At 65.0% G+C, this 51,563-nt stretch carries 46 protein-coding genes and 1 tRNA gene (1 of these 47 running past the window's edge); 25 read left to right on the top strand and 22 right to left on the bottom strand.

Features of this window, described 5'->3' with window-relative positions; all coding sequences use genetic code 11:
* Positions 1-267 precede the first annotated feature (267 nt).
* Positions 268-921, bottom strand: a complete 654-nt coding sequence (chpT, locus tag JQ566_RS29670) for a histidine phosphotransferase ChpT (protein WP_162500141.1) — start codon at positions 919-921, stop codon at positions 268-270.
* 185 nt (positions 922-1,106) lie between these two features.
* Here chpT and JQ566_RS29665 point away from each other — a divergent pair, with 185 nt between their 5' ends.
* Entirely contained in the window at positions 1,107-1,934 is an 828-nt protein-coding gene (locus tag JQ566_RS29665; RefSeq protein ID WP_212379011.1) for a 3'(2'),5'-bisphosphate nucleotidase CysQ family protein, read from the top strand.
* On the opposite strand, the gene JQ566_RS29660 is transcribed toward JQ566_RS29665, so the two are convergent.
* Entirely contained in the window at positions 1,928-2,413 is a 486-nt protein-coding gene (locus JQ566_RS29660) for a YHS domain-containing (seleno)protein (protein ID WP_212379009.1), read from the bottom strand. The genes JQ566_RS29665 and JQ566_RS29660 overlap by 7 nt on opposite strands.
* Before the next feature lie 139 nt (positions 2,414-2,552).
* Here JQ566_RS29660 and JQ566_RS29655 point away from each other — a divergent pair, with 139 nt between their 5' ends.
* From JQ566_RS29655 to JQ566_RS29645, 3 genes are all read left to right on the top strand, one after another.
* Complete coding sequence (locus JQ566_RS29655) at positions 2,553-3,158, top strand: DUF1134 domain-containing protein (protein WP_212379007.1); 606 nt, start codon at positions 2,553-2,555, stop codon at positions 3,156-3,158.
* 120 nt (positions 3,159-3,278) lie between these two features.
* Positions 3,279-4,577 (top strand): coiled-coil domain-containing protein, encoded by a 1,299-nt coding sequence (locus JQ566_RS29650; RefSeq protein ID WP_212379004.1) that lies wholly within the window; start codon positions 3,279-3,281, stop codon positions 4,575-4,577.
* Positions 4,578-4,735: 158 nt separating this feature from the next.
* A tRNA-Val gene (locus tag JQ566_RS29645) sits at positions 4,736-4,810 on the top strand.
* A 261-nt stretch (positions 4,811-5,071) separates the two neighbouring features.
* Here the strand turns inward: JQ566_RS29645 and JQ566_RS29640 are convergent.
* The 4 genes from JQ566_RS29640 to JQ566_RS29625 form a co-directional block, all read right to left on the bottom strand.
* Positions 5,072-5,614, bottom strand: coding sequence for a 2'-5' RNA ligase family protein (locus JQ566_RS29640; RefSeq protein WP_212379002.1), 543 nt, complete (start codon positions 5,612-5,614; stop codon positions 5,072-5,074).
* Positions 5,615-5,684: 70 nt separating this feature from the next.
* The gene (locus JQ566_RS29635) at positions 5,685-6,524 is read right to left on the bottom strand and encodes a universal stress protein (protein ID WP_212379000.1); all 840 of its coding nucleotides are present in this window, start codon (positions 6,522-6,524) and stop codon (positions 5,685-5,687) included.
* A gap of 119 nt (positions 6,525-6,643) precedes the next feature.
* On the bottom strand, positions 6,644-7,033 hold the full coding sequence (locus JQ566_RS29630) for a response regulator (protein ID WP_212378998.1): 390 nt from the start codon (positions 7,031-7,033) through the stop codon (positions 6,644-6,646).
* Positions 7,030-10,608, bottom strand: a complete 3,579-nt coding sequence (locus JQ566_RS29625; protein ID WP_249139877.1) for a GAF domain-containing protein — start codon at positions 10,606-10,608, stop codon at positions 7,030-7,032. The genes JQ566_RS29630 and JQ566_RS29625 overlap by 4 nt, the downstream gene beginning before the upstream one ends.
* A gap of 290 nt (positions 10,609-10,898) precedes the next feature.
* On the opposite strand from JQ566_RS29625, the gene JQ566_RS29620 reads away from it, so the two are divergent.
* Positions 10,899-11,672 (top strand): SDR family NAD(P)-dependent oxidoreductase, encoded by a 774-nt coding sequence (locus JQ566_RS29620; protein ID WP_212378994.1) that lies wholly within the window; start codon positions 10,899-10,901, stop codon positions 11,670-11,672.
* A gap of 48 nt (positions 11,673-11,720) precedes the next feature.
* Here the strand turns inward: JQ566_RS29620 and JQ566_RS29615 are convergent, their stop codons facing one another.
* The 4 genes from JQ566_RS29615 to JQ566_RS29600 all read right to left on the bottom strand — a co-directional run bounded on the left by JQ566_RS29615 (position 11,721) and on the right by JQ566_RS29600 (position 14,038).
* A complete protein-coding gene (locus tag JQ566_RS29615; protein ID WP_212378992.1) occupies positions 11,721-12,395 on the bottom strand; it encodes a hypothetical protein in 675 nt (224 codons plus the stop codon).
* 126 nt (positions 12,396-12,521) lie between these two features.
* Positions 12,522-13,004: a transcription elongation factor GreA gene (greA, locus tag JQ566_RS29610; RefSeq protein WP_212378990.1), complete on the bottom strand. Its 483-nt coding sequence runs from the start codon at positions 13,002-13,004 to the stop codon at positions 12,522-12,524.
* A gap of 57 nt (positions 13,005-13,061) precedes the next feature.
* Positions 13,062-13,529 carry a hypothetical protein gene (locus JQ566_RS29605; RefSeq protein WP_212379024.1) on the bottom strand — a complete coding sequence of 156 codons (468 nt, stop codon included), beginning with the start codon at positions 13,527-13,529 and terminating at the stop codon, positions 13,062-13,064.
* 161 nt (positions 13,530-13,690) lie between these two features.
* Complete coding sequence (locus JQ566_RS29600; RefSeq protein ID WP_212378989.1) at positions 13,691-14,038, bottom strand: hypothetical protein; 348 nt, start codon at positions 14,036-14,038, stop codon at positions 13,691-13,693.
* A gap of 261 nt (positions 14,039-14,299) precedes the next feature.
* On the opposite strand from JQ566_RS29600, the gene JQ566_RS29595 reads away from it, so the two are divergent.
* Complete coding sequence (locus tag JQ566_RS29595; protein WP_027576140.1) at positions 14,300-14,533, top strand: DUF3551 domain-containing protein; 234 nt, start codon at positions 14,300-14,302, stop codon at positions 14,531-14,533.
* A 141-nt stretch (positions 14,534-14,674) separates the two neighbouring features.
* On the opposite strand, the gene JQ566_RS29590 is transcribed toward JQ566_RS29595, so the two are convergent.
* The gene (locus tag JQ566_RS29590) at positions 14,675-15,193 is read right to left on the bottom strand and encodes a hypothetical protein (RefSeq protein ID WP_212378987.1); all 519 of its coding nucleotides are present in this window, start codon (positions 15,191-15,193) and stop codon (positions 14,675-14,677) included.
* 199 nt (positions 15,194-15,392) lie between these two features.
* Positions 15,393-16,940, bottom strand: a complete 1,548-nt coding sequence (locus tag JQ566_RS29585; RefSeq protein WP_212378985.1) for an acetolactate synthase large subunit — start codon at positions 16,938-16,940, stop codon at positions 15,393-15,395.
* Between the two features lie 262 nt (positions 16,941-17,202).
* On the opposite strand from JQ566_RS29585, the gene JQ566_RS29580 reads away from it, so the two are divergent.
* Positions 17,203-17,781, top strand: coding sequence for a L,D-transpeptidase (locus JQ566_RS29580; RefSeq protein WP_212378983.1), 579 nt, complete (start codon positions 17,203-17,205; stop codon positions 17,779-17,781).
* A 218-nt stretch (positions 17,782-17,999) separates the two neighbouring features.
* A complete protein-coding gene (locus tag JQ566_RS29575) occupies positions 18,000-18,815 on the top strand; it encodes a DUF2927 domain-containing protein (RefSeq protein ID WP_212378981.1) in 816 nt (271 codons plus the stop codon).
* Between the two features lie 76 nt (positions 18,816-18,891).
* On the opposite strand, the gene JQ566_RS29570 is transcribed toward JQ566_RS29575, so the two are convergent.
* Both JQ566_RS29570 and JQ566_RS29565 read right to left on the bottom strand, forming a co-directional pair.
* Positions 18,892-19,698 carry a class I SAM-dependent methyltransferase gene (locus tag JQ566_RS29570; RefSeq protein WP_212378979.1) on the bottom strand — a complete coding sequence of 269 codons (807 nt, stop codon included), beginning with the start codon at positions 19,696-19,698 and terminating at the stop codon, positions 18,892-18,894.
* 93 nt (positions 19,699-19,791) lie between these two features.
* Positions 19,792-20,919, bottom strand: a complete 1,128-nt coding sequence (locus JQ566_RS29565; RefSeq protein WP_212378977.1) for a threonine synthase — start codon at positions 20,917-20,919, stop codon at positions 19,792-19,794.
* 374 nt (positions 20,920-21,293) lie between these two features.
* Here JQ566_RS29565 and JQ566_RS29560 point away from each other — a divergent pair, with 374 nt between their 5' ends.
* The 3 genes from JQ566_RS29560 to upp all read left to right on the top strand — a co-directional run bounded on the left by JQ566_RS29560 (position 21,294) and on the right by upp (position 24,537).
* Positions 21,294-22,550, top strand: coding sequence for a GTP cyclohydrolase II (locus JQ566_RS29560; protein ID WP_212378975.1), 1,257 nt, complete (start codon positions 21,294-21,296; stop codon positions 22,548-22,550).
* A 5-nt stretch (positions 22,551-22,555) separates the two neighbouring features.
* Positions 22,556-23,794 (top strand): URC4/urg3 family protein, encoded by a 1,239-nt coding sequence (locus JQ566_RS29555; protein ID WP_212378973.1) that lies wholly within the window; start codon positions 22,556-22,558, stop codon positions 23,792-23,794.
* Between the two features lie 113 nt (positions 23,795-23,907).
* Positions 23,908-24,537 (top strand): uracil phosphoribosyltransferase, encoded by a 630-nt coding sequence (upp, locus tag JQ566_RS29550; RefSeq protein ID WP_028179165.1) that lies wholly within the window; start codon positions 23,908-23,910, stop codon positions 24,535-24,537.
* 9 nt (positions 24,538-24,546) lie between these two features.
* Here the strand turns inward: upp and JQ566_RS29545 are convergent, their stop codons facing one another.
* Positions 24,547-25,656 (bottom strand): M48 family metallopeptidase, encoded by a 1,110-nt coding sequence (locus tag JQ566_RS29545; RefSeq protein ID WP_212378971.1) that lies wholly within the window; start codon positions 25,654-25,656, stop codon positions 24,547-24,549.
* A gap of 3 nt (positions 25,657-25,659) precedes the next feature.
* Positions 25,660-26,805 (bottom strand): YjgN family protein, encoded by a 1,146-nt coding sequence (locus JQ566_RS29540; RefSeq protein WP_212379022.1) that lies wholly within the window; start codon positions 26,803-26,805, stop codon positions 25,660-25,662.
* A gap of 308 nt (positions 26,806-27,113) precedes the next feature.
* Here JQ566_RS29540 and JQ566_RS29535 point away from each other — a divergent pair, with 308 nt between their 5' ends.
* Together JQ566_RS29535 and JQ566_RS29530 are read left to right on the top strand one after the other, a co-directional pair.
* The gene (locus tag JQ566_RS29535; RefSeq protein ID WP_212378969.1) at positions 27,114-28,379 is read left to right on the top strand and encodes a cytochrome P450; all 1,266 of its coding nucleotides are present in this window, start codon (positions 27,114-27,116) and stop codon (positions 28,377-28,379) included.
* 24 nt (positions 28,380-28,403) lie between these two features.
* Complete coding sequence (locus JQ566_RS29530) at positions 28,404-29,678, top strand: cytochrome P450 (RefSeq protein ID WP_212378968.1); 1,275 nt, start codon at positions 28,404-28,406, stop codon at positions 29,676-29,678.
* 313 nt (positions 29,679-29,991) lie between these two features.
* Here the strand turns inward: JQ566_RS29530 and JQ566_RS29525 are convergent, their stop codons facing one another.
* The gene (locus tag JQ566_RS29525) at positions 29,992-30,912 is read right to left on the bottom strand and encodes a LysR substrate-binding domain-containing protein (protein WP_212378966.1); all 921 of its coding nucleotides are present in this window, start codon (positions 30,910-30,912) and stop codon (positions 29,992-29,994) included.
* A gap of 125 nt (positions 30,913-31,037) precedes the next feature.
* Here JQ566_RS29525 and JQ566_RS29520 point away from each other — a divergent pair, with 125 nt between their 5' ends.
* The 4 genes from JQ566_RS29520 to mdlC all read left to right on the top strand — a co-directional run bounded on the left by JQ566_RS29520 (position 31,038) and on the right by mdlC (position 35,937).
* Positions 31,038-32,207: an acyl-CoA dehydrogenase family protein gene (locus JQ566_RS29520; RefSeq protein ID WP_212378964.1), complete on the top strand. Its 1,170-nt coding sequence runs from the start codon at positions 31,038-31,040 to the stop codon at positions 32,205-32,207.
* A gap of 9 nt (positions 32,208-32,216) precedes the next feature.
* The gene (locus JQ566_RS29515) at positions 32,217-33,317 is read left to right on the top strand and encodes a CaiB/BaiF CoA transferase family protein (protein WP_212378962.1); all 1,101 of its coding nucleotides are present in this window, start codon (positions 32,217-32,219) and stop codon (positions 33,315-33,317) included.
* Positions 33,318-33,332: 15 nt separating this feature from the next.
* Positions 33,333-34,181, top strand: a complete 849-nt coding sequence (locus JQ566_RS29510) for an HTD2 family dehydratase (RefSeq protein ID WP_212378960.1) — start codon at positions 33,333-33,335, stop codon at positions 34,179-34,181.
* A 133-nt stretch (positions 34,182-34,314) separates the two neighbouring features.
* Positions 34,315-35,937 carry a benzoylformate decarboxylase gene (mdlC, locus tag JQ566_RS29505; protein ID WP_212378958.1) on the top strand — a complete coding sequence of 541 codons (1,623 nt, stop codon included), beginning with the start codon at positions 34,315-34,317 and terminating at the stop codon, positions 35,935-35,937.
* An 18-nt stretch (positions 35,938-35,955) separates the two neighbouring features.
* On the opposite strand, the gene JQ566_RS29500 is transcribed toward mdlC, so the two are convergent.
* Positions 35,956-36,732, bottom strand: coding sequence for an SDR family NAD(P)-dependent oxidoreductase (locus JQ566_RS29500; protein ID WP_212378956.1), 777 nt, complete (start codon positions 36,730-36,732; stop codon positions 35,956-35,958).
* A 77-nt stretch (positions 36,733-36,809) separates the two neighbouring features.
* On the opposite strand from JQ566_RS29500, the gene JQ566_RS29495 reads away from it, so the two are divergent.
* Entirely contained in the window at positions 36,810-37,271 is a 462-nt protein-coding gene (locus JQ566_RS29495) for a MarR family winged helix-turn-helix transcriptional regulator (RefSeq protein WP_212378954.1), read from the top strand.
* Positions 37,272-37,461: 190 nt separating this feature from the next.
* Here JQ566_RS29495 and JQ566_RS29490 read toward each other — a convergent pair whose 3' ends face one another.
* Complete coding sequence (locus JQ566_RS29490; protein ID WP_212378952.1) at positions 37,462-38,256, bottom strand: SDR family oxidoreductase; 795 nt, start codon at positions 38,254-38,256, stop codon at positions 37,462-37,464.
* A 75-nt stretch (positions 38,257-38,331) separates the two neighbouring features.
* The gene (gene trhA, locus JQ566_RS29485) at positions 38,332-39,027 is read right to left on the bottom strand and encodes a PAQR family membrane homeostasis protein TrhA (protein ID WP_212378950.1); all 696 of its coding nucleotides are present in this window, start codon (positions 39,025-39,027) and stop codon (positions 38,332-38,334) included.
* A 186-nt stretch (positions 39,028-39,213) separates the two neighbouring features.
* Between trhA and JQ566_RS29480 the strand changes: the two genes are divergently transcribed.
* Both JQ566_RS29480 and JQ566_RS29475 read left to right on the top strand, forming a co-directional pair.
* On the top strand, positions 39,214-40,683 hold the full coding sequence (locus JQ566_RS29480) for a YcjX family GTP-binding protein (protein WP_212378948.1): 1,470 nt from the start codon (positions 39,214-39,216) through the stop codon (positions 40,681-40,683).
* Positions 40,680-41,708, top strand: a complete 1,029-nt coding sequence (locus JQ566_RS29475) for a YcjF family protein (protein ID WP_212378946.1) — start codon at positions 40,680-40,682, stop codon at positions 41,706-41,708. The genes JQ566_RS29480 and JQ566_RS29475 overlap by 4 nt, the downstream gene beginning before the upstream one ends.
* A 245-nt stretch (positions 41,709-41,953) precedes the next feature.
* Here the strand turns inward: JQ566_RS29475 and JQ566_RS29470 are convergent, their stop codons facing one another.
* Entirely contained in the window at positions 41,954-43,459 is a 1,506-nt protein-coding gene (locus JQ566_RS29470) for a glycosyltransferase family 39 protein (protein WP_212379020.1), read from the bottom strand.
* Positions 43,460-43,915: 456 nt separating this feature from the next.
* Here JQ566_RS29470 and JQ566_RS29465 point away from each other — a divergent pair, with 456 nt between their 5' ends.
* From JQ566_RS29465 to JQ566_RS29450, 4 genes are all read left to right on the top strand, one after another.
* Positions 43,916-45,649: an adenylate/guanylate cyclase domain-containing protein gene (locus JQ566_RS29465; RefSeq protein WP_212378944.1), complete on the top strand. Its 1,734-nt coding sequence runs from the start codon at positions 43,916-43,918 to the stop codon at positions 45,647-45,649.
* A 330-nt stretch (positions 45,650-45,979) separates the two neighbouring features.
* Complete coding sequence (sorA, locus tag JQ566_RS29460; protein ID WP_212378942.1) at positions 45,980-47,179, top strand: SorA family sulfite dehydrogenase catalytic subunit; 1,200 nt, start codon at positions 45,980-45,982, stop codon at positions 47,177-47,179.
* 12 nt (positions 47,180-47,191) lie between these two features.
* The gene (gene sorB / locus JQ566_RS29455; RefSeq protein ID WP_212378940.1) at positions 47,192-47,500 is read left to right on the top strand and encodes a SorB family sulfite dehydrogenase c-type cytochrome subunit; all 309 of its coding nucleotides are present in this window, start codon (positions 47,192-47,194) and stop codon (positions 47,498-47,500) included.
* A 207-nt stretch (positions 47,501-47,707) separates the two neighbouring features.
* Positions 47,708-47,908, top strand: a complete 201-nt coding sequence (locus tag JQ566_RS29450) for a cold-shock protein (protein ID WP_008563500.1) — start codon at positions 47,708-47,710, stop codon at positions 47,906-47,908.
* A gap of 170 nt (positions 47,909-48,078) precedes the next feature.
* Here JQ566_RS29450 and JQ566_RS29445 read toward each other — a convergent pair whose 3' ends face one another.
* Positions 48,079-48,540, bottom strand: coding sequence for an Lrp/AsnC ligand binding domain-containing protein (locus JQ566_RS29445; RefSeq protein ID WP_018317238.1), 462 nt, complete (start codon positions 48,538-48,540; stop codon positions 48,079-48,081).
* A 114-nt stretch (positions 48,541-48,654) separates the two neighbouring features.
* Here JQ566_RS29445 and putA point away from each other — a divergent pair, with 114 nt between their 5' ends.
* Positions 48,655-51,563, top strand: the 5' portion of a protein-coding gene (gene putA / locus JQ566_RS29440) for a bifunctional proline dehydrogenase/L-glutamate gamma-semialdehyde dehydrogenase PutA (protein WP_212378938.1). The gene runs 91 nt beyond the window's last position; the window shows 2,909 of its 3,000 coding nt (coding positions 1-2,909); the start codon lies at positions 48,655-48,657; the stop codon falls past the right edge of the window.

The following is a 51,563-nucleotide window of genomic DNA, read 5'->3' as shown; positions in this document are numbered from 1 at the left end:
CTTCACCAGCTGATTGTCCACGGTGTCCAGGCTCTCGCTGGTCTCCGTCAAAAACTCCCGCAACAGATCATCCATGAAAACAGGCCTTCATACAGGAAGGGCGCGCACGAGGCGTGATGCGCCATTTCGGAATGGGGCCAGCTTCACCGCAAAGCGTTTAATATTGGTTGAGTATGTGCAAAAGAACGGAACCAACAAAGAGATAAGGCGCTCCGGACAAGCCGAAGCGCCTCGTAAAGATTCGATTAAGAAGCGCGACGCGTATGTTTACGAAGCGCTAACGATGATGGCTTCGCCTTCGGGCGCGAGCGTCACCGTGAGCCCGCAGGACTGCGCGAGCAGCCGCGTATAATAAGGCTGGATTGCATGCGCATCCGCGGCAGGTCCGCGCTCGCCGCTCAAGAGCTCGGAGATGTTCTGCGGCAGGCGCGCATTGTGCCCGGTCGCGGTGATGCGGAAGCTCATCGTCTCGCCCTCGCCGATCGGATCGACCGTCAGCATGCCGCCGCGCGGGATCGTGTGCTGGGCCACGACCAGCATGTTGAGCAGCAGCTTGACGCGATTCTTCGGCAGCAGCAGCCGCGGCAGATTCCAGGTGATCGAGCACTTGCCGTCCTCGATGTGGCCGCGCGCCATGGTCTGGGCATCGCCGAGATCGATCTGGGCGCCGGAGGAGCCGGCTGCGCCGAAGGCGAGGCGGCAGAACTGGAGCCGGGCGGAGGCGGTCTTGGCGCTCTTGCGAATCAGGTCGAGCGCGAACTCGCGATCCTCCGGCTTGGGATCGTCGTCGAGCACTTCGAGCCCGTTGACGATGGCGCCGACGGGGCTGATGAGATCGTGGCAGACCCGCGAGCACAGGAGCGCTGCGAGTTCGAGCATATCGGGAGCAGTAGCGGTCGCGGGCGACGAGGCGTCAGACATATAATGGGGTCCTGGAGGGTTCCTGGAATTGCACGGCGCTGGACGCCGCGAATCACGCATGCTTGACGGATGCTGCGGGTTCTAACATTCGCCAGCCGGTGGCAGCTAGCTTGCGATAGGTTCGAAGCGGCCATAAAGGCTGCGGGCGAATCAACTGAGGGGCGAGAGTTGCCGATGAATGAGGCATGCAGGTGAGGATCATCGACGCCCAGGCCGCATCCGGATTGATGGAGCCGCTCACCGCGCTGGTGGTGAAGGCGGGTGAAGCGATCCTTGCCTTCAACCGCGCCGCCATGCGGATCGACGGCAAGCAGGACGGCTCGCCGGTGACCGAGGCCGACCTTGCCGCCGACCGCATCATCGCCGACGGCCTCGCGCAGCTCGCGGGCGACGTTCCGACGCTGTCGGAAGAGCGGACCCAGCTCGCCGCCCCGCCGTTTCAGGGCAGCTTCTTCCTGATCGACCCGCTCGACGGTACCAAGGAGTTCGTCGCCGGGCGCGACGAGTTCACCGTCAACCTCGCGCTGGTGACGGAAGGCGTGCCGCTGCTCGGCATCGTCAGCGCGCCCGCGCTCGGACTGCTCTGGCGCGGTATCGTCGGCCGCGGCGCCGAGCGGGTGAGGCTCGACGGCGCCAGCATCGGCGCGGCGGAGCCGATCCACACCCGCAAGCTGCCGACGCGAGGGGAGCCCTGGATCGCGGCGGTGAGCCGCTCGCATGGCGATGCCAAAAGCGAGGCGTTCATCGACAACAGGCCCAATGCCGTAAGGATGACGTGTGGCTCGGCCGTGAAATTCGGCCGGATCGCGGAAGGCAGCGCCGACATCTATCCCCGCTTCGGGCCGACCTCGGAATGGGACGTCGGGGCCGGCTGCGCGGTCGTGACTGCGGCTGGCGGCAGGGTGACCGACGGCAGGGGCGGCGAGCTCAGCTTCGGCCAGCGCAGCGCCACGGGCTTCATCATCCCGGAATTCATCGCCTGGGGCGACCCGCAGGCGGTAGGTTGCTACTGACTGAGCTGCTGCTGCAGCGCCGGCCAGCGCTTGCCGACCTCATAGAGGAAGCGCCCGGGATCGACGACGAAGGCGTCGCGATTGGCTTCCCGGCTGAACAAATACAGCCGCTGCGCCACGATCGCGAAGAAATGGGGATTGCCGGCGATGGTGACGCCGCGAGCGATATCGGCGGGGTCATAGCCGCCGAACTGCGGACCATAGATCTCGGGATGGGCCAGGAAGGAAGCCCGGTTGCCCTCGTTGCGGAAGCGCCAGACCGCGCCCCAGAGATTCGCCTCGAACTCCGCGGTCCCCTGCATGGCGGTGCCAGCAACGAAATAAGCGACGGGGTCGAATCCCTCGATGGCAACGCCGGTGAAGCGGTTGACGACGATCCGCTCGGTGGTGGCGGCCCCTGCCGGCAACCCCGAGCATATGATCCAAATGCCCGCCAGCAGGCAGACGCGGCGGGCGATCAAGGCAATTCCGGGGCGCAAAGGGCTATCTTCCTGCCGTTGTGCCGTCATAGTTGCTGCGGATAACATCCGAGTCGAGGGGACATCCGGCGCAACCTAGAGCCGTGCCTGTTGGCGTCAGGTTAAGGAAGCGACCGGATTCGGTACCAGGGGTTCTTTTATGACTTTCGCATCACGCCTTGCTGCGCTCGCGCTTGCCGCGATGATCGGCTGGATCGTGCCGGCCTCCGCCCAGCAGGCGCCGCCGCCGAACCTGCCGCCGCCGCAGCGGACCCCGACGCCCAATACCTATGGGCCGGACGAGCTGGTGACCGCCGGCCACCGCTTCTTCGGCAACGTCTCGCGCGGGCTCGCCTCGATCATCGAGAAGGCGGTCAGCCAATGGGGCCTGCCGAACGGCTACATCCTGGGTGAGGAAGGCTCCGGCGCCTTCGTCGCCGGCCTGCGCTACGGCGAGGGCACGCTCTACACCAAGAACGCCGGCGACTTGCGCGTCTACTGGCAGGGTCCCTCGCTCGGCTTCGACTGGGGCGGCGACGGCGCCCGCACCATGACGCTGGTCTACAACCTGCCCGCCACCAATGCGATCTACCAGCGCTTCGCCGGCATCGACGGCTCGGCCTACATCATCGGCGGCTTCGGCATGACCGCGCTCACCTCCAACAACATCGTGCTGGTGCCGATCCGCTCCGGGCTCGGCCTGCGGCTGGGCGCCAATATCGGCTATCTCAAATACACCCCGCGGGCGACCTGGAACCCGTTCTAGGTCCTCGCCCTCCCATCCGCCGACGGATCAAGGTTAACGACAGAGCGGGGCTGGCTTTTTGCCGGCCCGCCATGGCATTGTCGTTGGTGAATTTTTCCTTAAGCTTGGGAGTTCTGGCCCATGGTCGAACCGATCATGTACCTGGCGATCGGTTTCCTGCTCTCGATGCTGTGCGGGCTCGCGATCGTGCCGCTGGTGCATAACCGCGCGGTGCGCCTGACCACGCGCCGGCTAGAGGCCGCCACCCCGCTGTCGATGGCCGAGATCCAGGCCGACAAGGACCAGCTCCGCGCCGAATTCGCCATGTCGGCGCGGCGGCTCGAGATGAGCGTCGAGCAGCTCAAGAACAAGACCACGAGCCAGCTCGCCGAGCTCGGCAAGAAGAGCGACGCCATCAACCGCATGAAGATCGAGCTTGGCGAGAAGAACGCCACCATCTTCGCGCTGGAGGCGCGCGAGAAGGCGGTGAAGGAGCAGCTCCGCGCCACCGAGGAGGAGTTCACCGCCAAGACCGAGGCCTTGCGCCAGGCCGAGATCGCGCTGGCCGACAAGCAGGCCGAGCTCGCCAAGATCAACTCCGAGCTCTCCGACCGCTCGATGATGGCGGAGACCCGCCAGGTCGAGCTGGTCGCGGTGCGCGCGCAGATCGAGGAATTGAAGAACCGCGTCGGCGATGCCGAGAAGGAATTTGCCGCCACGCAGGCGCGTCTCGCGCAGGAGCGGACCGAATCCGAGACCGCCTCGCGCGAGCTCGGCGAGGCCCGCGGCCGCGTCGAGAATCTGAGCCAGCGCGTCACCGAGCTCGATCGCCAGCTGCTCGTGCAGGTCAAGGAAGCCGAGATGCTGTCGGACCGCGTCGCCGACCTCGAGGGGCGCCTTGCCACGCAAGGCAAGCTGCTCGCCGAGCGCGACTATGAGAACAACCAGCTGCGTCTGGCCAACGAGAGCAATGAGCGCACCGTCAAGGAGCTGCGCGTCGAGATCGCCGCCCTGAGCGGCGGCAAATCGTCGGCGGCCATGGAACAGCTGCGCGCGGAAAAGGCCGCGCTGGAGGAGCAGCTCCGCACCGCACGCGACGAGCGCGCCAAGCTTCAGCGCGACATCAACGCGATCCAGCAGCAGGCGGAGAGTTCCTGGGCCACCGAGCGCATGGAGAACGCGCTTCTGCGCGAGCGCATCAACGACATCGCGGCGGAAGTCGCCAAGCTCGCAATGCAGCTCGAAGGCCCGAACTCGCCGATCGAGGCGCTGCTCGCGGCCGAGGCCGGCCAGCCGCCCAAGCCGGCGCCGCGCCCGGCCAATGACGCCGCCACCAACGGCACGGCCGCTACCGCCCTGCCCGAAGGCGGCGGAACGCTCGCCGAGCGCATCCGCGCGCTCCAGGCCCACGCCTCCCGCGCCCGCCAGCAGGGCGCGTAACCGGCCCAAAATCCGGCCTCCCTTGCGGATCGCGCGGCCTGCCGAAGGTTTTCCGCCCCCGCGCCGCCTGAAAACTTGACACCTTCGGCCGGCACTTCTAAATCGCGGGCTCCGATGTGCCGGCCGGCCGAAAGTCCGGCCGCCTGCATGATGGTCCCGGGCGCATAGCTCAGCGGGAGAGCGTTCCCTTCACACGGGAGAGGTCCAAGGTTCGATCCCTTGTGCGCCCACCATCCATCCCCCCGCCCGCTCCAGTATCGAACGATCCCGGACACCTGACGTCGCCGTCAGCGGCTTGCCGAGAGCGTTCCATCAAAAATGGCAAAACAACCCCATGCACAGTAGACGGCGCCAGCCGGATCAATGGGTTACGTATTTTCCGAAGTCACGTTTGACTTGTCGGGCAAAACAGGGGCAGTATGGCATGGTCGGGAGAGGCGCACGGAGAATCATCGCCTGGAGCGGCCGGACGCATCGATGAGCAGGACGTCGGCTCAAGGAGTGCGAAGCGGCAATCCCTGTTCTGCAACCACACGCACAGGCGGAAACGCAACGCAATCCACGACGTCGAACAGCACGCTCATGCTTCCCTTGAATGACTGCGCGAAGGCGATCGCCTCATCACGCTTTACGTCGGCGATTTGTGTGCCGAGCGTGCAATGAGGTCGCCAGTTTTCCAGCCGATAGTGCAGCCGACAAAAGGCTGGATCGATTGCAGCGCTGATCGAAGCGTGCCATCGGACGAGCGTTTCATCGAATTCCGGCTCCGCCCAGAGCACGAGCGGCGGACCTGCAAACCAACAAATTCGCTTGAACGCGACCAGCAATTGCCCTTCGTCCCCTACTGCGCGGAGCATGGTCTCCCACGCGGTCTTCGCGGTAATCTCGGGCGCATCGTAGATGGCGAATGTAAAATGCGGCCGATAATTGAGAGTCCTCATCGAAGGCTGGTTCTCAAACGCGGCAACTTCATCCCACAAGGCTTCGATCCGCTCTGCGGAGGAATGGTCGGACCGAATGTTGATAGCCAAAGCCATGCGCTTGGTCGCTCCATGAGCCAATGGATTTCCGACTCACCGGTGTCGACAAAACCATGCCTTTTGTGCGCTAGTGAGCCATAAGAACGGGGATATCCGCGTGCTCCATGATATAGCTGGTCGCCCCACCGAATATCATCTGCCGTAGCCGCGTGCGGGTAAAGGCTCCTTTGATCAATAGATCGCAACCGTGTGCTCTGGCGGCATCGAGGACCGCCTCACCAGTTTCGCGCCCGTCCAGCTCAACGCTGATCAAGCTGGCCGCAATGCCATTGTATTGGAGTTGCCGAGCGATCTGACCGGCAGACGGTCCTGGCACCGCTTGGCCGCCGATAACGGTTAGGACCGATACCCTTTCGGCCAGACGAAGCAACGGCATGGCAAATGCGTTTGCTCGAGCTTGCTCCGTGCTCCCGTTCCAGTGGATCATGATGTTTGTTGCGACGCTTCTTCGTGCATTCAACGGCGCCAATAGAACGGGCCTGCCGCTCTCAAACAGCGCGGACTCAATCGCGCGGCGGTGAGGGCCCGCAGCATCAATATCCGACCGCGCCATCACGATCAGATCGAAAGCGCGCCCATAACTTCCGACAAAGTCTTCGCCCTCAGGCGCGTTCTCCAGCCAGCCGAAGCATGGCGGGTTCGATCCCGCGGTGGCTCGAGGAACATCATGCTTCAGCATGAATGCTTCGAAAAAGTTGCGCATGTCGTTCAGTTCGGCTTCGCTCTTCACTTGATACGAATCCAGGAGAATGCCGGTGGCCAATTCGGCGGCCGCATATTGAGGGATGCCGAACCGGAGTGGAAAACCTTCGATATAGGCGCCGGAACGTCGCGCGAGGTCTAAGGCCACAGCGAGCGTGGATGTCATCATCGGAATATTCTGAAGCGGGACCAGGAGCGTCTTCATTTTGAATCCCCGATTTTTCTGACGAAGATTGACGGAGGATGCCTGCTTTCAATTGGGGTAGCGTTAGCAATAGCTTTACCTCGCGAGCCGTTCCGGTTTGCCACCGGCAATGGTTGCAATCACGCGGCCTGCTCAAGCCTCGTATCGATCTCCTGGCGTAGCGCCGCGAAGTCGATTGGTTTGGTCAATAGGTCGGCGGCGCCCTTCTCCAGCGCCTTGCGCTTGGTCTCGGCATCACCGTAGGCCGTGATCATGATGACCGGTACATCGGGGCGGGCCGAGCGCACGATAGGCAGCATCTCCAGTCCGCTCATTCCGGGCATGTTGATGTCGGACAGGATCAGAATCAGGGTGGCGTCCCCAATCACGGCCGCGCGCTGCAATGCCAGGGGCGCCGAGGATACAAACTCCATCAGAAAACGACCGGCGCGCAGATCGCGCCGAAACTGCTGGCGGAACAGCGCCTCGACATCGGGCTCGTCGTCGACCACCATGATATAGACGCTCAACTTCTGCCTCCGCTCTGCAATGGTGCCGCCCGCGTACGCGGCAGCGTAATGATGAACTCGGTATATTCGCCCGGCTCGGTATCGACCTCGATGCTGCCGCCGTGCTGCTTCACGATGATGTCGTGGCAGATTGAAAGCCCAAGGCCAGTTCCTTCGCCGGCCGGCTTGGTCGTGAAGAATGGATTGAATATCTTCTCTCTGACATCGGCCGGGATGCCGGTGCCATTGTCGCGGATGCGGATTTCGACGGCGCCGCCGAGGTCTGTGGTCGTCGCACGCAGCCTTGGCTCGAAGCCGTCGCCGACGGCGTCCCTTTGTTTGCTGGCCGCGTAGAAACCGTTTGAAACCAGATTGAGGAACACCCGGGTGATTTCCTGCGGATACAGCTCGAGCGCTCCCGCAGACGGGTCGAGTTTTCTTTCAAGCGTGATATTGAAGCCGGCTCTTTCAGCGCGGGCTCCGTGATAGGCCAGGTTGAGACTTTCTTCGAGGATGGCGTTGATGTCCGCCGCGCGGCGTTCGCCAGATCCTTCGCGGGAGTGCAGAAGCATGTTCTTGACAATGGAATCGGCGCGCGTTCCGTGCTGCACGATCCTTTCCAGGTTACCTTGCAGCATGTGTATCAGCGCGTCGATGTCCTGCCTTTCCGCCTCGCCCAGGCTGGCTGAGCGCAGCGCTTCGCCGAGCTCGTCGGTGAGTTCGGAGGACAGCGCAGCAAAATTGTTGACGAAATTGAGCGGGTTCTTGATCTCGTGCGCAATGCCGGCGGTGAGTTGCCCGAGCGAGGCAAGTTTCTCGGTCTGGATCAGCCGATCCTGCGTATTTCGCAATTCTTCGAGCGACTGCGACAATTCCATGGTGCGCTCGCGCAGTTCGTTCAGCAGGCGTGCATTCTCGATCGCGATCACGCCCTGGTGTGCGAAGTTGGACACGAGCTCGATCTGCTTGTCCGTGAAGGGTTTAACTTCCTGGCGGAAGATCGTGATGGTGCCAATCAGCTCATCTTCCTTGAGCATGGGCACGATGACGAGGGTCCTTGCGCCGGCAAGGTCGGCGAGCGCGCGAACATTGGGGTTGCCTTCGATATAGGGCGGCTGCGTCCTGATGTCGTCGATATGAACCGTCTGATGAGTTTTCTCGACGGTGCCGAGCCCGCTCGCGGGATGTGGGCGAATGTTCTGGTAGAGTCGGGTATCGACATAAGATTGCGGCGCGTTGTGCAATGCGACCGTGCGAAAGCCGCCCTCCTCGTAGAGATTCATGGTGCCAAAACCGGCGCCGCAAATTCGCGTCGCATTCTCCAGCATCTTGTGGAAGACCGGAGTGAGTGCGCCCGATGAAGCGCTTATGATTTCCAGCACCTCCGACGTTGCCGTCTGCCGCTCCAGCGATTCATTCAATTGCTCGAATAGACGCACATTGCCGATGGCGATAACGGCCTGATCGGCAAAGGTCTGCAGCAAGGTGATCTGCTTGTCGTCGAATGGGCGCACCTCCATACGACGCAGCACGATCGCCCCCATGCTCTCGCCTTCGCGCAAGAGCGGCACACTCAAAACGGTCCGGACGTTGGACCGAAGCGCATATTCGCGTCCTGTCGGGTATTGCTCCCCCTCGGGCCCGAGCAAGTCGTGCACATGAACGGTGCGACGATCAATAATCGCCCGGCCGGTAGGCGATTCGACACTGATCGATCGTCGGCTCCACACCACGGGAACCTGGCCATGGTGCGCCTGGATGACGAGATCGTCGCCATCCCTCAGAACGACCAAAGCATCATATGCCTCGCAAAGCCCGCATGCGCTTTCCACGATCGCCTTGAGCACCGGTCCGACTTCGGTCGGAGAGGAAGCGATGACCCTCAAGATATTGGCGCTGCCGGTCTGGTACGTCAGCGCCTCGGATAGATCTCGCGTCCTGGTTTGCAATTGTTCGAAGAGCCGGACATTCTCGATGGCGATCACCGCCTGGTCGGCAAACGTGGCGACGAGCTCGATCTGCTTTTCGGTGAAGGGCTGCACGCGCTTGCGGGCGATCACGATCGCGCCGATCGGCTCATTCTCGCGCAGGAGTGGAACGCCGAGCGCCGTGCGTTGACCAGCCATGGTGATCGACGCCTGCAGGCCGTATTCGGGATCGGCAGCGACGTCGAGGATTTGCACCGGGCGGCGTTCGAGGACGGCTCGACCCGTGATCGTGCCGCGGCCGGGGGCGATCGGATGAGCCTGCAGAAAGGCGATGTAGTCCTCGGAAAACCCGACCGCTGCTCCGGCCTGATATTCATCGCCCTCGCGGCGCATGATGAATGCCATCTCCGCTTCGCACAGCCGTGCCGCCGAATCGACCAGCGTGTTGAGCACGGTTTGCAGATCGAAGGTCGAGCGGCTGATCACCTTCAGCACATCGGCCGTCGCGGTTTGCTGCTGGAGCGATTCGGCGAGATCGCGCGTCTTCGCCTGAACCTCATCGAACAGCCGCACATTCTCAATCGCGATCACGGCCTGATCGGCGAAAGTGGAGACCAGGTCGATCTGCTTGTCCGTGAACGAGTTCACGGTCTTGCGGCCCAGAAATAGCACGCCGATCGTTTCTCCGGACCGAAGCAGGGGTACGCCCAGAAGGGTGCGGTAACCGGCGGCCCGCTGTTGCTCGGGATAGGCATAGTCGGGATCGACCAGGGCATCCGGGATCTGAACAGCCTTGCCGCACAGCAGGACCCTCCCGACGAGGCTACCGCGTCCAGCATTGAGCCGAACGCCCGCCGAGACCTTGGCCCACTCCGGCGAGAAATTGTACCGAGTTGCGTGATAGTAGGAACCATCGGCGTCCTGCCGGAGGATTGCTGCCATGTCGGCCCCACACAACGACGCCGCCGATTCCGTCAGCGTGTCGAGAACCGTTTGCAAATCGAACGCGGAGCGACTGATGACTTTCAACACATCGGCGGTCGCGGTCTGCTGCTGCAGCGATTCCCGCAAGTCGTCGGTACGCGCCTTCACCTCGTCGAACAGCCGCACGTTTTCTATGGCGATGACGGCTTGGTCGGCGAAGGTCTGCAGAAGTTGCACATGATGCGGAGCGAAGGCCCCCGGCTCGGCTCGCGTTACGCTGATCATGCCGATCACCACGCCGCCGGTCGCGAGCGGAACGAACAACATGCTGCGAAAGCCGCGGGCGCGCGCGATGAACTTGATGTCGTTCGTCAGCGCTTCAGTATCGGGGGTCGGCACCACCTTGCCGGCCTCCGTCCTCGCAAAACTCTCGAAATCGGCGATCGGACGCGGGAACATCTTCTTCAAAGCTTCATCGGCGGCAGAATTCGTCGGCGTGAACGCCGCCAAGTGGGCATTGCCGTCGATGAAGCGGAATACGGTCGTCGAAAAGCCGCCGAGCAAGGCATTTGCGCGCCTCGCGATAGCATCGAATACCGGTTTCACCTCCGTTGGCGAACTGGCGATGATCTTGAGAATGTCCGCGGTGGCGGTCTCGCGATCTTGTGCGGCGCGCAATTCGGCCAGGAGCCGCGCGTTCTCCTGCTGCAAATCCGCCACAACGTCCTGAGGAAGCGCGGCCATGATGAAAATCCACGTCGCCAGCCGGTTCGCGGCCGACGTCAAAATCTAATCAAGAATGCGTCGGGAATTATTCCACCATCAGGTGCTTCCGACCAGACATACCGTGAGTTGATTTTCAATCGACTACGCGTCAATTCGCGTTTCGCGATCGACCGAAGCGGCGAATTCCTCACAATGCCGCTGGAGGCCGATTTGCCTCGGGTCCGCATGGTGCAGGCCCAGGGGGATCGCGGGACCCAAGTGCCGCGAGCGCCGTAGATTGCGTCCCGAAACACCCTAGGAGAATCCCCATGGCGACCATATTCATCACCGGCAGCACCGATGGCCTCGGCCGGGCGGCGGCGCAATCGCTCCTCGATCAGGGGCACCGCGTGGTGCTGCATGCGCGTTCGGCCGATCGTGCCGCAGCGCGCGGCGGGCTCACTTCGCGTGCCCAGGGATTGGTGGTCGGCGATCTCAGGAGCGCGGGGGAGACGCGGAGCATCGCGGACCAGGTCAACGCGATCGGGCGCATGGATGCGATCATCCACAATGCCGGCGTCTACACGCGGCCGAGCCGTGGCACGACGCCGGAAGGCCATGCCGAGACCCCGGCCATCAACACGCTTGCGCCGTACCTGCTCACGGCCCTGATCGAGCGGCCCGGCCGATTGGTGTATCTCAGCAGCGGACTGCACCGCGGCGGCGAGGGTTCGCTCGACGATATTGATTGGAGGAAGCGGGCTTGGGACTCGGCAAAGGCCTATGCCGAGAGCAAGCTGCACGTCGTCGCGCTCGCTTTCGCCCTGGCGCGACGCTGGCCCCAAGTCCTGAGCAATGCCGTCGATCCCGGTTGGGTGCGCACGAAGATGGGCGGCGCGGGCGCCCCGGGCGATATCGACACGGGGCAACGGACCCAGGCCTGGCTGGCAGTAAGCGATGATCCCGCGGCCCTCGTGAGCGGCCGTTACTGGCATCATCTCGAGCAGCAAGAGCCGGCCCGTGAGGCGACCGATCCGAGATTTCAGGACCGGCTCATCGGCAAATTGAGCGAGCTGACGGGCGTCGAGCTGCCGGATGTGTAAAGCACGATGATCGGTCGTCATTGCAAGCTCGCAATGACGGAGCAAGCTTCAGGCGGCCTTCGGCCGCCAGGCCGTGTAGAGACCGATCAGTGTCCCGATGGCGACCAGCGCGGCTGCCAGCAGCACCTGCAATTCGCCATCGTCGGTGGGCCCGATGGACGACACCAGCCTGGTCACGATGACGAACAGAATGCCCACCGCGGCCGCCGCACCCACGCAGAGATAAGCGAGCTCGCGCGTCAGGCTGCGGCCGAGCAGTCCGAGCGCCGTGAAATACATCGCGCAGGCGTTGGGATGAACGAACAAGGCAATGCGCGCATAGCGGCCGTAGGCGTCGAACAAGGACTCGCATCGGCGCAGGGCCGCCTTCGAGGCCACCCGCTGCAGGAACGGCCTGAAGAAGCGAGCCTGTCCATAGCTGAGAACGGCGCCCAGGATGATGGCGAGCCACGCCACGACGAAGACCGAGCCGTCCGCGGCCTTCGGATTCAGCGCCACGGACATCAGGATGAGGGCGGTTCCGGGAAAATAGCCGAAATACGGGAAGACCGCTTCCACCAGCACGCAGGCGAACATGAAGGCCGGAAACCATGCCGACCCGGTCGCGCCATGGACGATGGCGTTCAGGTCAAAGAGGCTCGTCCTGTAAAGAACGAGGTACATGCACATGGCCAGTCCAGCCAGCGCGTAGAACGGCAAGGCTCCCGAAAAAAACCGTCTCATCCAATCATCAAGCTTTGTTTGGCGGAGACGACGGCCTCGCGCTGTTCCGGATCATGCTTTAGGCCAACGGGATTGCTGCTGTCGATGGCGCTCTTTGCCACGCAACTCACCTCGGCTTGCGCACCCCTACGCAATCGACAGAATCTCGATCTCCTGCGCGCCTGAGCCGACGACGTCTCCGACCGCCTTTCCCATCAGCGACCTCGCGACCGGCGAGACGAACGAGATCGAGCCCGCCTTCGGATCGGCCTCGTCCTCGCCGACGATGCGATAGGTCTGCACGCGGCCATCGGTGCGGCGGAAGGTCACGGTGCTGCCGAAGGCGACGATATCGGTCGCGACAGGATCGGGCATCAGCTGCGCCGTGCGCAAGCGTTCGGTGAGATAGCGCACGTCGCGCAGGGGCACGGCCGACTGCCGGCGCTTCTCGTTGACGTCCTCGATGGCTTGCGCGGCTTCATAGGCCGCGCGCGCTTCGGCAAGCTGCGTCTGCAATGCCTTGAAGCCTGCCTCCGTCACGAGGTTCGGATGCGGCGAGATCGGGCGATCCGGCAACAGCGTCTCGGACGCGGTTTCGGCGCTTTCTTCCTTGGTGAAGGCGACGCTCAATTGAAGATCCTGTCGAGCTGTTTCGTTGGCGACGCCGCGTGGCGCCGATGCCTTAGACTATATCTCAAGTTCGACGAAACGGCGGAGCTTGAAGACGAGGTCCGGCACGGCCTGGCGGAACCGGGTTGCGTTCTGGAAACTGGTCGAAAACGGCGCGAAGGTGAGCATCGCGTTCCAGTGCCGGTAACCATAGACCGTGACCGAAACGCCGGAGTTCGGGAAGTTTTCCAGCTTGCGCAGCTCGCCGAGCACGAGATCGGCGATCGCCTCCGCCGGCAGCAGGCGCTTGCCATCCCGCGTGGTCGCGATTTGCGCAGGCGGCTCGACCGGTTTCGTGGCAGCCGGCGCGGTCTCGGCTTTGGCCGCTGGCGAATCGGAGCTGGACTTCTGCTCCACCGCATCCGCCGGCACCATCGATGGAATATCGGCGAGCGGCGGCGGTGCAACACTGTCTGCGCGCTTGTTGCCTCCCAGGATGCTGCTGATCATGGCCACAAGGCCAGCATCCTTCAGCTCGTCACTCATCATTCCCCCCGGCTTCGCCCTACTCTAGCACTGCTCTCGCAGACCGCCACCGCGATGTGGGGCCGGAAGCCGCGCGGCCAAGACCGTATTTTCAAGACCGTATCCACCTCTCGATGGCACCGGCGGCGCGACATCCGAACGTCGCGCCGCCGTGCGATCCGCTACTGCTTGTCGAACGGAATATACTGCTGATACCGCTTCGGCACGGAGCTGCGGTAGCGCGCAGGCACGGTGCCGGTGTCGATCGAATGATCGATCTCCTGCTGCCGGGTCATCTTCTTCTTCGCCGGCTTCTTCGACGCGCTCTTCTTGGTGTCGGTCGGCTGGCTGGAGCTGTCGGTGGTCGCACTTGGCGCTGTCGTCGTCGCGGCCGGCGCAGCGGTCGTCGCGGCAGGCGTGGTAGGCGTGGTGGTTCCTCCGGCGGCGGGCGCGCCCTGCGCCAGAGCGAGCGGCACTTGCGTCATGAGCACCAGCGCTGCCGTCGCGGCCAGCAAATATGATTTCTGCATCAGAACCTCCAAGATTGTCTGATCCGAATGAGGCCAGCCTAGGCCTCCGGCATCGACACGTGCAAGCCTGTCAACAATAGGTCCGATCCCACACCGGAACTGTGGTGGAGATCACATTGCGAACCATCGCCTGCGTCATGATGTGCCTCTCTCGAACGCATCGCGCCATGCCGACACCAACACTGCATGACCGTGCGTCAGACAGGCCACGGGGAACGGCAAGGCATGGCCGTTCCACCCCACGCTCGAAAGGAGACCGAAATGCGTCGCACCATCCTCACGCTTGCATCGTTCGCAACCTTGATCGCCGCGTCGCTGTCGGCGGCGCCGGCTCAGGCCGCAAACGACAGATACTGCCTGCAAGGCCGCAGCTGGGGCTATCCCGGCAATTGCCAGTTCGCCAGCTACCAGCAATGTGCCGCCACGGCTTCCGGCACCTCGGCCTATTGCGGCATCAACCCGCGCTATGCCTACTCGCAGCCGTATTATTACTAACGATGTGACGGCGTGCGCAGCGATAGCGCACGCCGCGCTTCTCTAAAGCGCGATGATCAGGATGAATCGTCATCGCGCTTTAGGTTATTGTTTGAGCATGATCTTTTCGGAAAACCGCTGCGCACTTTTCCGGATCATGCTCTATGCGCGAGCTCCGAGGCCGGTCTCCTCCAGCCGCGTCGCGAACCAGCGCGACAGCGCCTCATCGACGAGGCCAGAGACATAGACCTCCGACATCGTCACATGGAGCCTGTCCAGCACCAGCAGCACGCCGATCCAATAGGGAAACCAGACATGCACGTCGGTCAGCGCCCGCAGCTTGTGCTGATCGTGATCGAGCGGCGTGTGATTGCTTGCCTTGCGGATCTCGACCGCAAGCAGGTTGTTCGGAATCTCGCGCTGATGCACGACGACATCGGGGTAGATCGACTTGCCGAGATGATCGTCGGTCGAGATGATGGTGCCGTGCGGCAGGTGCAGCGTGCGCTCGCCGAGCCGGTCGTAATTGCAGTCGACTGACCAGCCCGAAAACTGCTGTTCCAGATGCACGGCAAAGCGGTGCGTCACCGCCCGCTCGCCGACGTCCTTCTCGAACAGGAAACCCTCGTGGGCGTAGAAGTCCCGGAGCGCCGCGATCACCTTGTTCAGCTCGGTTTGCATCGTGCCTCCGGGCTCATCACGTGCACGCCAAAGTTAGTAGCCCGGATGGAGCGTAGCGCAATCCGGGGTTCTCGCAAAACACACGGAGCCCCGGATTACGCGGAGCCTGTCATCGGGCGGCGCTTTGCGCCGACCCGTTGGCTCCATCCGGGCTACGCACCTAGATGAGGCGCGGAGTTCGCGGCGCGATCAGCCAGCCCTACATCTGGACTTCGATCAGGCGCGGGCCGGGCTCGGCGACGGCTTCAGTCAGCGCCTTGTTGAACTCTTCGGCATTGGTGACGGCGCGGCCGGGCACGCCCATGCCCTTGGCCAGCGCCACGAAATCCAGCGTCGGCCGGTCGAGCCGGAGCATGTCGTTGGCGCGCTGGCCGGGCTCGCCGGCGCCGACATTGTCGAACTCGCCGCGCAGGATCTGGTAGATGCGGTTGGCGAACACGATGGTGACGATGTCGAGGTTCTCGCGCGCCTGCGTCCACAGCGACTGGATCGTGTACATCGCGCTGCCGTCGCCGACCATGGTGATGACCTTGCGGTCCGGGCAGGCGATCGCCGCGCCGATCGAGAGCGGCGTCGAGAAGCCGATCGAGCCGCCCATGTTCTGGAGCCAGTCATGCGGGGCGGCCGCCGCCGTCGGCGGGAAGAAGCCGCGGCCGGTGGTGAGGGATTCGTCGACCATGATCGCGTTCTCGGGGATCGCACAGGCGATCGCCTGCGCGATCGAGGCGAAGGTGAGCGCGCCGGTCGGCTTGACCAGCTCCTGCAAAGCCTGCGGCTTGACGTCCTTGGCACTGGCCTTCACGGCGCCGGCGAGCGCTTCCAGCGCCGCGACCGAGTTCTCGCCCCAGGAGGTCATGCGATGCACCTCGCAGCCCTGCGGCTTGAGCATGCTCGGCTTGTTCGGATAGGCGAAGAACGCCACGGGGTCGTCGGACTCGACCAGCACGATGTGACGGAACTTCGCCAGCATCGGCAGGGCCTGATCGATGACGTAGTGGATGCGGTCGATCGAGAAACGGCCGCGGCCGCGCGCCATCTTCGGACGGAAGGTCGGGCCCATCACCGTGCAGCCGGTCTTGCCGGCGATGCGCTCGGCCAGCGCCAGGCCGTGCTCGCTCAGGGCGCTGCCGGTCATCAGGAGCAGCGTGCCTTCGCCGTCGCCATGCAGGATCTTTGCGGCCTGATCGACTGCCTGCGGCGAATAGCTGGCGCGCTGCTGCTCGGCCGGCACCTCGGCGATGCCGTCGGCCTCGTTCCAGGCGGTGTCGGCGGGCAGGATCAGGGTCGCGATCTGCGGCGGCGCGCTTTTCGCGGCGGCAATCGCCGCGGCGCCGTCGGCGGCGACCGACTTGGCATCCGGCGAGGTGCGGACCCAGGACGACATCGGCCGGGCCAGGCCCTCGATGTCGGAGGTCAGCGGCGCGTTGTAGCCGATGTGGTAGACGGCGTGCTGGCCGACGATGTTGACGATGCCGGAATTCGCCTTCTTGGCATTGTGCAGATTGGCAAGGCCGTTGGCGAGGCCGGGGCCGAGATGCAGCAGTGTCGAGGCCGGCGTGCCCTTCATGCGGAAATAGCCGTCGGCGGCCCCCGTCACCACGCCTTCGAACAGGCCGAGCACGCAGCGCATGCCGGGCACGCGGTCGAGCGCTGCGACAAAATGCATCTCGGAGGTGCCCGGGTTGGTGAAGCAGACGTCCACCCCGCCCTCGACCATCGTCCGCACCAGGCTTTCCGCACCGTTCATCGCAAGGCTCCCACAACCGGCATTGTCCAGATATCCGTCCGATCAATCATTGTTCGCACGTTCCGTCAAAGCAATAGCCGCCATCGCTGCCCTGCCCCGCGCGAGCATGCGCCGGCTTGGCTAATGGTTTTCGGCAAATTGTGGTTGCCGATTGGTAACGCCGTTTGCCGATGATGACCTGCCTCACGCCGCCGTGGCTTGCGGAAACCCCGCAAATATGGCCTGTGGCATTCATTGAATCGATTTGTTGCTGGGGGAGACAATGATCCGGTTTTTTGCCGCGCCGATTGCCGCCATCGCACTGCTGTCGGCCATGGCGGGCGGCGCGTTCGCCGAAGAGTTCGACTCGCGCGACATCATGGGCGGCGGCCCGAACTTCTTTCGTTCCGGCGCCAATCCCGTTCCCCGCACCACCGTCATGTACAACGGCAATTACGCCCCGGGCACGGTCGTGGTGAACACCGGCGAGCGCCGGCTCTACCTGGTGCTCCCGAACGGCCAGGCGCTGCGCTACGGCATCGGCGTCGGCCGCGACGGCTTCCGCTGGGGCGGGGTGCACAGGATCACCGCCAAGAAGGAATGGCCGGACTGGACGCCGCCGTCGCAGATGCTGGCGCGCCGGCCGGACCTGCCGCGCCACATGAAGGGCGGCGTCGACAACCCGCTCGGGGCGCGCGCCATGTATCTGGGCTCGACGCTGTACCGCATCCACGGCTCCAACGAGCCGGAGACGATCGGCCAGGCGGTCTCCTCGGGCTGCTTCCGCATGACCAATGACGACGTCACCGACCTCTACAGCCGGGTCTCGGTCGGCACCACGGTGGTGGTGCTGAACAACTGACCACAAGCGAACTCTCGTAGGGTGGGCAAAGCCGGAGGATCGCGCGAATGCGCGGTCCGCCGGCGTGCCCACGGTTTGAGATGGTGGGCACGGCGCTGACGCGCCTTTGCCCACGACACTGCGGTAACTCTCTCGCTACAGAGAACGCCGGGAACCCGCAGGGCGCGTGAATTTGCGGTCTTGTGCGCGCGGCGCGAATGCGGCAGCGTTGCAGGACGATGTGCGCCTTTGTCCCGCCCTCGCCTGCCCTTCGCATCACCCTGCTTGCGCTCGCAGTGCTCACATGTCTGCCTGACGCCGCACCCATCGCTGCCGCGGGCGAGCTGCCCGCGATCTCCTCGCGCCAGCGCGCCGAGAAGAAGAGTTTTACCGACGGCGAGATCACCGAAGGCTTCCTGAAGACGGCATTCGGCGCCGAATATCACCTGGCCGGCCGCGTCGACCGCATCCGCAAGTTCGACGGGCCGGTGCGCGTCTACGCCGAGAGCGACCGCGCCGACCGCAAGACACAGCTTGCAAAGGTCGTGGCCGACATCGCCCACCGGGTGCAGCATCTCGACATCGCCATGATCGACACCAATGAAGCTGCGAATGTGCGCGTGAAGCTGGTGCGCGACCGCGATCTGTTCCGCACCATCTCGAGCTTCTACGGCGCGGAGAAGGCGCGCGAGATCCGCTCCTCGCTCGACCCGCAATGCCTGTCCGGCTTCCGCAAGAACGACAATTTCGAGATCGAGCATTCCGACGTCATCCTCACCGTCGACAACGGCGATTTCACCTTCCTCGACTGCGCCTATGAGGAGCTGCTGCAATCGCTCGGGCCCATCAACGACACCGCGAGCGTGCCCTGGACCATGTTCAACGACAACGTCTCGATGGGCTATTTCGACGTCTACGACCAGTACATCCTCAACCTGCTGTACGATCCCCGCATCAAGGCGGGCATGACCGTGGCGGAGGTCAAGGCGGTGCTGCCCGCGGTGCTCAAGGATGTGCGCAGCTGGGTGAAGCAGGTGAATGATCTGAGGGAGTGAGGCGCACTGCCCTCCCCTTGCGGGAGTACCGTCCAGGGAGGGTAGGCAAGACCTCGCGTTCACCCTTGATCGCGCCTCACGCCTTCCTGGCCTTCGACATCAGGAACTGCTGGCGCATCACGTTGTTGCTGGCGTCGAAATACTCCGAGATCAACGCCTCGAACTCGGCACGGAAGCTCTCGAGCTTGTGAGGCTCGTCCTTGTACTGGGCGACGAGCTTGATCAAAGGCCCGATCGTCGCTTCCATGGTGCGGCGGAAATGCTGCGGGCTGAGCGTGGACGGCGTCATCATGTCCATCTCGAACGAGATTTCCTTCGCCTTCCCCGCGAGACGCTCGGCGACGATTTTCGGATCGCCCCACAACGCCGGTGATGCGACGCCCTCGGGTGGCGGCAGATGGCGGCCGACCAGCGCGAACATGCGGCCGACATAGAGATGCGGCGGCCAGGTGGAGAAGGCGATGGTGCCGCCGGGCTTCAGCACGCGCAGCATCTCGCCGATGGCGACGTCCGGACGCGGCGCGAACATGTGGCCGAACTGGCTGAGCACCACGTCGAACTCGCTGTCGCCATAGGGCAGGCTTTCGGCGTCGCCCTCGACGAAGTCAACATCGAGCTTTGCCAGTTGCGCGTGCTCGCGGGCCCGCTCGATCAGAATCGGCGAGAGGTCGAGACCCCTGACCTTTGCACCGCGCCGTGCCGCCGTGATCGCGACAACGCCGGTGCCGCATCCGACGTCGAGCAGCCTTTGGCCGGCGGCAACGCCGGCAAAACCAACCAGCTTGGCGGCGGCCGGTGTCGTGAAAACCTCGATCGGCGTGAACAGCGACCAGGCTTCCTTCTGGATGGCCTTGAAACCTGCAAACGGATCCTGCGCGGTCATGAAACTCTCCCTTTGCGCGAGCTCGATCTTCATGAGGCTGGCGACGGACACCGAAGGTTCAACGCGTTCGCGTGGCTCCGCGGCACGAGGGCTCTATTGCACGAGATCAGCGACGGTGGTTGCGGCTTTCAGGCCGGTGCCGGTGAGGACTGCGACCGTGGTGTCGGTCGGCTTGATCGCACCAGCGGCTGCGAGCTTTTCAAGCGCCGCAGCCGCGCTGGCGCTGGTCGGCTCGGCGAACAGGCCCTGCCGCGCGAGGCGGCGCAGCGCGGCGACGATCTCGTCCTCGGTGAGCGCGACGGTGCCGCCGCCGCTCTCGCGCAAGGCGGCGATGATCTCGCGCAGCCGCAGGGGATTCTTGATCGCGGTGCCCTCCGCAATGGTCTTGCTCACCTCGCGCGCGACGGGGGTATCGACACCGGCCTTGAAGCTCGCATCGATCGGCGAGCAGTTGAGCGGCTGCGCCGCGAACAGGCGCGGCAGCTTTGCGATCTGCCCGGCTTTCAACAGCTCGCGGAAGCCGAAAGCGCAGCCGAGCAGGCTGCTGCCGGCGCCGACGGGAACGATGACGTTGTCGGGCGCGCGAAAGCCGAGGTCTTCCCAGATTTCATAGGCGAGCGATTTGGTGCCTTCGAGGAAGAACGGCTGCCAATTGTGGCTGGCATAAAACGTCTGGCTCGACTGGCGAATGGCCTCGGCTTCCGACTCCTCGCGCGGCCCTTCGACGAGCTGCACCGTCGCGCCGTAAGCGCGCACCTGCGCGATCTTCGCCGGCGACGTCGAGGCGGGCGCCAGGATTTTCACGCGCATGCCGCCGGCGGCGCCCAACCCCGCCATCGACGAGCCGCCATTGCCGGACGAGTCCTCCAGAATGGCGTCCACGCCGATCTGCCGCAGGAAGGACAGCATCACCGCCGAGCCACGATCCTTGAAGCTGCCGGTCGGGTTGAACCATTCGAGCTTGAACAACGGGCGCAGTTCGCCCCAATCCTGCTGGACCAGCGGCGTGCAGCCTTCGCCGAGGGAGATCGGCCTTGCGATCTCGACCGGCAGCGCCGCCCGGTAGCGCCACAGCGACCGCGTGCTTCTATCGATATCCTCGCGCGAGATGCCGGCACCCGGCGTCACCAGCAGCGGCGTGCGCTCGTCCGAGCACCAGCGCGGCTGGTCAAGGGAATAGAGCTGTCCGTTGCGGGGATCGATGTAGCTGGCGGTGGGCATTGGGGTCTCCAAGACAAGGGCGATCTGCGATTGGCCGATGACACGTTTAGTCCGGGATTCGACGCTGGCCGAGCGAAAGGATGCGCGGCCCCTTGAAAAGATGAAAAGTATAAATATTTCAATTTCTTAAGCTGGTCGCGCCGACAGAGCGGCGAGCTTGGCCAGCGCGAGCGCCTGGCGCTGAAGGCAGACTTTGCGGGCCCGTTGCTGACGGGAATTTGGTCGCAAACGGCCCTGCCCGCCCGGCACGATTAACTTGTCTGTCGTCGCCGGCCGCTACAATATGTTGGATTGAGCTTGCGTCGCCCGTTCGCCGTCGCAAGCGAGCCAGGCCCGTCCGAGCGGCGGGCCGTTGGCTTTTTGGGAGCCTGGACATGAGCCGTGCCAACCGTACCGACCACATCCGCCTGACCTCCCATCCGGAGCCGGGCCGGAAGGCCACCTTTCCGATCCACTGGGGCGCGACGACCGCGCGCGCCCGCGGGCCGGTCATCGGCACGGTGTCGCGCGCCGGGGATCGCAACGTGATCGGCAGCCATGGCGGGTCCTACGCGATGTACCGCGCGCTCGCCGTCTCCGCCGGCGCGCTCGATCCGATTCGCAGGCCCGACCTCACCAACACCTTCCCGGCCGCGACCATCGGCCCGTTCCCGCAATGGAGCGATCCCACAAAAATCGTCGCGCTCGATCCCTGGGGGCATCTTGTCGCAGAGAACTTCCGCCAGGAGATCGCCGAGGGCGCCGACATCCGCCCCAGCATCGCGGTGACGCGGGCGCGGCTGGACCTGCCGGAGATCCGCGAGGCGCTCGCCGCCAAGCGGCTGCGCGCCGACGGCGAGGTCGTGCACGCCAATGGCAGTGTCTCGGTGGTGAAGATCGCAATCGATCCGGTCTGGTACCTGCCGGGCCTTGCGGCGCGCTTCGGCACCGGCGAGACCGAGCTGCGCCGCACATTGTTCGAGCAGACTGCCGGCATGTTCCCCGAGCTCGTCACGCGTTCGGACATGAAAGTGTTCCTGCCCCCAATCGGCGGCACCACCGTCTACCTGTTCGGCGATGTGACAAAACTGCCGGACCATCGCACCAAGATCACTTGCCGCGTGCATGACGAGTGCAACGGCTCCGATGTGTTCGGCTCCGACATCTGCACCTGCCGACCCTATTTGATCCACGGCATCGAGGAATCCGCACGTGGCGCGCAGGAGGGCGGGCTCGGGCTCGTCGTCTACAACCGGAAAGAGGGCCGCGCGCTCGGCGAGGTCACGAAATTCCTGGTCTACAACGCCCGCAAGCGTCAGGAGGATGGCGATGCGGCCGCCGCCTATTTCGAGCGGACCGAATGCGTCGCCGGCGTCCAGGATGCGCGCTTCCAGCAATTGATGCCGGATACGATCCACTGGCTCGGCTTGACCCGCATCGACCGCTTCCTGTCGATGAGCGACATGAAATACGACGCGCTGACCTCGCAAGGCATCGACATCGTCGAGCGCGTGCCGATCCCGCCGGAGCTGATTCCGGCCGACGCCTATGTCGAGATCGCCGCGAAGAAGGCCGCCGGCTATTACTCCACCGACATCGCGCCGGAGAAGGACGTGAACGGCGTGGTCGGGCGTTCGCTCGAAAAATACTGATCGCGATGGCGGAGGCTTTGGAATTGCAGGCGCGTTCGCTGCTCACCGCAAAGGCGGTGCGCACGCGCGCCGGGCAGATGCTCGAGCTCGGCCTTGCCGGCGGGCTCCAGCACTTTACGATCGACCTCGATCGCATGGACGGCGTCGCCGAGGCCGTGCTTGCGGTCACGCGAAAAGCCTATCCGACGCTGGATATTCCCTTCCACGCGAGGTGGCGGCATTTCGTGCTCGGCGGCGTCGACCGCTGGGCCCGGCTCGCCGATGCTGCGTCCTGGCCGGATCGCGCGGCGCGGGCGCGCTCCGAGTTCGACCTCGCCATCGTCAGCGTGCTGCTCGATGCCGGCGCGGGTGCGGCGTGGCGCTATCGCGACGCGGTGACGGGAGCACACGTACGCCGATCGGAAGGGCTCGCCATCGCAAGCCTCGATATGTTCGCAGGCGGGCTCTTTTCCGGCAATGCGCGTGCGCCGTTCAGAGCCGATGCGGACGTGCTTGCAAAGCTGCCCCTCGCCTCCCTCACCTCCGCCTTTCAGGTCAGCGATGCCAATCCGCTGCTCGGCCTCGAGGGACGCACCGACCTGCTGCGACGACTGGGCAAGCTGATGGCGACGCGCGCGGACGTATTCGGCCTGCACGACACGCCGCGGCCGGGCGGCCTGTTCGATCACATCGCGGCGCAAGCCGTCGGCGGTGCTGTCGCGGCGCCCGCCATTCTGTCGGCGGTGCTTAACCAGCTCGGACCGATCTGGCCGTCGCGACTCGATCTCGCGGGCGTTCCGCTCGGCGATTGCTGGCGGCATCCTGCGATCACGACGGACGACGGAACGACTGGCCTCGTGCCGCTGCACAAGCTGTCGCAATGGCTGAGCTACTCGCTGATCGAACCGCTGCAGCGCGCCGGATTTGCCGTCACCGACATCGACGGGCTGACCGGGCTCGCCGAGTACCGCAACGGCGGCCTCTTCGTCGACCATGAGGTGCTGCGTCTGCGCGACGCCACGGATGCCGAGCGCGCGCATGCGGTGGATTCGTTGCTCGTCGTCGAATGGCGCGCGCTGACGGTTGCGCTGCTCGACAGGCTCGCCGACCTGGTTCGAGCCAAGCTCGGCCGCACGCCTGAAACCTTGCCGCTCGCCAGCATTCTCGAAGGCGGCACCTGGGCCGCGGGCCGCGCCATCGCGTTTGCGCGCCGCCCCGATGGATCACCGCCGCTCAAGGTGATCAGCGACGGCACGGTCTTTTAGAGAATGGATAGAGATTTGCGACCACGCGCGTCATTGCGAGCCGCCGGGGCCGCGCTTCGTGCGGATCCGGTGGCTCGCAATGACGACTCGGTGAATTTCAGGAGTATCCCATCATGGAAGGCGTCACGATCGTCGATCATCCGCTGGTGCAGCACAAGCTGACGCTGGTGCGCGACAAGTCCATCTCGACCAAGTCGTTTCGAGAGCTGATCAAGGAGATCGGCATGCTCTTGTGCTACGAGGTGACGCGCGACCTGCCGCTCGCCGACACCGTCATCGAGACGCCGCTGGCGACGATGCATTCGGCCAAGATCGCCGGCAAGAAGCTGGTGTTCGTGCCGATGCTGCGCGCCGGCACCACCTTCGTCGACGGCATGATGGACCTGGTGCCGACCGCGCGGGTCGCGCATATCGGCCTCTACCGCGAGCCGCACAGCTTTGCCGCGGTGGAGTATTTCTTCAAATCGCCGTCCGATCTCAGCGAGCGCCTGGCGATCGTGGTGACGCCGGTGGTCGCCACCGCCAACACCGCCGTCGCCGCGATCGACCGGCTGAAGGAGCGCGGCGCCAGGGACATCCGCCTCGCCTGCCTGATCGCCGCGCCGGAAGGACTGGAGCGGCTGCGCGGATTGCATCCGGACGTGCCGATCTGGACCGCGGCGGTGGATGAAGGCCTCGACGAGAACGGGTTCATCCTGCCGGGCCTCGGCGATGCCGGCGATCGCGCTTACGGGACGCGGTAAGCAGGAAGCTCAGATCTTCCCGCTGCCGCAGATGCCCTTCAGCGCCTGCCACTCCTTGTCGGTCAGTAGCGGCGGGCCGCTGACCGGGCGATCTTCCTTGGTCATTCGGGCAAGGCGGTCCTCGGTCAGCGGATGGCTGGCGAGAATATTTGTCAGGCCAGAGCCGCCTTCCTTGCCGGTGATGCGGAACATCAATTCGGCCGCGGGCTTCGGCGAACGGCCGAGCGCATGCATGATGTCGATCGCAAACGTATCCGCAGCGGTCTCGGCCTCGCGCGAGTAGGAGGCCTCGACCAGGCTGCGCGAGGCGAAGATCACGGCCGAAGAGCCGGTGACGTCGCCGAACAGCAGGCCGATCAGGAACGATGTGCCGCCGTTGTAGATCAGGCCGCGCATGTTGTCGTAGTGCTTGAGATGGCCGAGCTCGTGGGCGAGGATGCCGGCGAGCTCGTCGGGGCTCTGGGCCTTGTCGAGCAGGCCCTTCAGCACGAACACCTTGCCGCCGGGCAGCGCGAAGGCATTCGGCACGGAGGTCGGCAGCACGCCCGCCGTCATGGTGTCGTCGAGGCCGGCCGCATCGCGCAGCCGGTTGACGAGCTTCGTGAAGGCGGCCTTGCCCGCAGGGTCTTCGCACACGCTGCGGCCGAAGATGGTCTTCATCTGGACCTCGGCGGCATCGCCGATGCGCCGTTCGACCGGCTTCGGCACCAGCGGTGCGAGACGATCGGCGGCGAGCGGCACGCCGAACAGCACGACGCAGACGATGGAGACGGCTGCGGCGACCGACCAGCCGACGATCTTTGCGATGCCGCGGCGCGACGTCTGGTGCTCGTCGAGACGCATGCAGCGGGCGGTCACGTCCGCGGCGAGCGCGGCGTCGCGAATTTCGAGCCGCGCCAGCGGCGGCGCAGACGTCGAGGCCAGCCGCAAAACGCCAGCCGGGCTGTCGGCGCGGCGAATGTCGGCATAGGCCCAGCGCACGGGCTCTGCGCCCTCCTCGACGATTTCGAGCGCATCACCCAGGGTCAGCGTCACCTGCCGTTTGCGGCTCGACACGCCGTCGAAGAAGATCGTCGGCTTTTTGGACTGCGCCGGGGCTTCGATGGACACGTCACTCACAGCTCAGAATCCCGCGACATCGAGTCCATCGGCAAAGCCTTCTCCGAGCGCGCTGGCAAGCTCGCCGCTGCCGCGCACGTCCGCGGCGGCCGCGATATTGTGTACCTCGACGGTCTCCAGCACCTTGGCCCAGAGATCGCGCTGCAAATAGACCCGCATCACGATGTTGAGGGCAAGGGCAAGGGCGAAATAGCCGATGACCATCGCCACCAACATCGGAATGCTCTTGGCGCCATTTTCGGGCCCGAACACCTGCTCGGCCGGAAGGCCGCTCAACTGGACCACGAGCATGGTGGCGCCGCCGATATAGGCGCCGAAGATCATCGAGAGCAGCGTCCACCAGCCGATCACCTTCCAGTACAGGCCGTAGAACGCGTTGTGCGGCAGTTCCGAGGACAGGCTGACGCCGCCGATACGGATGCCGTCCAGCCACCAGCGCCATTCGCGCGCCCTAAACTCGGCATAGAAGAACGGCGCGAGCGGGAAGATGACCAGCGCGACCGGGCTGAGCAGCCACAGCCACCAGCCGCGCTTGAAGAAGGTCCAGCCGTCGCCTTCGAAATCGCCGGTGAGATCGCCGTAATGGGTGTGCTGCATCTTGTAGCGTTCGAGCGCCGCCTCGCGCCAGGGCAGCGCCAGGCCGAGCGTCAGGAACACGAGCAAGCCCCACGCCATGGCGCGGAACGAATAGGCCCAGCCCGAGCCGTCCATCCAGAACCGCACACCGCGCCAGACCGTGCGCGTCAGGCGATAGCGCCGCGCGCGAAAGATCGCGAACTGACCGAAGGCGTAGAAGGCGACGAACAACGGCACCGAGGCAAAGGCCTGCCAGCGCTCGAACTCGATGCCAACAAGGAAATAGGCCAGATAGATCGGCACCAGGATCGCCAGTGCGATCAGGAAGCCGATCAAGAGCTCCTTGGCTCGTCCGGTGTATTCGGCCGCATCGTCGTCGACTGCTGTGTGTGTCCACAGATGACGGCGGATGTCGGTGACGAGCCAAAACCGGTAGAAGCCGAAGGTGACGAGCTCCAGCATGGCACCCTTGGTGACCATTTTGCGGAACTCGGAGCGGTTGCCGGTGAAATCCACCCGCGTCGGCGGCAGCGGCGGGGGTAAGGGTTCGGAGCCGATGGGGGCCCATTGCATATCGTTCACGGCGGCAACCTCGGGATGCGGAGATGTTCCGATCAAACTATAGATCAGAGGTTAGTCGGTCCCCAAGATGGGCGGGTTCGATTTACCTCGATTCCAGTCGGTTTCTTGCACGATTCTCCACCGCGCGGCGTGCCGGAGGTCACGTTCGCGTGGCGGCGTGACGGCCGTTCGACGCTCTCGTGAAGGTTGGATGTGACAAAACTCTCCCTTGCCCCGGCGCGGACAACCGGCTGTAATTGCAAATCAAATACCGCAGCGCAGAATTCAACGACGCGCGGTTCATGCCAGGGAGAACGGTCATGCATGGGACCATCGAGAGCGCGGCCAAGCTCGACGCACTTCGCACGCGCGCGTCGTCACTGCCGCTGGAGCAATTCGATCCGGGCGACCCCGAGTTGTTCAGGACCGATACGTTCTGGCCCTATTTCGATCGGCTGCGCCGGGAAGATCCCGTGCACTACTGCAAGGACTCGATGTTCGGGCCGTACTGGTCGGTGACGCGCTACAACGACATCATGGAGATCGAGACCAACCATTCGGTGTTCTCCTCGGCCTCCGCGCTCGGCGGCATCACCATCCGCGACATCGATCCGGATCTGCGCCGCGAAAGCTTCATCTCGATGGACCCGCCGCGCCATGCGGCCCAGCGCAAGACCGTGGCGCCGATGTTCACGCCGACGCATCTGGACAACCTCGCCATCAACATCCGCAAGCGCTCGGCCGAGTGCCTGGACAATCTGCCCCGCGGCGAGGTGTTCGACTGGGTCGACCGCGTCTCGATCGAGCTGACAACGCAGATGCTGGCTGTGCTGTTCGACTTCCCCTGGGAGGACCGTCGCAAGCTGACGCGCTGGTCCGACATCGCCACCACCATTCCCGGCCCCGACGGCCTCGTTGCGACCGAGGACGAGCGGCAGGCCGAGCTGACGGAATGCGCGGGCTATTTCTCGAGGCTGTGGAAGGAACGCATCGAACAGCCGCCGAAGAGCGACCTCTTGTCGATGATGGCGCATGGCGCCGCGACGCGCGACATGGACGCGAAGAACTTCCTCGGCAATCTCATCCTTTTGATCGTCGGCGGCAACGACACCACCCGCAACACCATGTCGGGCTCGCTTCTCGCGCTGAGCCAGCATCCGGAGCAATATCGCAAGCTGCGCGAGAACCCCGATCTGCTCGACAGCTTCGTGCCGGAGGTGATCCGCTGGCAGACGCCGCTCGCGCATATGCGGCGCACGGCGCTCTCCGATTTCGCGTTCCGCGGCAAGCAGATCAAGAAGGGTGACAAGGTCGTGATGTGGTACGTCTCGGGCAACCGCGACGAGGAGGCGATCGAAAGGCCCTACGAATTCATCATCGACCGCGCCCGCCCCCGCACGCATCTGTCCTTCGGCTTCGGCATCCACCGCTGCGTGGGCCTCAGGCTTGCCGAGCTCCAGCTCAAGATAATTTGGGAAGAAATTCTCAAGCGATTCGACCATATTGACGTGGTCGGCGAACCCACCCGGGTCTATTCGAGTTTCGTAAAGGGTATCGAGACGCTGCCGGTGAAGATTGCTGCGTGAGTCGAACGCAACGGAGCCACGATCATGAACATCCAAGCGCCGGTTAAAGTGGACAAGGCCGAACGCATGCGCAGGGCTCGCGAGGAGGCCTATGCGACGCCGCTGTCGCAATTCCACCCCGGCGCGCCCCGGCTGTTCCAGGACGACACGCTGTGGCCCTGGTTCGAGCGGCTGCGCAAGGAAGAGCCGGTGCATTACTGCACCAACGCGCCGATCGAGCCCTATTGGTCGGTGGTGAAGTACGACGACATCATGCATGTCGACACCAATCACGGCATCTTCTCCTCGGACTCCAAGCTCGGCGGCATCTCGATCCGAGACGTGCCGGAAGGCTATGACTATCCAAGCTTCATCGCGATGGACCAGCCCCGGCATTCGGCGCAGCGCAAGACGGTGTCGCCGATGTTCACGCCGACGCACCTGGACGAGCTGGCAAGACTGATCCGCCAGCGCTCGCAGACCGTGCTCGACAATCTGCCGCGCAACGAGACCTTCAACTTCGTCGAGCGCGTCTCGATCGAGCTGACCACGCAGATGCTGGCGACCCTGTTCGACTTTCCCTGGGAGGAGCGGCGCAAGCTGACGCGCTGGTCCGACGTGTCGACTGCGCTGCCCAAGAGCGGCATCGTCGCCAGCGCCGAAGAGCGCCGCCGCGAGATGGACGAGTGCTATGCCTTTATGTCCAAGCTCTGGAACGAGCGCGTCAACTCGGCACCGCGCAACGACCTGTTGTCGCTGATGGCGCACAACGAGGCCACGCGCTACATGGATCCCGACAACCTCATGGGCAACATCATCCTGCTCATCGTCGGCGGCAACGACACCACGCGCAACACCATGACCGGCTCGGTGCTGGCGCTGAACGAGAACCCGGACCAGTACGACAAGCTGCGCGCCAATCCGGCTCTCATTGATTCCATGGTGCCGGAGGTGATCCGCTGGCAGACGCCGCTGGCGCATATGCGGCGCACCGCGCTAGAGGATACCGAGATCGGCGGCAAGCACATCAAGAAAGGCGACCGCGTCGTGATGTGGTACGTCTCCGGCAATCGCGACGAGGAGATGTTCGAGAAGCCGAACGAGTTCATCATCGACCGCCCGCGCCCGCGCACCCACCTCTCCTTCGGCTTCGGCATTCACCGCTGCGTCGGCATGCGGCTGGCCGAATTGCAACTGCGGATCGTCTGGGAGGAGATGCTGAAGCGGTTCGACCGCATCGAGGTGGTCGGCGAGCCCAAGCGGATCTATTCGAGCTTCATCAAGGGATACGAGTCGCTGCCGGTGCGGATACCGGGGTAGGTGGAGTGCCTTGAGCCAAAGCGCCTCACCAAACTCCGCTGTCATGCCCCGCCTAGTGCGCAATTGCGCACGGGGGGCGGGGCATCCAGTACGCCGCAGCTTCTCGGTTCCAGCCGTGAGGCCTCTGGAATACTGGATTGCCCGCCCCTGTGCGCAATTGCGCACTAGGCGGGCAATGACACCGAGGGTGGGGCTGGGAGCACACCGCCCCTAACGCTCCGCTATCACACCTCCCCAGCTATAAAATTTCGGCATGACAGCTCGCGCCAGATGTGAAGGCACGACCGCCCGCGACTGTTCTACGACACGCCATCTAACTCAATTTGATGTCCCACACACCTTCCTTGCGGCAGGCGGCGACCTCCTCGCGCAACAGCGCAGTGATGGCGAGCGAGGCCGTCGAGGCCGGGCGATCGATCGGAGAGGCAAAGATGAGCTCGCGCGTCATCGGCTTGGATACGGGCGCGGTTTCCAGCCGTCCGTCGGCGACCTCGCCGTGGACCGACGACGGCGGCAGCAGAGCGAAGCCGAGGCCCTCCTCGACGAGGCTGGTCAGCACGCGGAAGGAATCCGCCTCGAGCTGGACGTCGAGCTTGATCTTGCGCTGGGCGGCGGCGTGCTCGATCAGCGCGCGGAGGCCGTGGGAATGAGAGGGCAGCACCAGGCGCTGGCGGAGCAGCCAGCCGATGTCGACGCTCTTCTTGCGCGCCAGGCCGCAGCCGCGCGGGCCGACCGCGACGATGTTGTCGCGCCCGAGGCTCTGCACGTTGAGATGCAGATCGGCCGAGCGGCCGTAGAGAATGGCGAGGTCCATCTCGCCGCGATGCAGCCATTCGACGAGATGGCCGCTGTAGCTCTCGACGATGCGCAGCGAGATGCCGGGAAATTTTTCGACGCAGCGCCGCGCAAAGCGCGCCGACAGCACGCAGCTCACGGTCGGAACCAGGCCGAGCACGACCTGCCCGGACGGCGGGCCCTTGGCCGACTGGATGTCGTCGCGGATCTGGTCGATCTGCCGCACGATGCCGGAGGTGCGCGCGAGCAGCAGGCGCCCGGCCTCGGTCAGCACCATGCCGCGGCCGTTGCGGGTGAACAGATCGGTGCGCAGCTCGTGTTCCAGCAGCTTGATCTGCCTGGAGAGCGCCGGCTGCGCCACGCGCAGCGTGTCGGAGGCCTTGGACAGGCTGCCAAGCTCCGCCACGCAACTGAAGGTCCTGAGCTGCCGGAAATCCATGCTTGCCAATCCTGGAAGGCTACTCCATACGCTATAACAAATGAGCATAGGGGGCTGGCGATGTTTTCACAACGCCAGGGGATCGGCCGGCGTTATCTTAACTGCCGCTAGATACGGGAAACGCCATGAGTCAAGACCATCACACCGAAGATTACGCCGATATTCGCGAGGCTGTCGCAAAGCTCTGCGCGCAGTTCCCCGGCGAATACTGGCGCAAGCTCGATCGCGAGATGGCTTACCCGACGGCCTTTGTCGACGCGCTGACGCAGGCCGGCTATCTTTCGGTGCTGATCCCGGAAGAGTATGGCGGCGCGGGCCTGAAGCTTTCCGCCGCCGCCGCGATCCTGGAAGAGATCCAGCGCGCGGGCTGCAATGGCGGCGGCTGCCACGCCCAGATGTACACGATGGGCACCGTGCTGCGGCACGGCAATGCCGAGCAGAAGGCAAAATATCTGCCGAAGATCGCGAGCGGCGAATTGCGCTTGCAGGCCTTCGGCGTCACCGAGCCGACCAGCGGCACCGACACCTCATCGCTGAAAACCTTCGCGCGCAAGGAAGGCAACGACAGCTACATCGTCAACGGCCAGAAGATCTGGACCAGCCGCGCCGAGCATTCCGACCTGATGATCCTCTTGGCGCGCACCACGCCGAAGGAGCAGGTCAAGAAGCGCACCGATGGTCTCTCGGTGTTCATCGTCGACATGCGCGAGGCCAAGGGCAAGGGCCTGGAGATCCGCCCGATCCGCACCATGATGAACCACGCCACCACCGAAGTGTTCTTCACCGACATGAAGGTGCCAGCGGAGAATTTGATCGGCGAGGAAGGCAAGGGTTTCCGCTACATCCTCTCGGGCATGAATGCGGAGCGCATTTTGATCGCCGCCGAATGCGTCGGCGACGCCAAATGGTTCATCGCCAAGGCCACGAACTACGCCAAGGAGCGCAGCGTGTTCGGCCGGCCGATCGGCCAGAACCAGGGCATCCAGTTCCCGATCGCCAAGGCTTACGCCGCGATGCGCGCGGCCGAATTGATGGTCAAGGAAGCGACACGCAAATACGAGGCCGGGCTCGACTGCGGCGCGGAGGCCAACATGGCCAAGATGCTGGCGGCGGACGCGTCCTGGGAGGCGGCGAACGCCTGCATCCAGACCCATGGCGGCTTCGGCTTCGCCGAGGAATACGACGTCGAGCGCAAATTCCGCGAGACGCGGCTCTACCAGGTGGCGCCGATCTCGACCAACCTCGTGCTGTCCTACGTTGCCGAGCACGTGCTCGGCATGCCGCGCTCGTACTGAGGTCCGATCATGGGCGCACTTGACGGGATCAGGGTGATTGCGGTCGAGCAGGCGGTGGCGGCGCCGTTCTGCTCCTCGCGCCTGGCGGATGCCGGCGCCGAGGTGATCAAGATCGAGCGGCCTGAGGGCGATTTCGCCCGCGGCTATGACGCGGCGGCCAAGGGCCAGAGCAGCTATTTCGTGTGGCTCAACCGCGGCAAGCAATCCGCCGTGGTCGATCTCACGACGAAGGAAGGCCGCGCCGAGCTGGAAAAGCTGATCGCCAGCGCCGACGTGCTGATCCAGAACCTCAAGCCGGGCTCGATGGACAAGCTCGGCTTTTCCCGTGAGCGGCTCTTGAAGGACTATCCGAAGCTGATCTCGTGCACCATCACCGGCTACGGCGACGAGGGCCCCTATGCGCATCGCAAGGCCTACGACCTGCTGATCCAGGCCGAGAGCGGCCTCGCCTCGATCACCGGCAATCCCGATGGCGCCTCGCGCGTCGGCATGTCGATCGTCGACGTTGCGACCGGCGCGACCGCGCATGCGGCGATCCTGGAAGCGCTGATCGCGCGCGGGCGCACCGGCAAGGGCGCCGACATCCGCATCTCCATGTTCGATGTGATGGCAGACTGGTGCACCGTGCCGCTGCTCAATGCCGAGGCCGGCAATCCGCCCAAGCGCATGGGCCTGCGCCATCCCTCGATCGCGCCCTATGGCGTGTTCACCTCCAAGGACGGCAAGGACATCCTGATCTCGATCCAAAGCGAGCGTGAGTGGAAGACTCTCTGCGTCAAAGTGCTGGACCAGCCGGACCTGCCGGCCGACCCGCGCGTCGCCAACATGGTCGAGCGGGTGCGCAACCGCGACTTCACCGACAAGACCGTTGCCGATATCTTCGGCAGGATGACGCGCGATGAGCTGCTCAAGCGCCTGTCCGACGCGGACATCGCCTTTGCCGAGGTCAACACCATGGCCGACCTCACCAACCATCCGCATCTGCGCCGCATCGAGGTCGACACGCCGCAGGGACGCGTCAGCTATCCCGCACCGGCGCCGATCATTGTCGGCGAGACGCGCACTTACGGCCCGGTGCCCGCCATCGGCGAAAAGCCCCAGTCCAAATAACGAGAGCGAGGCGTCATGACCGAGAAGCTCGACATCGATCATCTCAGGCAATGGATCGGCCGCAGCACGGAGGCCACCGACATCGTCACCGCGCAGCTCGTCAAAGGCCTGCGCGCGACGCTGTTCCAGGAGGTCGGCGAGCCCAAGGCGGGCGATGCCGCGCCGTTCACGGTGCACTGGTGCCTGGCGCAGCCGGTGTTTCCGATGTCGATGCTAGGGCCCGACGGCCACCCGACCCGCGGCGGCTTCCTGCCGCCGGTGCCACTGCCGCGCCGGATGTGGGCCGGCGGCGAGATCGAATTCCTGCAGCCGCTTCGCGTCGGCGATGAATCGACGCGGACCTCGCGCATTGCCGATGTGCAGGTGAAGACGGGATCGACCGGCACGCTGTGCTTCGTCTCGGTCGAGCACAGCATCTCGTCACCGCGCGGCACCGCCATCCGCGAGCGGCAGGACATCGTCTATCGCGAGATGACGAGCAGCGCGCCCGGCGGCAAGGCCCCGCTCCCGCCGCCGAAGGCACAACATCGCGAGAGCCATGTCTCCGATCCCGTGCTGCTGTTCCGCTATTCCGCGCTGACCTTCAACGGCCACCGCATCCATTACGACCGCGACTATGTCACTGAGGTCGAGGGTTATCCGGGCCTGATCTTCCACGGGCCGCTACAGGCGGCACTGATCATCGAGATGGCGGCCAAGCTGCGCGGCGGCAAGGCGCCGAAGAAATTTACCTATCGCGGTCTGCAGCCGCTGTTCGAGGGCACGGAATTTTCGGTCAACGCCAACGACAGCGGCGAGAGCATGGAGCTGTGGACCGCGAATGCCGAGGGACAGCCGACGATGAAGGGCACGGCGGTGTGGTGATAGATATACCGTCATTCCGGGACGGTCCGTAGGACCGGACTATGGTGCGCAATTGCGCACCTGAGAATCTCGAGATTCCGGGTTCGCTTCGCGCTCCGGAACGACGGCTATAATAAGCACAGGGACGGAAACCATGGCCAAGAACGGCAAGACCGGCAGCAAGTCCGTCACCGTGAAGCAGGCGACGCTCGACCTGCTGCGCGCCTTCGGCATCACAAAAGTGTTCGGCAATCCTGGCTCGACCGAGCTGCCGTTCCTGAGCGACTGGCCCGACGACATCGACTACGTGCTGGCGCTGCAGGAGGCCAGCGCGGTCGGTATGGCTGACGGCTACGCCCAAGCGACGCGCAATGCCGGTTTCGTCAATCTGCATTCGGCCGCCGGCGTCGGCAACGCGCTCGGCAACATCTACACCGCGCACCGCAACCAGACCCCGCTCGTGATCACCGCGGGCCAGCAGGCGCGCTCGATCCTTCCCTTGCAGGCGTTCCTCTATGCCGAGCGCGCGTCGGAGTTTCCGCGACCTTACGTCAAATACAGCGTCGAGCCGGCGCGGGCCGAGGATGTGCCCGCCGCGATCGCGCGCGCCTATTACACCGCGATGCAGCCGCCCTGCGGGCCGACCTTCGTGTCGATCCCGATCGACGACTGGACGCATGCCTGTGCGCCGGTCGAAGCGCGCAAGGTCAGCCGGGAGATCGGTCCCGAACCTGACGCGATGGGGGCGCTGGTGAAGGCGCTGATGTCGAGCAAGCACCCTGCCCTCGTCGTCGGGCCCGGCATCGACCGCGCCGGTGCGGTCGATTTGATGGTGCGCGTGGCCGAGAAAGCCAAGGCCAGCGTCTGGGTCAGCCCGTTCTCGGCGCGCTGCTCGTTCCCCGAGCGGCATCCGCAATTTGCGGGCTTCCTGCACGCTTCGCCGGCGCAGCTCTCCGATGCGCTGCGCGAGCACGACCTTGTCGTCGTTATCGGTGCGCCGGTGTTCACCTTCCATGTCGAGGGTCACGCCGCGATCTTCGATGGCGGCACGACCATCTTCCAGATCACCGACGATCCGGATGCAGCGGCGGTGACGCCCGTCGGCACCAGCATCATCGCGACGATGACGTCGGCGCTGAGCCTGCTGCTCGACCTGCTGCCGGAGAGCAAGCGCGCAACGCCAAAAGGCCGCACGCTGCCGCCGGCGCCGCAGGCCGCCGATCCGCTGCCGGTCGAATTTCTGCTGCATTCGCTGTCGCAGGCGATGCCGGATGGCGCGTCACTCGTCGAGGAAGTGCCCTCGCACCGGCCGGCGATGCAAAAATTCCTGCCGATGCGCGGCCAGGACAGTTTCTACACCATGGCGAGCGGCGGCCTCGGCTACTCTCTGCCCGCCGCCGTCGGCATGGCACTCGGCAAGCCGAAGCAGCGCACCGTGTGCCTGATCGGCGACGGCTCGGCGATGTATTCGATCCAGGCGCTGTGGACCGCCGCGCAGCGCAAGCTGCCGCTCACCGTCGTCGTCGTCAACAATTCCGGCTACGGCGCGATGCGCTCGTTCAGTCAGGTGATGCAGGTGAGGAACGTGCCCGGGTTGGAGCTGCCGGGCATCGATTTCGTCCGCCTCGCCGAAGGCATGGGCTGCCATGCGGTGCGGGTGAGCAAGGCGGCGGAGCTGGGCGATGCGCTGAAGCGCGGGATGGCGTTCGACGGCACGAGCCTGGTGGAGGTCGTCGTGGATTCGGCGGTGCCGGTGCTGTACGGGCAGAAGCATTGACGCTGCCGTAGCCCGTAGCTACGACGCCAAGAATCCGCCGTCCGCGGCCAGCACATGCCCGACGACATAGGACGACGCGTCGGACGAGAGCCACACCACCGCCTCCGCGACCTCCTCCGGGCTCCCCATCCGCCGTAGCGGCAGGCCTGCGCTGACGGTTGCGACGTCGCCGACACCGGCGCGCAGCATCATGTCGGTGACGACGCGGCCGGGCGCGACGGCGTTGATGCGGATGCCGCGCGGAGCGTTCTCCAGCGCCACCGAGCGCGTCAGCGAGATCGCGGCGGCCTTCGAGGCCGAGTAGAGCGAGAAGCCGGGATTGGGATTGCGCACGCCGCTGACTGAGGCGTTGACGACGATGCTGCCGCGGCCTTTCGCGAGCATAACGGGCAATTGATGGCGCAGGCACAAGAACAGCGCGCGAACATTGGTGTCGAACACGCTGTCGTAGATATCCGTGCCCTGCTCCTCCAGCGGCGCGCGGCGCTCCTGGAAGCCGGCATTGTTGAAGGCCACGTCGAGCCGGCCGCAGCGCTCGATCGCCGTGCCGACGAGGCGCGCGACGTCGTCCTCCCGCGTGATATCGGTCCTGACCGGGATGGCCTCCACACCGAGCTCGCGGCAGGCCATGGCGGTGGCGTCGATCTCGGCTTCGCGACGGCCGGCGACGAAAATCGCTTCGGCTCCTTCGGCCGCCATCCTTATCGCCGTGGCACGGCCGATGCCACTGCCGCCGCCCGTAACCAGGCAGACCTTGCCCTTCATCCGCGTCCCGGTTGGCAGGGTTCCGCTCATCGTCCACTCCAAAACGCTTGCGCGCGCCGTTGCGCACATATAGTTGTATGATACAACTATATGCCGGGAGTCAAGACGTGGCCGAGCTTTCGCTGATCGACGACATCCGCGCCGCCTCACGCCTGATGGTGCGCGAGCTCGGCTTCATGGACGCGACGGTGGCGGCCTCGGACTATCCGCCCTCGGCGGTGCACACGATCCTGGAGATCGGCATCCGCGGCCCCATGACGTCGGGCGAACTCGGCGATTTCCTGCGGCTGGAGAAATCCAGCGTCAGCCGCCTGGTGCGCAAGCTGATCGACTGCGGCGAGGTCAGGGAGACGCCGGACGAGCTTGATGCACGCAGCAAGCTGTTGTCGCTGACGGCGAAGGGCCGCCGCACGCTGGAAGCGCTGCATGCGTTCGGCCGGCAGCAGGTGCGCGGTGCGCTGGCGGCTCTGACGGAAGCGGAACAGCGCAAGGTGCGCGAGGGCATGATGCTCTACGCGCGGGCGCTCAGGCAGAGCAGGGAGGAGAGCGAGGCGGAGTCGGCTGCTTGACCACCGCTGTCGTCCCCGCGAAGGCGGGGACCCATACCGCGTGATCTATCGGCTAGACACCGGTATCAGTACCGAACAACTGCCAATCTTCGCCAAATGTCTCCCTGTGGTTATGGGTCCCCGCCTTCGCGGGGACGACAGCGAGTGTTTGGCGCAAATGTGCTTCAACCGCCCCGGGATGACCCGACGGTCACTTCCCGAACTCTTCCCGCATCTTCGCCTGGATCTTGGCCATCCCGCCGATCCAGCGGTCGTAGTTCTCGGTCTTCTTGCGCATGTAGCCGAGCAGCTGCGGGTGCGGCAGGATCAGGAAGGTTTCCTGCTCGAGACCGGCGAGCACGTCTTTCGCCACTTGCTCGGGCGTCAGGTCGCCGTCGCCGGATTGCGGGCCCTTCGGGATCGAGCGCAGCATGTTGGTGTCGACGCCCTGCGGGCAAAGGATCGAGACCTTTATGTTGTGGGCCTTGTGCGAGATCGCGAGACTTTCGGCAAAGCCGACCGCGGCGTGCTTCGTCGTCGAATAGGCCGGGCTGCCGACCTGCGACAGCAGGCCTGCGGCCGAGATGGTGTTGAGGAAATAGCCGCCGCCGCGCGCCCTCATGCGGGGGACGAGATGCCGCGCCGCATAGACATGCGCCATGACGTGGATCGCCCAGCTGCGTTGCCAGGGTTCATCCGAGGCGCCGCCGGCATTCTCCGACATCGGATCGAAGCCGCCGCCGATGCCGGCGTTGGAGCAGAACAGCTCGATCGGGCCGAACTGTCGCTCGGTCTCCTCGATGACGTGGGCGATGTCCTTTTCCTGCGCGACGTCGCATTTGAACGCCGCTCCGTCGACCATGGCGGCGACCGCCCGCGCATTGGCGGCGTCCATGTCCGCGACGACGACCTTGGCCGCGCCCGCATTGTGAAAGGCCTCGCACAGCGCCTTGCCGATGCCATTTGCGCCGCCCGTGACGACCACGACCTTGCCGGTCACCTGCATGCGACGTCTCCTCTTGTCTTGTATCGTCTTGTACCGCTTTATACCGCGCCGCTCATTCCGCGTCGCGGGTCCTGGTCAGCTCAACACAAGGTCGAGCACCGCGGTATAATGGCATGCCGCGCCGGCCAAGACAAAGCCGTGCCAGATCGCATTCTGGAAGCGCAGCCGCCGCCAGGCGTGGAAGATCACGCCAAAGCTGTAGAGCAGGCCGCCCGCAAGGATGAAGCCCAGCACCAGCGCAGGCAACGCCCTGACCACGGCGTCGTAGAGCATCATGCCGCTCCAGCCCATCGCGAGGTAGATGCCGACCGAGACGCGGTCGAACCGGCCGGGATAGAGCAGCTTCAGCACGATGCCAAGGATCGCCACGCACCAGACGCCAGCGAGCAGCACCAGCGCGAATACGCAATCTTTCACCTCCAGGATGAACGGCGTGTAGGTCGCGGCGATCAGCAGATAGATCGCGGAATGGTCGAACCGCCGCAGCAGCCATTTGGCCCGCGACACCGGCCAGAGATTATAGGTCGCCGACAGCACCAGCATCGAGAGCAGGCCAGCGACATAGATCGAGACGCCGACGATGTCGGTGGCGTCGGCATAGACCGCCGCCAGCACCACCAGCACGGTCGCGGCGATGATGCCGGAGAGCACGCCGATCGCATGGATAATGCCGTCAGCGATCAGCTCGGCGCGGTCGTAATTCCAGCCGATCGCGTCGGCGGCGGCGTGGACGGAATTGGACGCGAACTGTTTCATTTGGAAGACGGTCATGGCAATCCGCAAAGGCTAGAGGCAATGCCCTCTTGTATGGGTGTTTCGGGACCGGCGCGTCGTTCAAAAGGCTGATTTGCCGACAAAGGCGGTGGAAGTATGAAAGCTTGAATTTCCTCAGGCAATTGCCACTTTTGTGACTAATCCATTTTGCGTATCCCTCGCCCGAGATCCCCTCACGTTCATATGGCATTCAGTTTCCAGGATATGGTCGAGGAGGCGCGGCTGTCGGCGCGCGCCCTGATCGACTATGGCGAGCACTTCTTCAACCCGACGGTGCGGCTTGGTGTCACCGGTTTGTCGCGCGCCGGTAAGACCGTATTCATCACCGCGCTGATCCATGGGCTGACGCGCGGCGGCCGGTTTCCGGTGTTCGAGGCCTATGCCTCGGGCCGGATCGCGCGGGCGCATCTGGCGCCGCAGCCGGACGATGCCGTCCCGCGCTTTGCCTATGAAAGCCATCTGCGCGCATTGATCGAGGAGCGGCGCTGGCCGAACTCGACCGTGGACATCAGCGAGCTCAGGCTCGTCATCGACTACCAGCGCCCGAACGGCGCCGACCGCATGCTGACGCTCGACATCGTCGACTATCCCGGCGAATGGCTGCTGGACCTGCCGCTGCTCCAGAAAAGCTACGAGCAATGGTCGGCGGAGAGCCTGGCGCTGTCGCGCGAGGCGCCGCGCGCGCATCTCGCGACCGAGTGGCACACCCATCTCGCAACGCTCAAGCCCCAAGCGCGCGAGGACGAGCAGGCGACGCTGACGGCCGCAAGGCTCTTCACCGATTATCTTCGCGCCTGCCGCGACGAGCGGTTTGCGATGAGCCTGTTGCCGCCCGGCCGCTTCCTGATGCCCGGCAATCTCGCCGATACGCCGGCGCTGACATTTGCGCCGCTCGATTTGCCCGCCGGCGGGCAGGCGCCGGAGGGATCGCTGTGGGCGATGATGGTGCGGCGCTTCGAGGCCTACAAGGACGTCGTGGTGCGGCCGTTCTTCCGCGATCATTTTGCGCGGCTCGATCGCCAGATCGTGCTGGCCGATGCGCTCGCCGCGTTCAACTCCGGCCCCGAGGCGCTGCACGATCTCGAAGCCGCACTCGCCGGCATTCTCGACTGCTTCAACATCGGCCGCAGCACGTTGCTCTCCAGCCTGTTCCGGCCGCGCATCGACCGCATCCTGTTCGCGGCGACCAAGGCGGATCATCTGCATCATTCCAGCCACGACCGTCTCGAGGCCGTGCTGCGCCGCGCCGTCTCGGGCGCCGTTGCGCGCGCGGAAAATACCGGCGCGGAGATCGACGTCGTGGCGCTGGCCGCCGTGCGCGCCACGCGCGAAGCGCAGGTGGCGCATGGTCGCGACAAATTGCCGTCGATCCTGGGAACGCCGGTCGCGGGCGAAAGCGCTGGCGGCGAGTTCTTCGACGGCAACACGGAGGTTGCGACCTTCCCGGGCGATCTGCCCGTCGATCCCGAGCCGCTGTTCAACGGTGCGGATGCGTTCCGCGGGCTCGCGACGGCGGCCGCCGAGAAGAGCGATTTCCGCTTCCTGCGCTTCCGGCCGCCCAAGCTCGAGCGCGAGGGTAACGACGAGCCCGTGCTGCCACACATCCGCCTCGACCGTGCCTTGCAGTTCCTGATCGGAGACAAGCTCGCATGAACGACCGATCCCAGCAGCGGCGGCCGGCGACGTTCCGGCTCGACGATCCCGGCGTCGTCGTCACGGAGGCCGACGAAACGGGACGGCTCAGTCGCGGCACGATCCAGATCACGCCGGAGCCAGATCCAATGGCGCTGCCGGTGCCGATCGAGGCCGCGCGTCCGGCGCGGCGCGGCTTCCCGTGGGGTACGCTGTTCTGGTCAGGCCTCGCCGGGCTGACGCTGCTCGGCGTCGGACTCGGCGTGGTCCATCTGATCGAGGACCTGTTTTCGCGCAGCGAAAGCCTCGGCTTCGTCGGCCTCGCTTTCGCGTCCGTCACCGCGCTGGCGCTCGCAGTGGTGATTGGGCGCGAGGCATTCGGCCTGGCGCGCCTCACCACGATCGAGAAGCTGCATCAGCGCGCGGCCGCGGTGCTTGCCAATGACGATCGCAAGGAGAGCCGCGTCATCGTGCAGGACCTGCTCAAGATCGCGCATCAGAACCCGCAGCTGGCGCGCGCCCGCGCCACGCTGGAAAGCCATGCCGGCGAGATCATCGACGGCGCCGACATGATCCGGCTCGCCGAGCGCGAGCTGATGTCGCCGCTGGACGCGGAAGCGCGGCGGCTGGTGTCGTCAGCGGCGCAAAAGGTCTCGATCGTCACCGCGGTCTCGCCCCGCGCGGCGATCGACGTGCTGTTCGTGTTCGTCGCCGCGCTGCGCCTGATCCGCCAGCTCGCCTATCTCTATGGCGGCCGTCCCGGTGCACTCGGCATGATCCGCCTGCTCCGCCACGTCATCGCCCATCTCGCCATCACCGGCGGCATGGCCGCGAGCGACAGCCTGGTGCAGCAGATGCTCGGCCACGGCATTGCGGCGAAGCTGTCGCAGCGATTGGGCGAAGGCGTGCTGAACGGGCTGCTGACGGCGCGGCTGGGATTGGCCGCAATCGACGTGACGAGGCCGCTGCCGTTCGCAGCGCTGCCGCCGCCGAAGCTGTCGGATCTGGCAACGGATCTGCTGCGGAAGAAGGATGAGGAGGAGTAGCGGCAAGACGGGTGAGGAGGCTCTCTCCGCGAGACCGGAATCGTAGGGTGGGCAAAGGCGCACTTGCGCCGTGCCCACCATCGATCCAACATCACAACAAAAGCGGTGGGCACGCTTCGCTTTGCCCCCCCTACGATACTGCCTGCTTGGAGAGATCACCCCACCCCGCTCGCGCTGCGCGCGATCGACCACGGGCGAGCTACGCTCGTCCCGGACCCCTCCAGGGGAGGGTAAGAGAAGGCGCGCTAGGCGGGCGATCGCTTCTCGAATTCTCCCGCCAGCACCTTCCACTGGAACAGCGGCGAGTCCTTCGGCGGGGACAGCTCCGGGGTCCAGCCGGTGAGCTTTTCAATTACATAGGTGTCCGTCAGAACGCCGCGCCAGCGGCGCTCGACCTCGCCGAGCGGCTCGCGCTTGGCGGGGATGTTCTCCCACAGCGACGAACGGCTGTCCGGCTCACGTCCGACGTAAATCCCCGCATGCCCCCTGATCTTGTCCATGCCGGGATCGCGGAAATCCTGGAAGCGGCCGCGCTCGTTGATCTCGATGACCGGCACGCGGCCCCGGAACAGCCAGCGCATCATGGCGTAGGTGCGATAGTCGGTGGTCGCGATCCAGGTCGCGCCGGTCTCGTCGAGAGCAGCCTGCGCGCGCGCGGCGACCTGCTCGTAGCCGGCTTCCGCGCCGATCGGATCGATCTTGCCGAGCAGATTCCAGGGCGCAGCGACGTAGTAGAGGAACACGATGACGACGAAGGCGATGCCCGAGACGATCGCCGTGTTGGCCCAGAACAGCGATGATCTGAGCATTCGGGCCGACCATCCCTCTTTCGTCATCGTGGCGAGGTTCACCGCGGCGGCCGCAAAGCCCACCGGCCACATGAACATCGGCCAGGTGTCGCCGACCCGAAGCGTCAGCGACTTGAAGAAGAAATACAGAAACGGCACCAGCACGGCGGTCGACAGCAGGATCGCGACCGGCTCGCGCGTGCGATAGCCACGCCACGCCGTCAGCACCAGGCCCGTCAGCACCACCGGCAGCATGACGAAGCCGACCAGGCCGAATTGCAGGCCGATGTAGTCGCCGACCGTACGCAGCGAGATGCCGTAATTGGCGGTGGCGCGCACGCCCTGGAATCGGAACGAGGCCCAGTCGTGCTGCGCGTTCCAGATCAGCACCGGTGAGAACGCTGTTATCGCGAGCAGCACGGCGAGATAAGGGTAAGGGCTCCGCAGCCAGCGCCAGCGCCAGTCCGGCACCAGCAGAAAGGCGGCGACCGCCGGCGCGAACATGATCGCGGTGAATTTCGACAGCATCGAGAGGCCTGCGAACAGGCCGGCCGCGAGCCACCACCGGCCGTCGCCGCCCTGTGCGAGCCGCACCAGCGACCATACCATCGCCACCGCGAAGGGGATGATGGCGACATCGGGCGCGACCTTGGCCATCAACAGGCCGTAATAGAGCGCAGCCTCCGGCATCAGCACCGCGAACATGATGGCGCGCGCATCATGGGTGAGGCGGCGGACGATGTCGGCAAGCAGCAGCTGCGTCACCAGCATCGCGACGATGCCGCCGAAGCGAACGCCGAGATTGGTGTCGCCGAAGATCGCGGTTCCAAAACGGATCAGCCAGGCGATCATGGGTGGATGATCGAGGAAGCTGAGCGCGGCCTCCTTCGACCAGGTCCAGTAATAGGCTTCGTCCGTGCGCAGCTCGATCGCGGAGGCATAGACGTTGCGCAGCAGCGTCATCGCGGCGATGATCGCTGCGGCAACGAGGATGAGACGGCGTTCGGCGCCGTCCGGCTTCGCAGAGATGTCGGGAGCGATCGTCACGGCCGCGCTTTTCCCCGACTTGAGAGGGGGAGTCAATGTGGGGCAAGCCCTCCCCCCGAGTCGTCCCGGACAAGCGCAGCTCTGGACAACGCGTAGCGTTGTCTAGAGCGGAGCGCAGATCCGGGACCCATAGCCACAGGAAGGGGTTTGGCGAGGACTCGGAGTTACCAGCCTGCCCTCAACTGCTCCTGTGATTATGGGTCCCGGATCGGCGCGCGCTTTGGGCGCGCTTGTCCGGGACGACAGCGGAGGTTAGACGCGCCCACCCTACGATTTCGTAACCCTGCCGCGTATGTGACTTCACAACCTGTCCACATCGGGAATTAAACGCTACGCTGGCTGTTCTCCTCGATGGACTGATACAATCGAATCATGGCCACCGCTCCCGTCCATATGCCCGAACTCGTGCGCGCAACCAGCGCGCGGCAGGTGCGGCTCATCTGCGGAATCATCCTGTTCTCCTATGTGGTCAGCCATTTCCTCAACCACGCGCTCGGCAACATCTCGGTCGAGGCCATGGAGGCCGGGGTCTACTACCACACCCTGTTCTGGCAGTTCCTGCCTGTCGCGATCATGTTCTACACGGCGGCGCTGACCCATATGGGGCTCGGCATCTACGCGCTGTATCAACGGAGGCAGTTCCGCTGGCGGACGATCGAGCCGCTCCAGCTGGTACTGGGTCTGAGCATCCCCGCTCTGGTCATGGGGCATGTGATCGGCGTGCGACTCGGCCAGACGCTGTACGGACACCAGAAGCTCTATCCGCAGGAGCTCTATCTGTTCTTCGTCGCTGCGCCGGGCCGGCTCTGGCAGATGACGATCCTGCTCCTGATCGCCTGGGTGCACGGCTGCATCGGCATCTATTTCTGGCTTCGGCTGAAGCCGTTCTTCGCGCGCGCGGCGCCCTATCTGCTCGCGGCCGCCGTGCTGATCCCGACACTGTCGCTGCTCGGCATCTACCAGGGCGGCCGCAGCGTCGCCGCCGACAGTGACGATGGCGAATGGCGCACGCACAATCTCACCCGCCGCCAGGTCGGTACGGTCGCGGAAGGCAATATGCTCGACCGCATCGCCGGCGGCCTCACCGCCGGATATTTCGGTTTGCTGGGACTGGCGCTGGCCGCGCGCGGCGTGCGCGCCTGGCGTGAGCGGCGCGGCGGCATGATTGCGCTGTCCTACGGCAACGGCAAGACGGTACGGGTGCCGAAGGGCCTCTCCGTGCTGGAAGCAAGCCTGCGCCACAACGTGCCGCATGCCAGCGTCTGCGGCGGCCGCGCCCGCTGCTCGACCTGCCGCATCCGCGTCATCGGCGATCATGGCGCCCTGCCCGAACCGTCGCAGCGCGAGGCGTTCGTGCTGACCCGTGTCGGCACCACCGATCCGTCGATCCGGCTTGCGTGCCAGCTGCGTCCGGACTCCGACCTCTCCTTCTTCCAGCTGTTCACGCCCCACACGCATGCAGCGGACGGGCAGGCCTCGACGCCGGCGCGCATCGGCCAGGAGCGCTATCTCGTCAGCCTGTTCGTGGACATGCGCGGCTCGACGCAGCTTGCCGAGAAGCGGCTGCCGTTCGATACGGTCTTCATCGTCAACCGCTTCCTCGGCGCGGTCTCCCAGGCCGTCATCGAGAACGGCGGTCAGCCGAATCAGTTCGTCGGCGACGGCATGCTGGCGCTGTTCGGGCTGTCGGCCGACCCGCAATCCGCGTGCCGGCAGGCGCTGAAGGCCGCAGCTGGAATCGCCACGCATATCGACGAGCTCAACGAGCTCCTGAGCCACGATCTTCGCCAGCCGATCCGCTTCGGCATCGGCATCCACGGCGGCGAGGTCATCATCGGCGACATCGGCTACCGCGATCACATCGTCTTCACCGCGCTCGGCGATGCCGTCAACGTCGCCGCCCGCCTGCAGGACATGACCAAGACGCTGGCCTGCGAGGCCATCGTCTCGGAAGAAGTCCGCCGCACCGCGGACCTTGCCGAGGACGCCCTGCCGCAGCAGGAAGTCGCAATCCGCGGCCGCGACGAGCCGATGGCCGTGCGCGTGGTGGCGAATGCAAGGGAGTTGACGGGGCTGGTCGATCGCGGTGAGCGGGTGGCGGCGTGATGTTCGCCTCTCCCCGCTCGCGGGGAGAGGCCGACGCGCACAGCGCGGCGGGTGAGGGGGACTCTCCGCGAGTCCAACTCTCACCGTCTTCGCGGAGACTCCCCCTCACCCCAACCCTCTCCCCGCAAGCGGGGCGAGGGAGCGCACCGAGGCTGAGGCTAGAGCTGGGCTCAATCTCGTTACGAACGTAACACCGGCCTGCTGCAACGCAGCGGCATGGGCTTGCTGCGAAAGCACGAATTGACATCATCCAAATCGCGGCGACAGATGAGCGCGGGTCTCGCGGTGATGACCGCTGGTCCAACGAAAGAGCTCCGGGAGGAGACCACAATGTTCGATCGACGCGACCTGCTCAAAGGAGCGGGCTTGGCCGCCATTGCGGCCACACTGAATTCCACCAAGGCGCTGGCACTCGACACCGTCACCCTGCCCTTCGCCAATGGCGAACGGCCGCTGGTGAAATATCCGCAGAAGCGGCCGATGATCGGTCTGACCAGCCGGCCGCCGCAGCTCGAGACGCCGTTTGCGGTGTTCAACGACGGCCCGATCACGCCGAACAACGCCTTCTTCGTGCGCTATCACCTCTCCGACCTGCCCTACAATCTCGATCCCGACAAGTTCACGCTCGAGGTCAAGGGCAAGGTCGACAAGCCGCTGAAACTGTCGCTGAAAGACATCAGGAAGATGAAGGCGACGGAGATCGTCGCCGTCAACCAGTGCTCCGGCAACAGCCGCGGTTTCTTCGAGCCGCGCGTCGCAGGCGGCCAGCTCGCCAACGGCGCGATGGGCTGCGCACGCTGGCGCGGCGTGCCGCTGAAGACCGTGCTGGAGATGGCGGGCGTGCAGGCCGGCGCCAAGCAGGTGACGTTCAACGGCATGGACGGGCCGGTCAACGACAAGACGCCCGATTTCATCAAGGCGCTCGATCTCGATCACGCCACCGACGGCGAGGTGATGCTGGCCTATGGCATGAACGGCGAGGACCTGCCGTTCCTCAACGGCTTCCCGCTGCGCCTGATCGTGCCGGGCTATTACGGCACCTATTGGGTCAAGCACCTCAATGAGATCACCATCATCGACAACGTCTATGACGGCTTCTGGATGAAGTCGGCCTATCGCATCCCTGACACGCCCAACAACGCGGTCGAGCCGGGCACCGCGCCGAAGGCGACAATCCCGATCAACCGCTTCACCATCCGCTCCTTCATCACCAGCATCCCCGATGGCGCCAGGCTGAAGGCGGGAGCTGTGACCCTGCGCGGCATCGCCTTCGACGGCGGCAAGGGCATCAAGGAGGTCCAGGTCTCCACCGACGGCGGCAAGACCTGGACCAACGCCAAGCTCGGCAAGAACCTTGGCAAATACGCCTTCCGCGAATGGAAGCTGCCGGTGAAGCTCGCCGCCGGCGGCCATGAGCTCAAGGTCCGCGCCACCGGCAATGGCGGCGAGACGCAGCCGGACACGCCGCGCTGGAACCCGGCGGGTTACTTACGCAACGTCGTCGAAACCGTCCGCGTCAGCGTGGCCTGAAGGAGACTGATCATGCAGCGCACCGTTCTCCTCACCATCACGCTCGCCCTCGCCGCCGCGATGGGTTCGGCGTTTGCCGCGCCGGTCAACTACAAGACCCCGGACGAGGTCGCCGCCTTCAAGCCCGGGCCCAATCTCGAGGTCGTGCAAGGCAATTGCAGCGCCTGCCACTCGTCCGACTACGTCGCCACGCAGCCGCCGATGAAGGACAAGAAGGGCTTCTGGCAGGCCGAGGTGACCAAGATGATCAAGGTCTATGGCGCACCGATCGACGATGCCGATGTCGGCAAGATCGTCGATTATCTGGCTGCGACGTATTGACGGAGGCCGGGACACGTGCGGGTCATTTGACCGCGAAACGGGCAAAACCGGTAAAAACGCCGCGAAGTTGAGCGGAATTCGGCAGAATGCCGATGTGGTTTGAGCTACCAAGCCTGCCACATTCCGCGTATCCTGTAGGACCGAACCGGCCGGTTGGCGGGGACTGGCGGTTCGAGATCTCGGAGGAAGACCCGCGGAGAAGTCGTGATGGCTAAAGGTACGGTCAAGTGGTTCAACCCGACGAAGGGTTATGGATTTATCCAGCCTGCGTCGGGTGGCAAGGATGTGTTCGTGCATATCTCGGCAGTGCAGAAGGCCGGTCTGTCCACCCTGAACGAGGGACAGACGGTGGAATACGAAGAGATCGCAAACCGGGGCAAGACCTCCGCGGAGAACCTCAAAGTATAAGCCCGCGCCAGCCTTTGCTGCCTCCCGGATCTGTCCGGGAGCGGGCCAAGAAAATTTAAGAAGACGGCCGGTGCATTCGACGACAGGCGTTGCGATTGCACAAGGATAGCTATTTTTCCTGCGAAGACCGCTTATCGAACCACAGCAATGACAATCGCGACAGCACTTCGCTAACCCACCGGCAACGGTGCGTCGCGCTTGATCTCCTCCATCACCGCATAGGTCCGCGTCTCGCGCACGCCCGGCATCGACAGCAGGGTCTCGCCGAGGAAGCGTCGATAGGCGGCCATGTCTGCAAGCCGCGCCTTCACAAGATAGTCGAATCCGCCGGCAACCATGTGACACTCCAGCACTTCGGGCGCGAGCTTCACCGCGCGCGCAAAGCGCTCGAAATTGTCGGGCGTGGTCTTGTCGAGCAGCACCTCGACGAACACCAATAGACCGAGACCAAGCCGGTGCGGGTTGAGCCGCGCGCCATAGCCTTCGACAAAGCCCTCGCGCTGCAAGCGCTTCAGCCGTTCGCCGATCGATGTCGGCGACAGCCCGATGCGCTCGGCGAGCTCGACATTGGCGATGCGTCCATCCTCCTGCAAAATCGAGAGGATTTTCCGGTCGATTCGATCGAGTTCCATATTTTCAGCGGCAAATGCGTTCCTTGGCTTCATTTATTACGGCAAAATTGCTAGATTGTCTATCGAACTACGGTCACGCGGGCATTATCCTGGATTTTAGCCACAGGACACGTCATGCCAAACATCCCGCCACCCTTCTCCGCCCCCTACGCACCCGATGATGCCGAGATCGCCGCGCGCCTCTTGCCAGCCTCGCATCTCAGCCCGCCGCAGCAGGCGCGGATCGACCGGACCGCGACGCGGCTGATCGAGGCGATCCGCAAACGCGACGACCGGCTCGGCGGGGTCGAGGACATGCTGCGGGAGTTCGCGCTCTCGACCAAGGAAGGACTGGCGCTGATGGTGCTGGCGGAAGCGCTGCTGCGCGTGCCTGATGCCCGCACCGCCGACCAGTTCATCGAGGACAAGCTCGGCGAGGGCGACTTCATCCATCACGAGACCAAGTCCACCGCCTTCCTGGTCAACGCTTCGGCCTGGGCGCTCGGCCTGTCGGCGCGGGTGATCCAGCCCGGCGAGACGCCCGACGGCACCATCGGCCGGCTGGTGAAGCGGCTCGGCGCGCCGGCGGTGCGCACCGCCACGCGCCAGGCGATGCGGCTGATGGGCAATCACTTCGTGCTGGGCGAGACCATCGAGCAGGCGCTGGAGCGGGGTAAGCCGCGCTCCGGCCAGAAGCCGCGCTATTCCTTCGATATGCTTGGCGAAGGCGCGCGCACGGCGGCCGACGCCAAGCGCTATTTCGACGCCTATGCCAGTGCGATCGAGACGATCGGCAAGGCAGCCGGCAACCATCCCCTGCCCGACCGGCCGGGCATCTCGGTCAAGCTCTCGGCGCTGCATCCGCGCTTCGAGGCGATCAGCCGCGACCGCGTGATGCGCGAATTGGTGCCGCAACTGCTGGACCTCGCGCAGCGCGCCAAGACCTACGACCTGAACTTCACCGTCGATGCCGAGGAAGCCGACCGGCTGGAGCTGTCGCTCGACGTGATCGCGGCAACGCTCGCTGATGCCTCACTTGCCGGCTGGGACGGATTTGGCCTGGCGATCCAGGCCTATCAGAAGCGCGCCAGCGCCGTGATCGACTATGTCGATGCGCTGGCCCGCGCGCATGACCGCAAGCTGATGGTGCGGCTGGTCAAGGGCGCCTATTGGGACACCGAGATCAAGCGCGCGCAGGAGCGCGGGCTCGACGGCTATCCCGTGTTCACGCGCAAGGCGATGACGGACCTGAACTTCGTCGCCTGCGCGACGAAGCTGCTGGCCTTGCGGCCGCGCATCTTCCCGCAATTCGCCACCCACAACGCGCTGACGGTCGCGACCGTGCTGGAGCTTGCAGCCGGCAGCGGCGGCTTCGAATTCCAGCGCCTGCACGGCATGGGCGAGGCGCTGTACGAGCAGCTTGCCAAGGACCACTCTGACATCGCCTACCGCACCTATGCGCCGGTGGGCAGCCATCGCGACCTGCTCGCCTATCTGGTGCGACGGCTGCTGGAGAACGGCGCCAACTCGTCGTTCGTGGCGCAGGCGGCCGATTATCGCGTGCCGGTTTCGGCGCTGCTGCAGCGCCCGGCGGATGCCATCGGCCGGCCGCAACAGGCACCTCATCCCAGGATTCCGCTGCCGGCAGACCTGTTCGCGCCGGAGCGGCGCAATTCGCGCGGCGTCGAATTCGGTGAGCGTGCCGCACTCGACCAATTGCTGACGGACGTCAGGGCCGAGGCGGCCGATCTCAAGCCCATCGCCGACGCGACGCCGCATCAAGCCAACGCGGCGGTGACGGCTGCGCGCGCGGGCTTTGCCAGCTGGAGCCGGACGCCGGCGGGCGCGCGCGCGGCGGCGCTGGAGCAGGCCGCGCATCTCTTGGAGAGCCGAGGTGCCCGTTTCATCGCGCTGTTGCAACGCGAGGGCGGCAAGACGCTCGACGATGCGCTGTCGGAGCTGCGCGAAGCCGCCGACTTCTGCCGCTACTATGCCGCGCAGGGCCGCAAGCTGTTCGGGAACGATGCCGCCATGCCGGGCCCGACCGGCGAGAGCAATGCGCTTGGCCTGCGCGGCCGCGGCGTCTTTGTCGCGATCTCGCCCTGGAATTTTCCGCTGGCGATCTTCCTGGGCCAGGTCTCGGCGGCGCTGATGGCCGGCAACAGCGTGGTCGCCAAGCCCGCCGAGCAGACGCCGCGCATCGCGCGTGAGGCCGTCGCCCTGCTGCACGAGGCCGGCATCCCCACGAGCGTTCTGCATCTCGTCACCGGCGACGGCCGCATCGGGGCCGTGCTGACTGCGCATGCGGATATCGCGGGCGTCGTCTTCACCGGCTCGACCGAGGTCGCGCGCCAGATCAACCGAACGCTCGCTGCCAAGGACGGGCCGATCGTGCCGCTGATCGCGGAGACCGGCGGCATCAATGCCATGATCGCGGATGCCACCGCGCTGCCCGAGCAGGTCACCGATGACGTCGTCACCTCCGCGTTCCGCTCCGCAGGCCAGCGCTGCTCGGCGCTGCGGCTCCTGTTCGTGCAGGAGGATGTCGCCGACCGCATGATCGAGATGATCGCGGGCGCCGCGCGCGAGTTGAAGATCGGCGATCCCTCTGACCTCGCAACCCATGTCGGGCCGGTGATCGATCGCGAAGCCAAGCAGCGCCTCGATGCGCATATCGTGCGGATGACGCGCGAGGCGCGGCTGCACTTTGCAGGCCACGCGCCGGAAGGCTGCTTCGTCGCGCCACACATCTTCGAGCTCAAGGAGGCCGGCCAGCTCACCGAGGAGGTGTTTGGCCCGATCCTCCACGTCGTCCGTTATCGGCCCGAGACCCTCGAACGTGTCTTGCAAGCGATCGAGCGCACCGGCTACGGGCTCACCCTCGGCATCCATTCGCGCATCGACGACACGATCGAGGCGATCATCGACCGCGTCCAGGTCGGCAACATCTACGTCAACCGCAACATGATCGGCGCCGTGGTCGGCGTGCAGCCGTTCGGTGGCAACGGCCTCTCCGGAACCGGCCCCAAGGCCGGCGGCCCGCA

The sequence above is a fragment of the Bradyrhizobium sp. SZCCT0231 genome, from assembly GCF_018130245.1.
GTDB classification, from domain to species: Bacteria; Pseudomonadota; Alphaproteobacteria; order Rhizobiales; family Xanthobacteraceae; genus Bradyrhizobium; species Bradyrhizobium japonicum_F.
Note: the sequence above shows the minus strand (reverse complement) of the source record. Positions and strands in the feature narration are given on the sequence as shown.

What these genes read in the sequence shown, in the direction of transcription:
- chpT (WP_162500141.1), bottom strand. Translation starts at nt 921, where the DNA reads ATGTCTGACGCCTCGTCGCCCGCGACCGCTACTGCTCCCGATATGCTC.
- JQ566_RS29665 (WP_212379011.1), top strand. Translation starts at nt 1,107, where the DNA reads ATGCAGGTGAGGATCATCGACGCCCAGGCCGCATCCGGATTGATGGAG.
- JQ566_RS29655 (WP_212379007.1), top strand. Translation starts at nt 2,553, where the DNA reads ATGACTTTCGCATCACGCCTTGCTGCGCTCGCGCTTGCCGCGATGATC.
- JQ566_RS29650 (WP_212379004.1), top strand. Translation starts at nt 3,279, where the DNA reads ATGGTCGAACCGATCATGTACCTGGCGATCGGTTTCCTGCTCTCGATG.
- JQ566_RS29640 (WP_212379002.1), bottom strand. Translation starts at nt 5,614, where the DNA reads ATGGCTTTGGCTATCAACATTCGGTCCGACCATTCCTCCGCAGAGCGG.
- JQ566_RS29635 (WP_212379000.1), bottom strand. Translation starts at nt 6,524, where the DNA reads ATGAAGACGCTCCTGGTCCCGCTTCAGAATATTCCGATGATGACATCC.
- JQ566_RS29625 (WP_249139877.1), bottom strand. Translation starts at nt 10,608, where the DNA reads ATGGCCGCGCTTCCTCAGGACGTTGTGGCGGATTTGCAGCAGGAGAAC.
- JQ566_RS29620 (WP_212378994.1), top strand. Translation starts at nt 10,899, where the DNA reads ATGGCGACCATATTCATCACCGGCAGCACCGATGGCCTCGGCCGGGCG.
- JQ566_RS29615 (WP_212378992.1), bottom strand. Translation starts at nt 12,395, where the DNA reads ATGAGACGGTTTTTTTCGGGAGCCTTGCCGTTCTACGCGCTGGCTGGA.
- JQ566_RS29605 (WP_212379024.1), bottom strand. Translation starts at nt 13,529, where the DNA reads ATGAGTGACGAGCTGAAGGATGCTGGCCTTGTGGCCATGATCAGCAGC.
- JQ566_RS29600 (WP_212378989.1), bottom strand. Translation starts at nt 14,038, where the DNA reads ATGCAGAAATCATATTTGCTGGCCGCGACGGCAGCGCTGGTGCTCATG.
- JQ566_RS29595 (WP_027576140.1), top strand. Translation starts at nt 14,300, where the DNA reads ATGCGTCGCACCATCCTCACGCTTGCATCGTTCGCAACCTTGATCGCC.
- JQ566_RS29590 (WP_212378987.1), bottom strand. Translation starts at nt 15,193, where the DNA reads ATGCAAACCGAGCTGAACAAGGTGATCGCGGCGCTCCGGGACTTCTAC.
- JQ566_RS29585 (WP_212378985.1), bottom strand. Translation starts at nt 16,940, where the DNA reads ATGAACGGTGCGGAAAGCCTGGTGCGGACGATGGTCGAGGGCGGGGTG.
- JQ566_RS29580 (WP_212378983.1), top strand. Translation starts at nt 17,203, where the DNA reads ATGATCCGGTTTTTTGCCGCGCCGATTGCCGCCATCGCACTGCTGTCG.
- JQ566_RS29575 (WP_212378981.1), top strand. Translation starts at nt 18,000, where the DNA reads ATGTGCGCCTTTGTCCCGCCCTCGCCTGCCCTTCGCATCACCCTGCTT.
- JQ566_RS29570 (WP_212378979.1), bottom strand. Translation starts at nt 19,698, where the DNA reads ATGACCGCGCAGGATCCGTTTGCAGGTTTCAAGGCCATCCAGAAGGAA.
- JQ566_RS29565 (WP_212378977.1), bottom strand. Translation starts at nt 20,919, where the DNA reads ATGCCCACCGCCAGCTACATCGATCCCCGCAACGGACAGCTCTATTCC.
- JQ566_RS29560 (WP_212378975.1), top strand. Translation starts at nt 21,294, where the DNA reads ATGAGCCGTGCCAACCGTACCGACCACATCCGCCTGACCTCCCATCCG.
- JQ566_RS29555 (WP_212378973.1), top strand. Translation starts at nt 22,556, where the DNA reads ATGGCGGAGGCTTTGGAATTGCAGGCGCGTTCGCTGCTCACCGCAAAG.
- upp (WP_028179165.1), top strand. Translation starts at nt 23,908, where the DNA reads ATGGAAGGCGTCACGATCGTCGATCATCCGCTGGTGCAGCACAAGCTG.
- JQ566_RS29540 (WP_212379022.1), bottom strand. Translation starts at nt 26,805, where the DNA reads ATGCAATGGGCCCCCATCGGCTCCGAACCCTTACCCCCGCCGCTGCCG.
- JQ566_RS29535 (WP_212378969.1), top strand. Translation starts at nt 27,114, where the DNA reads ATGCATGGGACCATCGAGAGCGCGGCCAAGCTCGACGCACTTCGCACG.
- JQ566_RS29530 (WP_212378968.1), top strand. Translation starts at nt 28,404, where the DNA reads ATGAACATCCAAGCGCCGGTTAAAGTGGACAAGGCCGAACGCATGCGC.
- JQ566_RS29525 (WP_212378966.1), bottom strand. Translation starts at nt 30,912, where the DNA reads ATGGATTTCCGGCAGCTCAGGACCTTCAGTTGCGTGGCGGAGCTTGGC.
- JQ566_RS29520 (WP_212378964.1), top strand. Translation starts at nt 31,038, where the DNA reads ATGAGTCAAGACCATCACACCGAAGATTACGCCGATATTCGCGAGGCT.
- JQ566_RS29515 (WP_212378962.1), top strand. Translation starts at nt 32,217, where the DNA reads ATGGGCGCACTTGACGGGATCAGGGTGATTGCGGTCGAGCAGGCGGTG.
- JQ566_RS29510 (WP_212378960.1), top strand. Translation starts at nt 33,333, where the DNA reads ATGACCGAGAAGCTCGACATCGATCATCTCAGGCAATGGATCGGCCGC.
- mdlC (WP_212378958.1), top strand. Translation starts at nt 34,315, where the DNA reads ATGGCCAAGAACGGCAAGACCGGCAGCAAGTCCGTCACCGTGAAGCAG.
- JQ566_RS29500 (WP_212378956.1), bottom strand. Translation starts at nt 36,732, where the DNA reads ATGAGCGGAACCCTGCCAACCGGGACGCGGATGAAGGGCAAGGTCTGC.
- JQ566_RS29490 (WP_212378952.1), bottom strand. Translation starts at nt 38,256, where the DNA reads ATGCAGGTGACCGGCAAGGTCGTGGTCGTCACGGGCGGCGCAAATGGC.
- trhA (WP_212378950.1), bottom strand. Translation starts at nt 39,027, where the DNA reads ATGACCGTCTTCCAAATGAAACAGTTCGCGTCCAATTCCGTCCACGCC.
- JQ566_RS29480 (WP_212378948.1), top strand. Translation starts at nt 39,214, where the DNA reads ATGGCATTCAGTTTCCAGGATATGGTCGAGGAGGCGCGGCTGTCGGCG.
- JQ566_RS29475 (WP_212378946.1), top strand. Translation starts at nt 40,680, where the DNA reads ATGAACGACCGATCCCAGCAGCGGCGGCCGGCGACGTTCCGGCTCGAC.
- JQ566_RS29470 (WP_212379020.1), bottom strand. Translation starts at nt 43,459, where the DNA reads ATGACGCTGCTGCGCAACGTCTATGCCTCCGCGATCGAGCTGCGCACG.
- JQ566_RS29465 (WP_212378944.1), top strand. Translation starts at nt 43,916, where the DNA reads ATGGCCACCGCTCCCGTCCATATGCCCGAACTCGTGCGCGCAACCAGC.
- sorA (WP_212378942.1), top strand. Translation starts at nt 45,980, where the DNA reads ATGTTCGATCGACGCGACCTGCTCAAAGGAGCGGGCTTGGCCGCCATT.
- sorB (WP_212378940.1), top strand. Translation starts at nt 47,192, where the DNA reads ATGCAGCGCACCGTTCTCCTCACCATCACGCTCGCCCTCGCCGCCGCG.
- JQ566_RS29450 (WP_008563500.1), top strand. Translation starts at nt 47,708, where the DNA reads ATGGCTAAAGGTACGGTCAAGTGGTTCAACCCGACGAAGGGTTATGGA.
- JQ566_RS29445 (WP_018317238.1), bottom strand. Translation starts at nt 48,540, where the DNA reads ATGGAACTCGATCGAATCGACCGGAAAATCCTCTCGATTTTGCAGGAG.